The following is a 46,933-nucleotide window of genomic DNA, read 5'->3' on the forward strand; positions in this document are numbered from 1 at the left end:
ACCCTCATGACGCTGCCGAAGGCGCTGGACGCGCTGGCCGGTGCGGGTGACGAGCTCGCCTGCGTGGTCGACGAGTTCGGCGGGTTCGCGGGGGTCCTGACGCTGGAGGATCTCGCCGAGGAACTGGTGGGCGAGATCACCGACGAGCACGACGTGGCGGAGGCCGGGCCCGCCGCGGTCGCCGGGTCCGACACCTGGATCGTTCCCGGCGACCTCCACATCGACGAGGTCGAGCGCACGCTCGACCTGAGGCTGCCCGAGGGCGACTACGAGACGCTGGCGGGGCTGGTCATCGCCGTCCACGGGGCGCTGCCCGAGGTGGGGACGACGGTCGAGGTCCCGCTGCCTCCGGAGGCCGCCGATCTGGTCCGTGACGACGAGCCGCCGGTCCGGGTCCTGGGGGCCGAGGTCCTGGAGGTGGAGCACCACGTGCCCTCGTCCGTCCGGTTGCGGGTGAGCGCGGAATGACGGCGAACCCGTGGGCGGTGCTCGCCGCGACCGTCGCCGTCATCGCCCTGAGCGCCTTCTTCGTCGCCGTCGAGTTCGCGCTCATCGCGGCCAGGCGGCACCGGCTGGAGGACGCCGCCCTGACCAGTCCGGCCGCCCGGGCCGCGCTGCGCAGCGCCTCCGAACTGTCCGTCCTGCTCGCCGGGGCGCAGCTCGGCATCACCGTCTGCACGCTCGCGCTCGGCGCGATCACCAAGCCGGCCGTGCACCACTGGCTCACCCCGCTGTTCGAACACTGGGGGCTCGCCCTCTGGCTCGCCGACGCGGCCGGGTTCGTGCTCGCGCTGGTCGTGGTGACGTTCCTGCACCTGGTGGTGGGCGAGATGGCGCCCAAGTCCTGGGCGATCGCCCACCCCGAGCGGTCGGCCACGATGCTGGCGCTGCCGATGCGCGGCTTCATGAAGCTGACCCGGCCGCTGCTGTCCACGCTGAACTCGGCGGCGAACTGGTGCCTGCGCAGGGTCGGCGTCGAGGCGACCGACCAGGTCGTCTCCCGCCAGGACCCCGAGGCCCTGCGCCACCTGGTCGAGCATTCGGCGAACGTCGGGGCGCTCGACGCGGGTTACTCCGCGCGGCTCACCGGCGCCCTCGACCTGCGCGAGCTGCGGGTGGACGACCTGGTGAAGCCCGGGCTGGCGGCCGTCCCGCCGGACGCCACCGTCGCCGATGTCCAGGCCGCCGCACTCGCCTCCGGGCATCTGCGCATCCTGGTCGGCGGGCCCGGCACCGCCTGGAAGGTCGTCCACGTCCGCGACACCCTGACCGAGCCGGAAAGCGCGGGCATCCGCCGTCTGACCCGTCCTGCGCTGCTGTTCCCCGCGGGTACGCCCGTCTACGCCGCGCTTTCTCGCATGCGCGAGAGCGGTAATCAGCTCGCCCTGGTGACACGCGGCGGCGAGATCCTGGGTGTCGTCACCATCACCGACGTGCTCCGCCGCCTCTTCTCGCGTCCGCCGTTGACCGGCCCCGGGGGTTCTCCGTCGTCATGAGATCGATGGGGTGTCCGGCAAGGTGGGTTTTCTGTGGAGTACCAGGAGGGCTACGTCGTCTGCCAGCTTGCTGTGGGCGTACTGCTCCAGGTCGTGGTGGACGGTAGGAGCGATTTCGGCGGGGGGCAGGTGCTCCCAGCGGGACAGGCGCTCTTCCAAGGGGTAGAAGGCGCCGGACGGGTCGCGGGTCTCAGTGATGCCGTCAGTGCATAGGAGGAGCGTGGAATCGGTTGGGAAGTTGAACGGTGTGACGGTTCGTGGTTCTGGGTTGAGGGAGGCTAGGCCCAGCGGCAGGGAGGCCTCTCCTAGGTGAATCTGGCCCGTCCCTTGCTCGGACAGCAGGTAGGGCGGGATGTGGCCGCAGTTGATGGCTTGGGCGGTCGTTTCCGAGCCGATGTCCAGGATGAGGGCTGTGACGAATCGTTGTTCCTCGCCTGTCTGGGCGACGAAGGAGTTGTGCCGCAGAACCGAGTTCTCCAGGGCATCCACGACGGCGGTCAGCGTCGGCTCTGCCAGGGCCGCCTCGCGGAACGAGTTGAGCACCGCGAAGGCCGCGCTGATGGCGGGGAGGCCCTTGCCCTGGACGTCGGCGATGAGGACGCGGCTGCCGTAGGGGGTCGGCATGGCCTCGTAGACGTCGCCGCCGACCATGCTGTCCTCCTCGACCGGCTCGTACAGGCCGTGGACGACGAGTTCGGCGGTGGCGAGGGGGAACGGGCGCAGGATATGGCGCTGCAGGGCGGCGGCCGCGGAGCGGAGCCGGCTGATCTCCTTTTCCTGGCGGACGCGGCGGACCGCCTGGACGACGCTCAGGCCGTCGAGCGCGAGAGCGAAGATGATCACGCTGGCGGTGGCCGCCGCGCTCGGCAGCGGGCGGCGGATCAGCGAGCCGATGATGACCAGGACCGTCCAGACGGAGGCGACCGCGGTCTGCCGGACCGTCCCGCGGCCGGCGATCAAGGTGGGCAGGAAGACCAGGAACGGGGCCAGGCCGGTCTCCCGGCCGAGCGCGACGCCGGTCACCGCGAGGGCCGCGGTGATCCCCACGAGCCATCCCGCCACGACCCGCCAGGTGAGGCCGCCCTCGCGCGTGACGGCGTTCGCACCGTCCGGATCCTCCGAGATGCCCATCTCCCGCCCCGTCGAGAGCCGCCCCTTCCGTGATCATTAGAACACGGAGGGTGGCCGACGGGATCACGGTCGCCCGACGCGGCGGGCCGGGGCCGACGTGGCGCCGCGTCGGCCCCGGACCCGCGCCGGCGGCTACTCCGCGTAAGGCTGGTCGGCTCCCTGGGCGCTGTAGCCGAGGCTCCAGATGTAGCCCTCGGGGTCGGCGAAGGTGCCGCCGTACCCGCCCCACGGCAGGGCGCCGGCGGGCTTGAGGATCGTGGCCCCGGCCTTCTCGGCCTCGGCCATGACCTCGTCGACGCGGGCCTCGCTGCGGACGACGTAGGTGAGCACCAGCCCGCTGAAGCCGCTGCCCTCCGGGCTCGTCCCGACCTGGTCGGCGAGGCCCTCGCGGCCGTAGAAGCCGACGGGCGAGGCTCCGTCCGACTCGAAGAACACCGAGATGCCGTAGTCGTTCTGGATCTTCCAGCCGAGGCCCTCGGTGTAGAACCGCTTGGCCCGGTCCATGTCGCGGACGGCCAGCAGAATCGAACTCACGTGCGCCTTCATGTCATGTCCCCTCGTGTGCGTGGTGGGTGCCGCGGGCGGCGGTGAGCCGCCCCGCCGCCCGCTTGCATGAATCACGCTACGTAGGGACCGGGGGTGAGCACTTCTCGATTCCTGATCGATCCTCTCGGGTGCTTTCAGGGGGTGTGGAGGTCCAGGGCCGCGCGGATTATCGAGTCCGTGTCGATGCCGTGGTGGCGGTGGACGTCCTCTATGGAGCCGGACTGTCCGAAGGCGGTGACGCCCAAGGTGGTGCAGGGGACGTTGTTCACCCCCGACAGGAAGGCCAGGGTGTGGGGGTGGCCGTCTAGGACGGTGACGAGCGGGGTGGCGCGTGAGGCGGGGAACGCCTGCTCCAAGATCCAGTTCGGGCCGTCGTCCTGGCCCTGGCGGGAGCGGAGGGCCCGGAAGAGCAGGCCGGGGCTGGTCACGCAGACCACGTCGGTGCCGACGCCGGCCTGCTCCAGGCGGTCGGCGGCGGCCAGGGCCTCGGGGACGAGGGCGCCCATCGCCGCGAGGGTGACGTCGGGACGGGCGGAGCGGCGCAGCGGGTAGGCGCCGGCGATCACCTGGCGGCGGCGGCGCTCGCGGGCGGCCGGGTCGGCCGGGACGTCCGCGAGGGTCTGGTCGACCGGGCGGGTCGACAGGCGCAGGTAGGCGGAGCCTCCGTCGGGGCGGCCCAGGCGGGCCATGCTCGCCAGCAGCGTCCACTCGGTGTCGAGGACGAACGCCGGCTCGTAGGCGACGCAGCCCGGCTGCTCGACACCGATGGACGGGGTGACGATGGACTGGTGAGCGCCGCCCTCGGGGGCCAGCGTGACCCCGGAGGGAGTGCCGATCAGGATCGACTGGCCGCCGGCGTAGATGCCGAACGACCAGGGTTCGAGCGCGCGACCGACGAACGGGTCGTACAGGACGCCGATCGGCAGCAGGGGCCGGTTCCAGCGGCTCCAGGTGGCGCCGAGTTCGCCGAGGAGGCCGACCAGGTTGGTCTCGGCGATGCCGAGCTCGATGTGCTGGCCCGCCGGGCCCTCCCGCCAGTGCAGGATCGTCTCGCCGTCGTCGGCGAACCAGTCGCGGCGTTCGGCGGTCGACCAGACGCCGACCTTGTTCACCCAGCCGCCGAGGTTGGTGCTGGAGCTGACGTCCGGGCTCACGGTGACGACGCGGGCGGCGGCGTCGGGCGCCTCGCGGGTGAGGTCGAGCAGGAGGCGGCCGAGGGCGGCCTGGGTGGTGGCGGTGCCCTTGGGGGTGCGGCCGATGTCGTCCGGCACGGCGGGCGGGGCCTGCGGCACGGCGGGGGGCCGGCGCAGCCGCGCGGCGGTGTCGGCGCACAGGCGGGCGGCCGCCGATCCGTCCTCGAAACGGGCCCAGGGGGCGTCCGGGTCGGCGCCCAGGCGGGGCGCGAGCTCGGCGATCTGGTCGGCGGTGAGGAGGGACGAGTGGTTCTGCGGGTGGCCCTCGCTGGGCAGGCCGTGGCCCTTGACCGTGTAGGCGAAGATCACGGTGGGCCGGGTGTCGTCGATGGCGTCGAACGCCTCGGCCAGGGTGCCGAGGTCGTGGCCGCCGAGGTTGCGGAGGGCCGCGAGGAGGGTGGCGTCGTCGAGTTCCGCGATCAGGCGGGCGACGGGCTCGCTGCCGCCGGGGAGGCGGTCGCGCAGTTCGGCGGCGTCGCAGCGCAGCAGGCGCTGGTACTCGGGGTTGGGCATCGCGTCGATGCGGGCGCGCAGGTCCGCGCCGCCGGGGCGCTCGAACAGCTCGGTCAGCAGCCGGCCGTACTTCAGCGTCAGCACCTGCCAGCCGGCGGCGGCGAACATGCCCTTCAGCCGGTGCGCGGCCAGGTACGGCACGACGCGGTCGAGGGACTGGCGGTTGAGGTCGACGATCCACACGATCTCGCCCAGGTCCGCCACGCCCGGGTCGAGGATCGCCTCCCAGACGGCGCCCTCGTCCAGTTCGGCGTCGCCGACGAGGGAGTACTGGCGTCCCGCGGGCGACCCTTCCACGTACCGGCGGGCCACCGCGCCCCAGATCGGCGCGGTGGCGCCGATGCCCACCGATCCGGTGGAGTAGTCGACCGGGTCGGGGTCCTTGGTCCGGCTCGGGTAGCTCTGCAAGCCGCCGAACTCGCGCAGGGTCGTCAGGTACCGCTCGTCGAGCTCGCCGAGCAGGTAGTTGATCGCGTGCAGGACGGGGGACGCGTGCGGCTTGACCGAGACGCGGTCCTGCGGCCCGAGGTGGCGGAACCACAGCGCCGTCATGATCGAGGCGATCGACGCCGAGGACGCCTGGTGGCCTCCCACCTTCAGCCCGGACGGGTTGGGCCGGACGCGGTTGGCGTGGTGCACGATGGCCGTGGACAGCCACAGCACCCGCCGCTCGACCTCCTCCAGCACCCCGGAGTGCGTGGCCGCCGCCACCGGTTCGTTCATCTTCGGCTCCTTTGCCTCAGCGCCAGGGCGGGGTCAGGTCGACGGAGATCGACTGGATCTCCGTGACGGCCTCCGCGATGTAGCGGCCGCCCAGCCGGCCGTGACCGCTGTCGGTGCCCGGCGCACCGCCGAACGGCAGATGCAGCTCCCAGTAGTTGCTGGTGTCGTTGACGGTGACCTGCCCCGCGCGGAGCCGGCCGGCCACCGCCAGGGTACGGTCCAGATCGCGTCCGAAGACCGCCGAGCTGAGCCCGTACCGGCCGCGGTTCGCGGATGCGAGGATCGCCTCGGTGTCGTCGGCGACCCGCAGCACCGGCGCCAGCGGGCCGAACGTCTCCTCGCCCATGGCCGCGGCCTCCGCGTCCAGCCCGACCAGGACGGTGGGACGCCAGAACAGGTCGGTGGGGCGGTCCGGCAGGGGGCCGCCGCCGAACGCCGCGCGGCCGCCGCGGGCCAGACCGTCGGCGACGTGCCGGGCCATCGTGTCGGCCACGGCGCGGGTGTGGACCGGCCCCATGGTGGTGCCCGCCTCGAAGGGCGATCCGACCACCTCGCGCCGGGCCTCCTCGACGAGGCGTTCTTCCAGTTCCGCCGCGATCGACCTCGCGGCGATGACGCGTCCGGCGGCCGCGCAGGACTGGCCGGAGTTGGCGAACGCGGCGGAGGCGATCGCCGGGGCCGCCCGGTCCAGATCGGCGTCGGGCAGCACCACGATCGGCCCGTTGCCGCCCAGTTCCATCACCTGGGCCTTGCCCGCGGCGAGCCGGGCGATCTCGGCGCCCGCCTTCGAGCTGCCGGTGAACCCCACGCCGTTGACGGCGGGATGCGACACCAGGCGCTGCGCCGGGCCGAGGTCGGGGCCGGTGACGAGGTTGACCAGGCCGGGCGGGACGCCGGCGTCCTCGACGCAGTCGTACAGCGCGCCCGCCACCGCCGCCGTGGAGGGGGCCGGACGCCAGACGACCGCGTTGCCGTTGGCCAGCAGGGGGCCGAGGTACTCCACGGGGATGTTCACCGGGAAGTTGAAGGGGGTCATCACGGCGAACACGCCGCGCGGCTTGCGGGTCGTGAGCACGAGCTTGGCGCCGTCGCGCGCCGGGATGGTCTCGCCGCCGAGCCGCCTGGCCTCCTCGGCGGCGAGCCGGAAGCCGTCGGCGGCCAGCCGGATCTCGGCCTCGGCCTGGTCCACCGGCTTGCCGTGTTCGAGCGACAGGAGCCGGGCCATGGCCGCGGCGCGCTCCTCCACCAGGGCCGCGACGCGGTGGCACCAGTCCGCCCGGGTGAACGCGCTCTCCTGGCGGTGCGTCTCGAACGCCTCCGCCGCGGCGGCCACCGCCGCGTCCACGTCGGACTCCGCGGCCCGGGCGACGGCGGCGAACCGCTCCCCGGTCGCCGGGCTCACCGCGTCGTAGACCGCTCCCCCGTGGGCGGCGCGGGCGCGGCCGCCGATCCGCAGGACGACGTCGTCAGGCATTCCGGACCTCCTTGGCGACGGCCGGGGCGGGCGTCCACGCGACCGCGTCGCCGCTCTCGGAGTCGAACAGATGGACCTTCCCAGGACGGACGCGCATCGACACCGGGGCGCCGGCGTCGAGGTCGACGTCCGGGTCGGCGCGGGCGATGACGTCGCCGGACGGGAACGAGGCCACGACGATCGCCTCGACACCGAGCCGCTCGATCAGGCGGACGCGGCCCGCCGCGCCGGGGCCGTCCGGCTCCAGGGTGACGTCCTCCGGGCGGACGCCGAGCGTCAGGCCGTCCCTGGCCTCGCCCGTCCAGCCGATCGGCACCGTCCAGTCGCCGTGCGCGAACGACCCGCCGGCGTCCACCGCGCCCGGCACGAAGTTCATGCCGGGCGTCCCGACGAAGCCGGCGACGAACCGGTTCGCGGGCCGCCGGTAGAGGTCGAGGGGCGGGGCCTCCTGCTGCACCACTCCGCCGTCCATGACGACGACCTGGTCGGCCATGCTCATGGCCTCCCCCTGGTCGTGCGTGACGTAGACGAAGGTGCCGCCGAGCTCGCGTTGGAGTTCGCGCAGGCTGATGCGCATGTCGGCGCGGAGCTTGGCGTCGAGGTTGCTGAGCGGCTCGTCCAGCAGGAAGACGTTGGGGCGGCGGACGATCGCCCGCGCCAGCGCCACCCGCTGCTGCTGGCCTCCCGACAGCTGGCGCGGCTTGCGGTCCAGGAGCGCGCCGATGCTGAGCATGTCGGCGACCTCGGCGACCCGTGCCGCGATGTCGGCGGCGGGAAGCCTGCGCAGCTTGAGGGCGAACGAGATGTTCTCCCGCACGCTGCGGTTCGGGTAGAGCGCGTACGACTGGAACACCATCGCGACGTCGCGCTTGTGCGGCGGGACGTCCTGGACCTCCGCGCCGTCGAACAGGATCTCCCCGGAGGACACCTCCTCCAGCCCGGAGATCATGTTGAGGGTGGTGGTCTTGCCGCACCCGCTCGGGCCGAGCAGCACGGTGAAGCTGCCGTCCTCGATGGTCAGGTCGACCGAGTCGACGATCAGCGTGTCACCGAACCGCTTGGTGACCTGCCGGAGTTCGATACTGGACACGCGTCACACCTTTCCGACGCCTGAGGTCAGGCCGCGTACGAGGAACCGCTGCGAGACGAGGGCGAGCAGCATCGTGGGGAGGGCGGCCAGCAGGGTGCCGGCGGCCATGATGCCGAAGGACTGCTCGCGCACGTTGTAGAGCCCGGAGATGGCCGGCTGGATCAGCATCGCGTCCGTCCGCGAGTTCAGGACCAGCGCGAACAGGAAGTCGTTCCACGACACCATGAACGAGAAGAGCCCGACGCTGATGATCCCGGGACGGGCCAGCGGCAGCACCACGCGGGCGAAGACCTGCCAGCGGGTGCAGCCGTCGATCATCGCGGCCCGGTCCACCTCGACGGGGATCCCGTTGAAGTAGGCCCGCATCATCCACACCGAGAACGGCACCGTGAACCCGAGGTGGGCGATGACGACGCCCGCGCGGGTGTCGGTGAGGCCCAGCGAGTGGAGCATCACGTAGAAGGGCACGACGAGCGCGAACACCGGGACGAGCTGGCTGCCGAGCATCAGGCCCGGGACCGTCCGGGAGCCGGGGAACCGGAACCGGGCGAACGCGTAGCCCGCCGTACTGGCGATCACGATGTTGAGGGCGGCGACGCAGACCGCGACCACGGCGCTGTTCTGCATGCCGGGGACGATCAGGTCGCTGGGGTTGCTCGGCGGCGCGGAGCTGAACGCCGAGTGGAGGATCTGCCGGAAGCTGCCGAAGTGCATGGCGGGGATCCACCGCGGCGGGGTGCGCAGCGAGTCGGCCCGGGACGTCAGCGCCACCAGCAGCAGGAAGTAGAACGGCAGCAGCACCCATGCCAGCAGCGCCAGGACGGTTCCGGCGCGCAGCGCGCGCACCGCGACCTTCCTGGCCGTGCGCCCGCGGTCTCCGGCGGCCATCACGCGGTCCTCCCTTCGCGGTTCCTGCGGGGTCCCCGGATGACGAGCGCGGTCAGCGCGGCGAGGAGCACCATCGCCAGCGTCATCAGGTAGAAGATCGCCGCGCCCCTGCCGAGGTCGAGGTCGCGGAACGCGGTGGTGTACCCCCACCAGGACAGCAGCGTCGTCTCGGTGCCCGGCCCGCCGCCGGTGAGGATGTAGATCAGCGCGAATGCCAGGAACGCGTTGATCAGGGCGAGCACGGACACCACCAGCACGGTGTCGCGGATCCAGGGCAGGGTGACGAAGAAGAACCGCCGGACCGGCCCGGCCCCGTCGATCCGCGCGGCCTTGTGCAGGTCCTCGGGGACGGTCTGCAGCGCGCCCAGGATCAGCAGCGTCGCGAACGGCACCAGGCTCCAGACGAACGCGACCGCCATCACGGTGAGGGCCACCCGCCCGGAGGCGAACCAGGCGACGTACCTGTCGATCACGCCGGCCTGCTGGAGCGCTCCGTTCAGCGGGCCGAACGTGGAGTTGAAGATCCAGCCGAAGGTGAGCGCCAGCGTGATCTGGGACAGCGACCACGGCAGGATCAGCACGCCCCGGACCACGGACCGGCCCCGGAAGTCCTGGTTCAGGGCCAGCGCGAACACCGTGCCGAGCAGCAGGGTGCCGAGGACGACGGCGGCGGCGAACAGGACGGTGCGGGTGAGCGAGGGCAGGAAGACGGGGTCGCCGAGGACGGCGGTGTAGTTGTCGAACCCGACCCAGCGGGCCGGGGCCCGGCTGCCGAGGGTCTGCTCGTGCAGGCTGACCCAGAACGAGTACACGAGCGGGTAGCCGAGCAGCAGCAGCGTGACGAGCAGGGCCGGCATGGCCATGGCCATGCCGAACCTCGCCTCGCCCCGCCCGTAGCCCGTGCGGCCCGTCCTGCCGGACCGGCCCCCGCGTCCGGTGCGGCCGGTCGCGGCGGTGGGAGGTGGACGTTTGCTGGAACGTTCCGGCCGCCGGCGGGGCTCCGCCGGGCGCCGGTCGGACTCGGTGGTCATGTCCGCGGCGGGCTCGCTTCCTTGGGTCGGGGACACGGCTACTTCTGCGCGCCCGCGAAGTCGCTCAGCTCCTTGAGCCCCTGGTCGGAGGACTTCTTGCCGAGCACGACCTCCTGGAGCACGGCGCACGCCATGTCGGCGAACTTCGGGTACCAGGTCTTGGTGGTGACGGGCCCGAGGGGCACGGTCTTGGCGAGCTGGCCGGTCAGGGCGTCCACGTCCGCCCACTTCGCCCACGACTTGAGCACGGCCGGGTCGGAGTCCACGCTCTTGTAGCCGCTGGAGAGGCCGAGCGCGGTCGCCACCAGGTTCTTGGGAACGTGGAAGGAGCCGTCCTTGCCCGCGCCGCCGAGGTAGTCGATGACCGTCCCGGCGTTCTTCTCGCCCTCGGTGTTGTACGAGAGCATCCAGTACGCGCCGAAGCCGTGCGTCTCACGGGTCTTGCCGGGCATCAGCACGTTCTTGATGTCCTTCGCCGCCGAGCTCTGCTTCGGGTCCTTCCACCCGACGACCTGCGCCTGGTAGCGCATCGAGAAGCTGCTCTTGCCGCCGCCGAAGACGTTGGTCACGCCGCCGTAGTCGGTGGTGAACAGGTCCTTCGGGACCAGCCCCTCGGAGTACAGCGTCCGCCAGCGCTCCAGGGTGGCGCGCGCGACGGGGTTCCCGGCGAGGTTCGCCTTCCCGGACGGATCGAACAGCGAGCCGCCGCCCTCGGACGCGACCTCGGCGGCGAACTGGTGCCACATGAGGAACGCGTACTTGATCCAGTACGGCGAGTACGGCGTCTGGCTGATCCCCTTGGCCTTGAGCTCGCGCGCCTGCTCCAGGAACTCGTCCCAGGTCGCGGGCGCCGACGCGTCGATCTTCTTGAGGTGGGCGGTGTTGACGGCGAACAGCTCGGCGCCCTGGAAGTAGGGCAGCGCGTAGACCTCGCCGTCCGGCCCCTTGAGGGCGTCGGCGACCCCGGGGTTCATGTTCGCGACCAGCTTGTCCAGGCCGGGCAGGTCCTTGAGGGAGCGGACCCACTGGTTCTTCGACCACGACTCCAGGTAGCCCTCGTCCGCGAACAGCACGTCGTAGGACGCGTTGCCGCCGGCGAGCTGCTGGTTGGTCACGGTGAGGTAGTCCTGCGCGACGTAGGACGTGCCGAGCTTGAGCGGGGCGTAGTTGGTGTTGAAGTAGTCCACGTACGGCTTGAACAGCGGGCCGACCGCGGCGTCGTGGTGCATCTGGAGGTCGTTCGGCGAGCCGTCGCCGCCGCCGGACCCGCAGGCCGTCAGCAGGCCCGTGCCGCCGAGCCCGGCGACGGCGCCGAGCGCCATCGTTCCGCGGAGGAAGGACCGCCTGCTGACGTGCGGGGTGGCCGGGGACGCGTTGCTGGGTGCCATGGTCTGCTCCGTTCCAATCGGTGCGTGGGGGACGGTCATGGCGCGCGCAGGACCTTGCCTGCGCGCCGACCGGTGGGGCGGGAGTTCTCGATGGCGGGTTCGCCGTTCACGAAGACCCAGCGCATGAGGTCGGGATAGGCGCGCTCCGGTGCCGGAGCCGCGCCCGCCCCCGTCCCCCGGCCGCTCTCGTAGGCGGCGGCGCGTCCGGGGTCGGCGACGGCGATGTCGGCGAACGCGCCGGGACGCAGGGTGCCGCGCCCGTCCAGGCGGAGCCGCCGGGCGGGCGCGGTGGCCAGGTGCCGGACCGCCCGGTCGAGCGGCGTCCGCCCGAGGAGCGCGGGGACCAGCACCTCGGTGGTGCTCGCGAGGTTGCGGGGGTGCTCGTGCCGCGCCTGCCCGGCCGTCATCAGCCAGCCGTCGCTGCCGTGCATGGCGGCGGGGTGCGCGGAGACGCGGGCGAGGTCGTCCCGGGAGGCGGCCGGGACGATCATGGTGAGGCTCTCGCCCTCGGCCAGGATCAGCTCCAGCAGCACCTCCACGGGGGCGCGGCCGAGCCCGGCGGCGTAGTCCGGCAGCGCCCGCCCGGACGCGTCCGGGCGGTCCCGGGAGCGGCCGATGATGATCTCGTCGGGCCGGAACTGCGCCGCGCCGTCCAGGTGGCGCAGCAGGCGGAGCCGTTCGGCGCCCTCCCCCGCCCGCGTGCGCAGCAGCGGCCAGCCGCCGTCCAGCGAGCCGGGCGGCAGCAGGCTGGAGACCCCCGTGCTGCCGGAGGTGTAGGGGTAGTAGTCGACGGCGACCTCGACGGCGCCGCGGGCGTTGGCCTCGTCGACCATCGCGAGCGTCTGCTCCGTCCGCCCCCAGTTGGCCTTGCCGAGCGCCTTGTGGTGGGAGATCTGCAGGTCGACGCCCGCCCGCTCGGCGGTCGAGATCGCCTCGGCCACGGACGCGATCAGGCCGTCCCGCTCGTCCCGCAGGTGGGTGGCGTAGAAGCGGCCCGACCCGCGCAGCGGCGCGATGACCCGCCGCAGCTCGTCGGCGGCGGCGAACCGCCCGGGCGTGTAGACCAGGCCGCTGGAGACGCCGAACGCCCCCTGGTCGAGGCCGTCGGCGACGAGGCGGCGCATCGCGGCGACGGCCTCGTCCGACGGCGGCCGGGGGTCGGAGCCCGCGACGTGCTCGCGGACGGCGCCGAGGCCGACGAGCGGGGCGACGTTGACCGCCGTCCCGAGCGACTCCAGGTGGGCGGCGTAGGCGTCGAGGTCCGGGAAGCCCGGGTCCAGCCGGGAGCTGAAGAAGGAGCCGAAGCCCCTGCTGGTCCGGGGCAGCGGGAACGGGGAGAAGCCGCAGTTCCCGGTGACGTCGGTGGTGACGCCCTGGTGCAGGCGCGCCGGGGCGCCGGGGTCGTGCTGGAGCGTGAAGTCGCTGTGCGTGTGCATGTCGACGAAGCCCGGCAGGACGACCAGCCCGGAGGCGTCGATCACCGTCGCGCCGGCCGGCGGCGCGATCCGCGCCGCCAGCGCCGTCACCCGCTCGCCCTCGATGAGCAGGTCGAGCACCGCGTCGGTCCCGGTGCCCGGGTCGACGACGCGCCCCCCTCGGATGATCTTCACCACTGTCCTCTGCGTTCCATTCTGTGGTTTGGCATTCCACGTGATGGGATGTTGTGGCAACCTAATCTCGCTGCCAGTCCCCGGTCAAGGCATTCCTGGAGGCGTTCGTGGTGCAAGTGGTCGATCGCGTCGGTGCTCTGCTCGCCGCGTTCAGTCAGGAGGAACCCGTCCTCGGCCTGGCCGAATGCGCCGAGCGGGCGGGGCTGAGCAAGAGTTCGGCGCACCGCCTGCTGAGCGGGCTCGCCGAGATCGGCATGCTGGAGCGCGACCCCGACGGCAACTGGCAGATCGGGGAGCTGCCGCTCCGGCTGGCCGCGATCCGGCTCTCCCACCGCAACATGCGCCGGGACGCCATGGCGGCGCTGGCCCCGCTCGGCCGCCGGTTCGACGCCGCGACCGCGTTCTCGGTCCCCAACGGCGACGAGATGGTCTACGTCGAACGCACCGACAGCAGCATCCCGTTCGCCCCGAGCGCCCGGCTCGGCAGCACCGCCCCGATCTGGGAGGGCGCCGCCGGGCGGGCCGTGCTGGCCCGGCTCGACGCCGCCCGGTGGCGGGAGCTGTGCGCCGGCCCCCGGTGGTCGGCGCTGCCGGACGAGGTCCGCGCCAGGATCGCCGACGACGTCGAGCAGTCCGCGACGCGCGGTTACTCGGTGGACCGGGGCGAGTTCTTCGACGGCATCGCCGGCGTCGCGTCGGCGCTCGGCCGGCAGGGCGAGCCGGTGGCCGCGCTCAGCCTGATCGTCTCGGTCGAGCGGATGTCGCCCGAGCTGGAACGCGAGATGGGACGCGCCGTGGCCGAACTGGCACGCGAGATCACCGGCAAGGCCACGCTGCCGGAGGTGCCCCGGTGACCGGCGGCGACGGCTGGGCCGCGCTCTGCGCCGGGGACGGGCCGCCGACGCCCTTCCTGGCGCTGCGCCACTCCCGGCTCATGGCCAACATCCGCGAGATGGCCGACCGGGTCACGGGCCGCGGCGGGCACTCCACACCCCACCTCAAGACCCACAAGTGCCTGGAGATCGCGCGGGCCCAGGTCGCGGCGGGGGCCGCCCGGGCGACCGTGGCGACCGTCGCCGAGGCCGCGCTGGCCTTCGACGCGGGCTTCCCGTCCGTGCTCGTCGCGTACCCGCCCGTCCCGGGCGAGCGCGTCCGCGCCCTCACCGCGCTCACCGGGCGCGGCCGGGTCGCCGTCACCTGCTCGCGCCCCGAGCACGTCGCCGCGCTCGCCGCGACCGGCGCGGAGTTCGACGTCTACTGGGAGGTCGACTCCGGGACGCGCCGGCTCGGCACCGCCCCCGGCCCGCCCACCGCCGAGTCCGTCGCGGCCGCGCCGTTCGGCGGGCGGGTCCGGCTCCGCGGCCTGATGACGTTCGCCGGGCACGCCTACGGCGCCACCGACGCCGCCGGGCTGGCCGCGGTCCGCGACCAGCAGGACGAGGCGCTGGAGAGCACGGGCGCGGCGCTGGCCGGACGCGGGATCGAGGCCCCCGTCCACAGCGTCGGCGTCACCCCGCTGGCCCGGCTGGAGTCCGGCCGCGCGCACGAGCACCGGTACGGCAACTACGTCTTCTACGACGCCACCCAGGTCGCGCTCGGCGGCCCGGACGCGGCCGAGTGCGCGCTCGCCGTGATCAGCACGGTGGTGGACGTCCCGGCGCCGGACCGGCTGGTCCTGGACGCGGGGGCCAAGAGCCTGCCCGCCGAGCGGATGACCGCGCTGACACCGGGCTTCGGCCTGGTGGACGGCCATCCGGGCATCGTCGTCGAGAAGCTCTACGAGGAGCACGGGCTCGCCGGATCGGCGGAACCGCACGGCCTGGCGCCGGGCGACCGCGTCGCGGTGATCCCCAACCACGCCTGCACCGCGGCGAACCTGTTCGGCCGGTACGAGGTGCACGACGGGACGTCCTTCGCGGACACCTGGCCCATCCAGGCGCGCAGGCGCTGACCGGACGAAGGGACGCACACGATGACAGCGGTGACAGGGCGCCTCCGGGCCGGCCCGGACCTCGAACTGGAGACCGTCCGGTTCGGTGACGGCGGCGGCCCCGCGGTGACCGTGCTCGGCGGGGTGCACGGCGACGAGCTGGAAGGCGTCCTCGCGGCGTACCGCGTCGCGGACCTGCTCGCCGCGGCGCCGGTCCGCGGGACGGTGACGGTGCTGCCCCGCGCCAACCCGCCCGCCCTCGCGGCGGGGACCCGGCACGGCGACGGCGGCGCCAACCTCGCGCGGCTCTTCCCCGGCGACCCCGGCGGCGGGCTCAGCGAGCGCATCGCCCACACGATCGCCGCCGCGCTCATCGACCCGTGCGACCTGCTGATCGACCTGCACTCCGCCGGGCGCCGCTACCGGATGCCCCCGATGTGCGGGTTCGGCGCGAACAGGACGCTCGGGGGCCGGCCGCTGCTGGACGCCGCCCGCGCGACGCCCTTCCCCTACCTGTGGGCGCACGCGTCGGTCGCGCCGGGCCGGTCCGTCAGCCGCGCCGACGCCCTCGGCAAGCCCTGGGCCTACTTCGAGAGCGGCGGGGGCGGCGCTCTCCGCGAGGCCGACATCGACCGGTACGCGCAGGGGGTGCTGCGCCTCCTGGAGGTCGCGGGCGCGGTCGAGCCCGTCTCCCTCGCCGGCCCGCCGCCCGGACGGCAGGTCGTCGTGACGGGCGGGGACGGCAACACCGACACCGGCGTGCTGTTCGGCGCCGCGGGGGCCTTCGTCTCCTCCGTCGCCGCCGGGGACGCCGTGGACGCGGGCCAGACGATCGGCGCCGTGTACGACGACGGCGGGCGGCGGGTGGAGGAGGTGCGGGCCGACGCGTCCGGCGTCGTCATGATGCTGCGCCACGACCTGCGGGCCGCGCCCGGCGAGGTCGCCGCGATCATCGCCGGGGAGGACGGCCGTGCGGCTTGACGCGGCCGTCGACCTGGTCGGCGGCGGACGGCTCGGCCCGGGGCTCAGCAACGCCTACGACGGCAACGTCTACCTGCTGCGCGGCGACGACGGGGCCTGGCTGGCCGACACGGGAAGCGGGCTCGACCAGCGGGTGCTGCTCGCGCGCGTCGAGGAGGCCCGCGGAGAGCTTCCGCTGCGCGGCGCGGTGGTCACGCACGCGCACGCCGACCACGCGGGCGGCGCCGCCGGGCTCGCCGCGCTGGGCGCCACGATCGTCGCCGGCGCGCTGACGGCGAAGCTGGTCCGCGACGCCGACCCCGGGCCACTGGGCCTCACCGCCGCGCTGCGCGCCGGGATCTACCCGGCCGGCTACCGGTTCGCGTCCTGCCCCGGCGTGCTGACGCCCGCCGAGGCCGGCCTGGAGCAGGGCCCGCTCCGGGCCCTGCCCACGCCGGGGCACAGCGCCGACCACACGGCCTGGCTGTTCACCGCGGGCGGCACGACGTACGCCTGCACCGGCGACCTTCTCTTCAGCCGCGGCCGGATCGTGCTGCCGGGCGCCGCGGACGCCGACGTCCAGGCGCTGCGGCGGTCCCTCGAACGGCTCCGCGACGCGCGACCCGACGTCCTGCTGCCCGGCCACGGCACACCGGTCATGTCGGACGCGACCTGGCACATCGAGCAGGCCCTGTCCGCCTTCGAACTGGGCCGGCTGCCCGGCTCCTTCCACTGACCCGAGGAACCCCATGAGCACAAGCGTCATCGTCACCGGCGGAGGGGGCGGGATCGGCTCCGCCATCACGCGGCGGCTCGCCGCCCCCGGCCGGACCGTCGTCGTCTTCGAGGCCGGGCCCGCCGCCGGACGGGCCCGCGCCGAGCTGGGGTCCGCCGCTGAGGTCATGGCGGTCGACGCGGGCGACCCGGCCGCGATCAGCGCCGCCGTCGCGGAGGTCGCCGCCGCGCACGGGCCCCCGGAGATCCTGGTCAACTGCGCGGCCGTGACCGGCGTCCCGGCCAAGGCGCCCCTGCTCGACACCTCCGACGACCTGCTCGCGCGCATCCTCGCGGTCAACACCGTCGGGCCGTTCGTCTGCGCCCGCGAGGCCGCGCGGCACATGGTCGCGGCGGGCGGCGGGACCATCGTCAACATCGGGTCCATCGCCGCCCACCGGGGCCAGCTCGATGCCTCCGCCTACACCGTCAGCAAGTCGGCGATGACCGGGCTGACCCGCGCGCTCGCCATGGAGCTCGGGCCGTCCGGCGTCCGGGTCGTCCAGGTCGACCCGGGCGACATCAGCACCCCGGGCAGCGACCGGCTCGTCGAGCTCGTCGAGAAGGACCGGGCGCGCTCGGGCGTCGCGGGCCTGCCGCCGCTCGGCCGCCGCGGACGCCCCGAGGAGATCGCGGACGTGGTCGCGTTCCTCTGCTCGCCGGGGGCCTCGTTCGTCTCCGGCACCCAGATCGTCGTCGACGGCGGATACCTCGCCGGATAGGGGCCCACCATGATCGATCTTCGCTCGGACGTGATGACGCTGCCCACCGAGGGCATGCTGCGCGCGATGACCGCCGCCCCGCTCGGCGACGAGCAGGAGCGCGAGGACCCCACCGTCCTCGCGCTGGAGGACGAGCTGACCGGGCTGCTCGGCCAGGAGGCGGCGGTGTTCGTCCCCTCGGCGACGATGGCCAACCAGATCGCGATGCTGTGCCAGGTGCAGCGCGGCCAGGAGATCGTCGGGGAGCGGCACAGCCACATGTTCCGCTACGAGGCGGGCGGCCCCGCCTTCCTCGCCGGGGCGGTCGTCACCGGCCTGCCGGGCGAGGCCGGGGTGTTCACCGGAGCGCAGGTCCGCGAGATCGCCCAGGTCCGCGACTCCGAGCACCGCCCCCGGACCGCGCTCGCCGTCGTGGAGGACACCCACAACGTCTCCGGCGGGCGGACATGGCCGCTCGCCGCCCTGGACGACCTCCACGACACCTGCGACGAGCTGGGCCTCGCCGTCCACATCGACGGGGCGCGCCTGTTCAACGCCGCCGTCGCGCTGGACGTCCCGCCCGCCCGGATCACCTCGCGGGCGCGGACCGTCGCCGTCTGCTTCTCCAAGGGCCTCGGCTGCCCCGCGGGCGCGGCCCTCGTCGGACGCTCCGAGGTGCTGGCCCAGGCCCGGCGCATCCGCCAGATGCTCGGAGGGTCGCTCCGCCAGGCCGGCGTGCTGGCGGGCGCCGCCCGCTACGCGCTCCGGCACAACGTCGCGCGGCTGGCCGACGACCACGCCAACGCCCGCACCCTCGCCACCCTGCTCGCCGAGGGCGGTCTGCCGGTCGACCCCGCCGGCGTCGACACCAACTTCGTCTTCCTCGATCTGGCCTCGCTCGGGCTCGACCGCGAGGACGCCCGGACCCGGCTGCGCTCCAACGGGGTGCTGTGGTCCAACGCGCACCACCCCACCGTCCTGCGCGCCGTCACCCATCTCGGGCACTCCGAGGCGGACCTCCGCACCGCCGCGGCCCGCACCGTCGAAGCGCTGTCGAAGGAGGCGTGACCGGGGCGGTTCTAGCCGGCCGGTGACGGGGGGACGAGGTCCAGGGAGGCGCTGACGGCGGTGGGCAATTCGCGCAGGCGGTGGAGCGGCAGTTCGAGCGGGGTGACGTCCAGCGCCCACGGGGCGGCGTCGGCCACGACCGTGCGGGCCTGCCGCTTGGTGAGGCCCGCGTGCGCGTCGATCAGGGCGTCGCGCCAGACGTTGGCGACCTTCCCGTGCGCCCGGTCCATGACGGCGCGCACGATCCGCCGCGCCCGGTCGTCCGTGCCGGACGGGGTGCGCACCGCCTCCACGGTCGAGCCGCGCCGGGTCAGCTCGTACACGGGAGCCAGCGACGCGGCCTCGTCCGCCAGGTCGCCGGGGGGTTCTGCGAGGAACACCCGGACCTGCTCGGCGCGCGTGGCCAGCAGCACGCGGACCAGCGCACCCTCCAGCCCCGGGGGCAGCGCGACGGCCGCGCGCCGCACCCGCGCGGCGTACGGCTTGGCCAGCCACGTCGTCAGCCGCACCCGCGGCACCTGCGGAAGCACCTGCTTGGGCCAGTCACCGACCAGGACGTCCGGCCGCAGGTCGGCGACGTCGTCGGGCGACGCCAGCACCGCCGTCCTGGCTTCGACGGCCTGGGGCCCCTGGGTGTAGATGGCGGTGGCGAACCGGTCGGCGCGGGCCCCGGCGGCCGGCAGGCTCTTGCCGGTCGGCCGCAGGACGTACAGGTCGGCGCGCGAACCGATCGCCTCCGCGCCGAAATAGCTGTTGAAGTCCGGGTAGACGGCCTCGCTCACCAGGTTCAGCTCCTGCAGCGCCTGCTGGACCTTCAGCGCGAGCATCGGAGTGCGGTCGCTCGCCCCGTAGGCCAGCAGGACGCGCCCCTGCCCCTGGTCCCGCAGCCCCTGCACCGCCCGGGCCACGAACAGCCCGACGCCTTCCGGCGTGTACGGAGGATCGGTCACCGCCAGATCCGCGTACTCGACGGCCGACGCGGGCAGCCCCAGCCTCAGGTCGGCCCAGCGGGTGCGCACGTCAAGCCCCAGGTCGGCGGCGCATGCGCCGATGTAGGCCAGGATCCGCTCGTCGACGTCCACGACGGTGGTCTGCACGCCCGGATGGACGAGCCCGACGGCCAGCGAGGTCAGATCGTGGTCCCCGACGCACAGCAGGCGCGTGCCCGGCAGCCAGAACCGCGCCCCCAGCAGCAGCGCCCGCCGCACGACCGTCTCCGGCGTGGCCGAGACATGGTCGAGGACGTGCCTCGCCCGCGGCGCCCGCTCGATCAGCCCGGCCACGCGCTCCACCACGGCGGCGTACTCGGGGAGCAGGTGCCCGACGGGGTCGGCCGGGTCGAGCGGACGGTACCCGGTGCGCAGGGACTCGGCGATCTCGGCGCCCTGCTCCGGGGTGAGGCGGAACCGGTCGCCGCCGGCGTGCTCCAGCGAGAGCCCGGCCAGCAGCGACTCCACCGAGCGCCGCGGCGCGCCCGTCTCCCGGACCAGCTCGCCGAGCGTCCGCCAGCGCCGGTCCGCCAGCAGGCTCAGCGCGGCGTGGATCCGCCGGGGATCCATGTCCGCCGCGATCGGCACTCCCCCATCAGCCATCCGCGCATGCTATCGGCGCGCGGGTCCGCGGGGATTCGCCGCGGGGACGCCCCGAGGTCGCCGAAGATTCACACGGCCACCTCTGGTCACGATGAGCGCTTCTCTCGCTACTTTCAGTAGCGTAGCCTCGGGGTATGCCCCTCCCCACAGAGCCCATCGGCAGCATCCCGCGTCCCCAGGAACTGCTCACCGCCTCGCCGTCCGAGCTGGCCGCCGCCCAGGACCGCGCCGTGCGCGAGACCCTCCGCCGGCTGGAGGAGCTCGGCTCACCGGTGGTGACCGACGGTGAGCAGTCCAAGCCGAGTTTCGCCACCTACCCGATCACGGGCCTGGCCGACCTGGCCCCCGACGGCGCGGTGATCCCGTTCGCCGACGGGCACCAGCGGCAGCTCCCGCGGCTGACGGCGGGCCCGTTCCGCTACACCGGCCACGCCGTCGACTACCTGCGCGCCGCCCAGCGCCACGCGACCGCGCCGGTCAAGCAGGCCGTGATCGCCCCCTCGGCGCTGAGCCTGCTGTACCCGGCCGACGGCATCGACGGCTACCCGCGCGAGATGTTCCTCGACGACCTGGTCAGCGAGGCCGAGGCCGACATCCGCTCCTGCCTGGACGCGGGCGCCCACGTGGTGCAGCTCGACTTCACCGAGGGGCGGCTGTCGCTCAAGCTCGACCCCAGCGGCGGCGTGCTGGACGCCTTCATCGCGCTCAACAACCGGGTCCTGGAGCGGTTCTCCGCCGACGAGCGCGCCCGGATCGGCGTGCATGTGTGCCCGGGCGGCGACCTCGACTCCACCCACAGCCTCGACGTCGACTACGCGGGGCTGCTGCCCAAGCTGTTCCAGCTCAGGGCCGGCAACTTCTACCTCCAGCTGGCCAGCGAGCCCGACCCCGACCGGATCCTGGCCATCGTCGCCGAGCACCTGCCCGCCGACGCCCGCGTCTTCGTCGGCGTCGTCGACCCCATCGACCCCCGCGTCGAGACGCCCGAGGAGATCCGCGACCGCGTCCTCGCCGCGGCCCGCCACCTCCCCGTCGACCGCCTCGGCACCTGCGACGACTGCGGGTTCTCACCGTTCGCCGACGACACCTCCACGTCCCGCGACACGGCCTTCGCGAAGATCGCCGCCCGCGTGGAGGGCACCGCCCTCGCCGCCGCCGAACTCGGCGTCTGACCCGCCGCCCGTCTCCGCCGCCACACCCTCGCACCCTCGGACCCGATGGCACGCCCGCGGCCGCCGCCGCAGACGGCCTGGTCCGCTGACGGCGGTGCGGGGGTGGGGCGGCCCGTCCACCTCCAAGCGCCGCGTCCGGGCGGCGCGTGGACGGCTCACCACGTGCACCGGCCTCCCCGACGCCGACCCGGCCGTTCCGGCACGGTGGTCGGCCATCGCGGTCACCGGGAGGTGTGGTCGGTGGTCGCGTCCGAGGAGGGCGGGGTCCGGATGAGGAGCATCACCACGACGGCCACGGCGGTCAGGGCCAGCGCCGAGACGGTCGCCCCGGTGGTGTAGCCGTGCACGAGGGCCCCCGCCCGCGAGGCGGCCGGACCGTGCTCGCGCAGGTAGCCCGCGGTCGCGCCGATCGCGACGGTGTTGACGACGGCGGTTCCGATCGAACCGCCCATCTGCGACGCGGCGTTGACGACCGCGGCGGCGACCCCGGCCTCGCGCGGGGAGACGCCCGCGGTCGCCAGTGAGAACGCCGGCGGGAACACGGCGCCCATGCCGATCCCGAGCAGGACCTCGACCGGGACGACGGCGGTGGCGTAGCCGCTGCCCGCGTCGAGCCGGGTCAGGGCGGCCAGCCCGGCCGCGGCGATGAGCAGGCCGGCGGAGATCAGCAGCCGGGCGGGCACCCGCCGGGTGAGCCGGGCGCCGACGAGGTAGCCGCTCGCGGAGTTCGCGACGGCCATCGGCAGGAACGCCAGCCCGGTGCGCATCGGGGAGAAGTGCGCGACCACCTGGAGGTAGTAGGTGAGCGTGAGGAAGACCCCGAAGGCGCCGACGACCGCGGTGGCCACCGCGAGGTAGGCGCCGGCCCGGCCCCGGTCGGCGAGGATCCGCAGCGGCAGCAGCGGCGCGGCGTGCCTGGCCTGGCGCACGGCGAACAGGGCGAGCGCCAGGCCGCCGACCGCGAGCGGCGCGGTGGTCCGCCAGGCGTCCCAGCCGTGCGGGGCGGCCTCGCCCGCGCCGTACACGACGGCCGCCAGGCCGCCGGTGACGAGGACGGCGGAGATCCAGTCGACGCGCGCCCCGGGGAACGCCGGCGGCGCGGGAAGGACGATCCGTCCCGCCACCGACGCGGCCGCGGCGATGGCGACGTTGACGTAGAGGCACCAGCGCCAGTCGGCGTACTGGGTCAGCGCGCCGCCGAGCAGCAGCCCGACCGCCGCGCCGCTGCTCGCCACGGCGCCGTAGACGCCGAACGCCTTCGCGCGCTCCCTGGGCTCGGTGAACGTCACCGCCAGCAGCGACAGGGCGGTGGGCGCGAGCAGCGCGGCGAACGCCCCCTGCAGGGCGCGCCCGACCACGAGGACCCCGAAGCCGGGCGCGGCCCCGGCGATCATCGAGGCGACGGCGAACCCGGCCAGCCCGGCCAGGAAGCTGCGGCGCCGCCCGACCAGGTCGGCGATCCGGCCGCCGAGCAGGAGCAGCCCGGCGAAGGACAGGGTGTACGCGGTGATCACCCACTGCCGGTCGGCGTCGCCGAAGCCGAGCGCGTGCTGGGCCGTCGGCAGCGCGATGTTCACGATGGTGGCGTCGAGCGCGATCATCAGCTGCGCGACGGCGATGACGACCAGCGCCGCCCAGCGCCGGTTCGGGACGGCCGCGGACGGACCGGACGCGGTGCGCGCCGGGATGGCGGTCATGGAACCCACCTCCTCTAAGTGAAGGGTTCTCCTCCGGATACTAACTGGAGGTTTCTCCTCCGTCTAGAGGCGCATCGGGCCCGGATCGCCTCCCCGGCACGCCCACAACGGCGGCAGGCGACGGCCGGGGTGCCGGGTCGGCACGGCACTGAGCTGCGGAATCATCGCCCGCGACCTTGCCGTCTCTTGGTGATTTCAGTAGCTTTGCCCCTTCAAGACGCCTTCCAGGCGTTTTGTCCCACCGCGGGGTTTCCGAGCGCGGTGGGGCGGGGTGCCGTCCCCGCGCGACAAGGCCCGAGATCCCTCATCGATCGGGCCCCACATCGTCAGCGCCGCTGTCTCTCAGCGGCACCCGCCGAGTCCGCCGTGGCGCGGAGCCGGGGACCCAACCCGAACTGGGGTGAATCGGCCTGTCAGGCCGTAGGGCGACTTCCACGTCCGAACCCGTCAGCTAACCCGGTAGGCGGCACATGGAAGCAAGGAGCCCCCCTTGAAAGGCAAGCACCTCGACCGGCCGCGCGTTCTGCGGCCCGGCCCCTGGGTCACCGTCACGCTGACGGGCCTCGCCGTCTTCGGCGCGACGGCGGCCATGCCGACGACCCTGCAGCACGCGTCCACCGAAACCGTCGCCGCCGTCCAGACCGTGCCGCAGCAGCGGACCGCGCCGCGGCAGGCGACGCCGCAGGAGCAGGTCAGAGCGCAGGCCCAGGTCCAGAAGGAGTTCAAGGCCCCGGCGAAGGCCGAGCCCTCGGCGAAGACCGAGTCGTCGGCGAAGGCCGAGCCGCGGAAGCAGGCCGCCGCGCCGAAGTCGGACGCGCGGTCCAAGGTCATCGCGCGGGCCAGGACCTGGCATCCGCACACCGGCCGGCGGGTCCCCTACAGCCAGACCAGCACGCACAACGGCTACCGCACCGACTGCTCGGGATACGTGTCCATGGCGCTGGGGCTGCCCAAGCCCGGGACGAACACCGTCGGCCTCACCTCGTCGCGGTACACCGAGCGAATCGCGATGTCCGAGCTGAAGAAGGGCGACCTCGTCATGGACGCCCTCGGCAGCAACACCACCCGGCACGTCGTCATCTTCGAGAAGTGGGCCGACAAGGAGCACTCGTCGTACTGGGCCTACGAGCAGCGCGGCCGGTACGGAACCGACCACCGCGAGCTCGACTACGGGCTCTCCTCGGGCGACGAGTACAAGGCGTACCGGCCGACGTCCCTCACGTAGGCGTCCCTGAAGACGCCCGGCATCGGCGGGACGCCGGTGCCGGGCGGAACGGGCTTGGAGAGAGAGGGGTCAGACCGAGCGGACGGCCCGCAAGGACTCCTTCAGGGAGCCGAGGGTCGAGAAGACGGCCGTGGGTTCGTAGCCGCAGTGGGCCATGCAGTTGGCGCAGCGGGAGTCGCGTCCCCTTCCGTAGGACTCCCAGTCGGTCTCGTCCAGGAGTTCCTGGTAGGTCTGCGCGTAGCCGTCCGACATCAGGTAGCAGGGACGCTGCCAGCCGAAGAGGGAGTAGGACGGGATCGCCCAGGCCGTGCAGGGGAAGTCGACCTTGCCTTCCAGGAAGTCCAGGAACAGGGGCGAGTGGTTGAAGCGCCACCGCTTGCGGTTGCCGTCCCCGAACGCCTTGCGGAACAGCTCCCGCGTCTCCTGGACGCCGAGGAAGTGGTCCTGGTCGGGCGCCTTGTCGTAGGCGTAGCCCGGCGAGATCATCATCTCGTCGACCCGGAGGTCGTCGTTGAGGTAGTTCATGACGTCGATGACGGTCTGCGGCGTGTCCGTGTTGAAGATCGTCGTGTTGGTGGTGACGCGGAACCCCCGCCGCTTGCACTCCCTGACGGCCGCGACGGCGTCGTCGAAGACACCCTCCTTGCACACGGACGCGTCGTGGCGTTCCCGCAGCCCGTCGATGTGCACCGCCCACGCGAAGTACGGCGAGGGCGCGAACTTGTCGATCTTCTTGGGGATGAGCAGCGCGTTCGTGCACAGGAAGACGTACTTCCTGCGGCGGACGAGCTCGTTCACCAGCTCGTCGATCTGCGGGTGCATCAGCGGCTCGCCGCCCGCGATGGAGACCATCGGCGCGCCGCACTCCTCGATGGCGGCGAGGGCCTGCTCGACCGGCATCCGCTTCCTCAGCACGTCGTGCGGGTGCTGGATCTTCCCGCAGCCGGCGCAGGCGAGGTTGCAGGCGAACAGGGGCTCCAGCTCGACGATGAGCGGGAACTTCTCCCGGCCGCGCAGCTTGTTGCGGAGGATGTAGCTTCCGATGCGAAGGCTCTGGCGGAGCGGCATGCTCATGGTGTCGGGACCTCCTCGTGCAGGGTGAACTCGGCGGTCCCGCCCGGTCCGCGCCCCCGCCTCATGCCGCGCCCTCCAGGTAGCGGCCGAGGGCGCTCAGGGGGAAGACCAGGCGGTACAGGTGGTAGTTGATGTAGAAGTCGCCGGGGAAGCCGGTGCCGGTGAACTGCTCCTCGTCCCAGTTGCCGTCCGGGCGCTGGTGGTCGACGAGCCACCGCACGCCGGCCTCCACGGCAGGGGTGCGCTCGCCCGCGGCGAGCAGCGCCAGCAGTGCCCAGGCCGTCTGCGACGGGGTGGACTCGCCCCGCCCGATCCACGCGGGGTCGTCGTAGGAGCGCAGGTCCTCGCCCCAGCCGCCGTCGGGGTTCTGGTGGTCCTCCAGCCAGACCACGGCGCGCCGGATCGCGGGCTTGCCGGGACGCACCCCGGCCGCGACGAGCGCGGGCACCACGCTTCCCGTGCCGTAGACGTGGTTCGCCCCCCAGCGCCCGAACCACGAGCCGTCCGCCTCCTGCGCCCGGAGCAGCCACACGACGGCGCGCCTGACCACGGCCGACTCCGCGAGGCCCTCCTTGGACAGCGCCTCAACGACGTGGGCGGTGACGTCGGCGGACGGCGGGTCGATGACGGCGCCGAAGTCGCAGAAGGGCAGCTTCGTGCACAGCTCGCGGGTGTTGTCGGCGTCGAAGGCGCCGAAGCCGCCGTCGCGCGAGGCCATCCCCTCCAGCCAGCGGACGGCCCGCCTGATCGGCTCCTCCGCCGCCGGTAAGGCGGCCCGGCGCAGCGCCAGGATCGCCTCGGCGGTGTCGTCGGTGTCGGGGTAGACGTCGTTGTCGAACTCGAACGCCCAGCCGCCCGGCGGGACGTCCGGCCGCTTCACCGCCCAGTCCCCCGGCCCGCGGACCTCCTCGCCGACGATCCATTCGGCGGCCCGCAGCAGGGACGGGTGGTCGGCGGCCACCCCCGCGTCGGCGAGCGCGTTCACGGCGAGGACCGTGTCCCAGACGGGTGACTGGCACGCCTCAAGGCGGCGTCCCTTCCCGTCGCGGATCGTGAAGCGTTCGAGCCCGTCGAGGCCGCGCCTGATGACCGGATGGTCGAGGCCGTAGCCGAGCTCGTGCAGCGCCATCAGCGAGTACACCCACGGCGGCTGGATCCCGCCCCAGCAGCCGTCGGCCTCCTGCCTGGCGACGATCCAGTCGGCGGCCCGGCGCAGCGCCGCCCGGCGCAGCGGGCGCACCGGCCGCCTCTCGTACACGTGCAGGACGCGGTCGAGGGCGTTGAACGCCGCCCCCCAGCCGCGGGCCTCCCGGGCCGGCATCACGCCGCGGCGCAGTTCGGGCAGGTCGAACGGCAGGGCCCGGACCGGGCGCAGCGACCCGAGGATCGTCAGCGGGACGATCGTCTGCCGTGCCCAGCACGCCCAGTCGTAGACGTTCAGGGGGACGCGGCTCGGCAGGTACATCAGCTCGGGCGGCATGACCGGCAGGTCGTCCCAGGACCACTGGCCGAACAGCGCCAGCCAGACGCGGGTGAAGACGCGGCTGCCCTCGATGCCGCCCGCCTCCCGCACGTAGGCCGCGGCCTCGCGCATGTGCGCGGCGTCCACCGGGTCACCGGCGAACCTCAGCGCGACGTACGCCTCGATCGTGGTGGACAGGTCGGCCGGGCCGCCGTGGAAGTTCGCCCACGTGCCGTCGTCGCGCTGCCGGGAGCGGATCCAGCGCGCCGCGTCCTTGGTGTCGGCGTCGGAGCGGATGCCGAGGAACTGGCGGAGCAGCAGGTCCTCGGCGTCCATGGTCACGTTGGTCTCCAGCTCGGCCTTCCACCAGCCCTCGGGCGACTGGAGGCCGATCAGGCGGTCGCGGGCGGCGTCGACGGCGGCGGCGGCCGCGCCGGTGAGTCCGGACACGTCGGTGGTGGTCATGCAGCGCTTCCCTTCTCGCCGGCGCGGCGGGGTCAGTGGTCCCGGGAGGTGACGAACAGGGCGATGTCGCGGAACTCGGCGGCCACGGCGCCGTCCATGCCGGACTCGTCGAGGTGGCGCCCGGCGGCGGCGACGCGGCGGTCGGCCTCGGCGGAGGCCCAGTCGCGCCCGCCCGCCGCCTCGACGAGCCGGGCCGTCTCCCGCAGGGCGTCCTCGGACGGCGTCCCGGGGTCGGCGTACAGCGCGGCGAGCCGCCGCGACTCGGGGCGCCCGGCGTTCAGCGCGTACACCACCGGGAGCGACTTCTTGCGCGCCCGCAGGTCGGCCAGGACGGGCTTGCCGGTCGCGTCCGGGCTGCCCCAGATGCCGAGCAGGTCGTCGACGAGCTGGAACGCGAGGCCCATCTCGGCGCCGAAGCCGGTCAGGTGGGTGACGAGCCGGGCGGGGCCCTCGGCCAGCATCGCCCCGATCGAGCACGCGCAGGCGAGCAGGGCGCCCGTCTTGTCGGCCGCCATCGCCAGGCACTCGTCGAGGGTGACGTCGTCGCGCTGCTCGAACCCGATGTCGAGCGCCTGGCCCGCGATGAGCCGCTGCGTGGCGGCGGTCAGCGCGCGCGCCGCCCAGTGGGCGCCGCGCGTCTGCTGGTCCAGGAGCAGGTTCTCCGACAGCGCCATCAGCGCGTCGCCGCCGAGGATGGCGGCGGACGGGCCGAACACCGTCCAGGCGGCCGGGCGGTGCCGGCGGGTCCGGTCGCCGTCCATGATGTCGTCGTGCAGCAGCGAGAACGCGTGCACGAACTCGACGGCGACGGCGCCGGGCAGCGCCGTCTCCTCGGACGCGCCGGCGGCCCGCGCGGACAGCAGCGCCAGCGCGGGGCGCAGCGCCTTGCCGCCCGCGGCGGCGGGCTCCCCGTTCTCGTCGGTCCAGCCGAGGTGGTAGGCGACGACGCGGCGGGTCCACGGGTCGAGCCGCTCCGCGGACGCGCGCATGGCCTGGTCGACCAGGGCGCGCCCGCCGGTGATCGAGGTCGGGACGGTCATCGGCCGCTCACCCCGTCCGGGGCCGTCCGGCGCAGGTGGCGGCGGACGAGCCGGGCCGCGGTCAGGCCGCTGCGCACGGCTCCCTCCATCGTGTCCGGCCAGCCCGTGTCCGTCCACGCGCCGGCGAGGAACAGCCACGGCAGCCGGGTCGCGGACGCGGGGCGCAGCGCCTCGCTGCCGGGGCTCTGGCGGAACGTCGCGTGCCGCTCCCGCGTCACGAAGAAGTCGGTGACGCGGGCGCGCCGCGCGGCCGGGAACAGCCGCTCCATCTCGGCGAGGTAGACCGCGCGCAGCGCGGCGGTGGGCGTGTCGACCCAGCGGTCGGCCGCCGAGACCGAGACCGCCAGGTACTGGCCGCCGCCGGTGAGGCCGCTGACCGCGGTGCGGTCGAACACCCACTGGACGGGCGAGCCGACCGCCGCGGCGAACGGCGGGTCGGCGACGTCGACCCGCAGGACGGGACGGTCGTAGACGACGTGGACGTTGACGATCGGGCTGGAGCCGAGGCCGGCCCAGCGCGCCCGGCCGGGGGCCGCCTCCTCGGGGACGAGCGCGGCCGCCGCCCGGTGGGGCACGGCGACCACGACGGCGTCGGCGCCGACCGGGGCGCCGTTCACGACGAGCTTCGGACCGGCGTCGATCGCCGTCACCTTCGCGTTCAGGTGGATCCGGCCGCCGTCCCGCTCGATCCTGGCCGCCGGGAGCGCGCCGTGCAGGTCGCCGAGCGGGACCGCCGGCACGCCGATGTCGGCGGCGTCCGGGCGGCCGAGGAGCGCGGTCCGGCACACGAACGCGGCGGGGCCGAGCGCGGCGCCGTCCAGCCGGGCGTTGAGCGCGGCCGTGACGAACAGCTCCCAGAGCGCCTCGCGCGCCCAGGGCCCCTGCCCGTGCTCGGCGAGCCAGGTGCCCATGCTGATCCGCTCGTGCGACGGGTCGGAGAGGTCGAGGCGGTCGAGCGCCAGCGACGCGCCGACCGCCCGCAGCCGGTCGGCCGGCGAGAGCAGCCGGTACCCGGCGAGCGCGGGCAGCAGGTGCAGGGGGCCGGGGGCCTTCACACGGCGGAGCCGTGCAGTGGACACCGCACGGCGGAGCCGTCCGGCCCGGCCGTCCGGGGTCAGGACGCGGACGTCGAAGCGGTCCTGGACGCGGACGCGGTCCAGGGCGTCCAGCCGTGCGAGCAGGCCCCGGTACGCCGAGCAGCACTTCAGGAAGATGTGCTGCCCGTTGTCGACCGTCAGCCCGTCCCGCGAGAACGAGTGGGTGGCGCCGCCGAGCCGGGGACGCGCCTCGTAGATCGTCGCGCGCACCCCCGTCTCCTGGAGCGCCAGCGCGGTGGTGACCCCGGCGAGCCCGCCGCCGACGATCGCGACCTCCGGCGGGGCGCCGTCGCGGGCGCTCACCGGTGGATCCCGGCCATCGCCATGGCGGACACGGTCGCCTTCTCCCAGGTGGGCAGGGACGTCCGCGTCTCCAGCGCGGTCAGCGGGTCGGCCGTGATGCGCCGCAGCAGGTGCCGGTAGATGCCCGCCATCGCACCCGCGCACGCGGCGCTGCGCCGGTCGAGCATGGGCAGCAGCTTCAAGCCGTCGGCGTACCACCGCTCCGCCCGGTCCGCCTCGAAGCGGACGAGGCCCGCCAGCCGGTCGGGGTCGTCGGTCGTCCGGCCCGCCTCGTCGCGCTCCAGGGTGCACCCGAACCGGGCGAGGTCCTTGGCGGGGAGGTAGACGCGGCCGTTCGCCCCGTCCTCCCGGACGTCGCGGAGGATGTTCGTCAGCTGGAGCGCGACGCCGAGCGCGTCGGCGCGCGGCACGGCCGCGGCGGGGTCGGCCGTCCCGAACACGCCGAGCGACAGGCGGCCGACGGCCCCGGCGACGCAGCGGCAGTACCAGAGGAGATCGTCGAAGGTGTCGTAGGTCTCGCCGCGCACGTCGGCCTCGCAGCCGTCGATCAGCTCGCCGAACCCGTCGAGGGGGATCGCGTGGCGGCGGGCGGCGTCGGCCAGCGCGACCAGCACCGGGTCGGAGGGATGGGCACCGGGCTCGGCGAGCCGCGCCCGCTCGGCGGCGAGCTTCGCAAGCCGGTCCGCCGTGGTCGTCGCCGATGTCGTCGATCCGCCGGGCGAACGCGTACACGGCGCTGAGGGCCCGCCGTTTGGGCGGGGGAAGCAGCCGGATCCCGTACGAGAAGTTGCGCGCCTGGGAGCGCACGACGCTCTCGCAGTGCCGGTAGGCGGTGGAAGCGTCCATCTAAGCTGCCCTTCTCCTTCCCATGGTCCGCGACCACTCGGCGAGCAGCCGCACCTTCCTCGGCCGCGGCGGGCCCGGCAGGACGTCGTAGGCGGCGCGCTCCAGCGCGTCGAGGGCGGCGAGGCCGCCCGCGACGTATCCGGCGACGGCGATGCGCGCGAACCCCCGGAGCCCGCCGGTGAGCCCGGCGCCCTCGTCGAGCATGCGCCGCGCCCGCCTCGCCTGGAGCGCCACGACGCCGCGCAGCCGGGTCGGGGTCGCCGGGGCGGTGAGGTCGTCCTCGGCGCACCCGAACCGCCGCAGGTCGTCCGCGGGCAGGTAGACGCGCCCGTTGCGGTGGTCCTCGCCGACGTCCTGGCAGTGCTCGATGATCTGCAGCGCGGAGCACACCCGGTCCGACAGGCGCAGCCGGTCCGGCGTGGCGGCGCCGAACACGTGCAGGACGATGTGCCCGACCGGATCGGCGGACAGCGCGCAGTAGCCGAGGAGGTCGTCGAACGTCGCGTACCGGGTGACCTCCTGGTCCTGGCGGTTCGCCCGGACCAGGCGGCGGAACGGCTCGGCGGGGATGCGGCGGGCGACGATCGTCGCGGCGAGGTCGCGCAGCACGGGCAGTTCCGGCCGCTCCCCCGCGTAGACGCGGTCGAGGTCGCGCTCGACGAGGTCGAGGAGACCGGCCCGCTCGCCCGGCGGCGCCTCGTCCCCTATGTCGTCGACCAGGCGGGCGTACCCGTACACGTTGAGCAGGTGCGCGCGGTGGCGCGCGGGCAGCAGCCGGGAGGCGACGGGGAAGTTCTCCCCGGACTGCAGTTCGGTCCTCGCCCGGCGTTCCTCGGTGGCGTTCCACAAACGCTCGCTGACGGACATGGCGTTCCCCCTGGGGCGGTGGCGGCGCGGGGGCGTACATCGATGCCCGTTAACCGGGTGGCCGGCCGGTAAACATGGCCATCGACGGGGCCCATGACGCGTACGTCCCCGATCGGCCGCGCCGAGCCTCCCGATTTTCCGTCCTTTATGAAAATAGGCCGGAAGCGGTCAGGCGGGAACAGGGAATCGGAGAGTCCGGCGATCACCGGCGGTCATCGCGCATTCACCTGTGGATGATCATTACCTGGCGGGATGGAGGCGGCGATCCGGGCGGAACGGGCTGGGGCCGGCTCAGTAGGTGGTGAGGATTCGCGCGAGTATCCGGGGCGTCTGCTCGGGCGGTGCGGCCTCGGTGACCAGCGTGTTGAAAATGTGCCAGTGGTGCTCGATGTCGGCGCGCCGCGTCGGGTAGACGGCATTGTCGGGACGCTCCAGATAGACCATGTCCTGGAGGCCCTGCTGCGGGAACCGGACGAGCGTGAGCGACCCGTCGCCGGCCACCTGGCCGGAGATGCCGAGGGGCGCGATCTGGATCGTGACGTTCGGCCGCCTGCACTGCTCGATGATGTGTCTGATCTGCAGCCGCATCGTCTCGGGCGCGCAGACGGGACGCCACAGCGCCCCCTCGTCGAGCACGACCCAGAGGTTGAGGGGGCGCGGCCGGCGCCGCAGGACGCGCTGGCGCCGCATCCGGAACTCGACGCGCCGCTCGACCTCGTCCTCGGACTCGGGGCGCAGGCCGCGGACCAGGCCGCGGGTGTAGTCCTCGGTCTGGAGCAGGCCGGGGACGAACTGGGCCTCGAACGTGCGGACCAGCCTGGCCGCCTGCTCGGCGCTCAGGTAGTCGCGGACCCAGCGCGGCACGATGTCGGCGTCGCCGTGCCACCAGGGCCGCGCGCCGGTCTGCTCGGCCAGGGCGAGCAGGGTCGCGCGCTCGCCGGGGTCGGCGCCGTAGCGGTCGAGCAGGCCGGCGACGTCGGCGGCCTTGGCGCCCGTGCGGCCCAGCTCCAGCCTGGCGATCTTCGACTCGGACGCGCCGATCGCCAGGCCGGCCCCGGGCCGGGGCAGCCCGGCCGCCTCCCGCAGCTCGCGGAGCCGCTTGCCGAGCAGCATGCGCGGGACGAACGGGTCGCCCTGCGCGGGGACCGCGCCGGCCGGAGCGCTGCGCCCGGGCGGCGGTTTCCTGCTGCCGGTGATCGTGACGGAGGCCAAGGGGGGACTCCTCATCGGAAGACGGCATGGACGACCGCTCCGACTATAGTTCACGCTCCGCGTCGGAGATAAGACCGTATGTTACTTACCGTCCCGGCCACGCGGCCCGGACCCCGGAGACGGTTCCCGGCACGGCGCGTCAGGGTTTACGGGCCACCCCGCACCTGGTCGGCAGGCTCTCGCCCTCGATCGGCCCGACTTCGGGACGCCACGCCCCGCTCGTCACCAGCCCCGGTTCCTCCAGCTCCAGGCCGTCGAAGTAGCCGCGGATGAACTCGGGGTCGCGCAGCCGGAACGGGATCGCGCCGGTCTCGTCGTAGGCGCGCTGCGCCGCGTTGAACCGCGCGTTCTCGTCGGTGGAGTCGTGCAGGATGAGGTAGCTGCCGGAGGGCAGCGGGTCCATCAGCCCGCGGACGACGCCGTAGGCCTCGTCCGGGTCGACGATGTGCCCCAGCACGCCAATGATCATCAGGCCGACGGGCTGGGACAGGTCCAGCAGCTCCGAGGCCCGGTCCATGATCGTCTTCGGGTCGTGCAGGTCGCAGTCGATGTAGGCGGTGCGGCCCTCGTTCATCAGGGCGCGGGCGTGCGCGAGGACGAGCGGGTCGTTGTCGACGTAGACGACCTTGGCGTCGGGGGCGGCGCGGCGGGCCATCTCGTGGGTGTTGTCGACGGTGGGAAGGCCGGTCCCGCAGTCCATGAACTGGCGGATCCCCCGCTCGCGGGCGAGGAACCGGATCGCCCGGTCCATGAAGTAGCGGCCCGCGCGGGCGATCTCCACGATGCCCGGGTACAGCGAGACGTAGTGGTCGCCGGCGAGCCGGTCGACCTCGTAGTTGTCGGTCCCCCCGAGCCAGTAGTTCCAGATCCGCGCCGACTGCGGCACCTCTGTGTTGATCTTGGTGTCCGATCCCTTTCCCGGGCCCCGGGTGGTATCCGTCATGTCTGACGCTCCTTCCAGCAGGTACGGGCACCTCTCGCGGCAAACCTAGACCCCGCGCCCCAGAGGCGGCCGGAAAAGTGAAATTCGGACCTGTCCGCGCACCGATTCGGGACGATAATGAATACACAGAGTGGCGGAAACCCCGAAAATCGGGTGGCGCGTGCGCCAGGTGTGACGAAAGCGATCGCCGAACGCCCTCCGCCCGGAGGACCGATCGATCTCTTACGGGCGGGACACGGATCGGTGTCCGCGCCGCCAGGATGAACCGGCCGGACCACCGCGGAAATTCACCTTTCACTTTTCCAAGATTTTACTTGACCGAGCGGCGCCCGTGACCGAAGCCTCCAAACCCTCATAGTCGCCTATATCAGGTGATTCTTGAAAAACCGTCACCCGGCACCGCACCTAATCACACGTTTCTTCAATGCGGCGTTTCGGACATTCGCCTCGTCCAGCCTGAGAGCGTCCAGGGGGACGGCCCTCAGCGGCCCGCCCAGACGGCGATCGCGAGCGCCACCCGGTCCTCGAACCGCATGGGGTCGCGGCCGGTCAGCGACTCGATCCGGGACAGCCGGTGGCGCAGGGTGTTGGGATGCAGGTACAGGGCCCGCGACGTCGCGCCGACCGCGCCGCCCATGTCCAGGAAGGTGCGCAGCGTCTCGGTGAGGCGGGTGCCGTGCGCGGCGTCGTACTCCCTCAGCGGACGGGCGATCTGTTCGGCGAACGGGGCGAGCTGCTCCTGGTCGAGGCGGCCGAGGAGGGCCTGGAAGGTGGCGAGGTCGGCGGCGTGCACGACCCCGCCGGTGCGGCGCGCGGTGTCCAGGGCGGTGAGGCTCTCGGTGAGCGAGACCGGCAGGTGCTCCAGCGGGCCGGGGCTGCCGACGCCGGCGGGCTCGGCCCAGGCGTGCGCGTCGTTGGTGACGAGCAGGGCCGTGTGGTCGTCCAGGCCGAGGACGCCGGGCAGCTCCTCCTCGACCGCGCCGTCCATCGCGATCACCAGCAGGGACGCGGGGTCGAGCCCGGCCTCGTCGATCCGGGGCCGCAGCGCCTCGGCGGACGCGAGCCCGTCGCGCACCATGCGCAGCAGCCGCCCGGTCTCCTCCCGCTCGTGCCGCTCGTCGCCGACGGACGCGAGCCGCTCGGCGAACCACTCGGTGAACCCGAGGAACGGGACCTCCCGCGGCACCTCCAGCAGCGGGAGGCCGACGCGGTCGCAGGCGTCGCGCAGCTCCTCGGGGACGGCGTCGGTCACGTCGCCGATCCCGTAGCCGACGGCGCTCGCGCGGGCTGCTTTGACCGAACCGGCGAACGCGGCGCACGCGCCCCCGTCCCGCAGCGACGCGCCGACCGTCAGCACGATCTCGTGCCCGTGCAGGTAGGGGCCGGGGTCGAGGAGCTCGGTGGAGTGCGCCCAGCGGACCGGGCGGTCGAGACCGTCCTGCCCGGCGACAAGGCGCAGCCGGAAGCGCGGCACCTCGAGGAGCTGCCGGACGGTCAGGTGCGGCAGCGTGGAATCGCTGGTCACATCCTCACCCTCTCACCCCGCCCGGGTGCCCTCCCGCGCCCGTGACCGTGTTTTGGGCAAGTGCACGAAAGGTCGGGCGCGCCGCGGTGGGTTCGGCCAAGAAATCCCCATGACGCTTGTCACCAGCGGTTATGCCGGGTTTGCCTGGTGCTTTCGGAGCGTTGCGAGGTGATCTCATGGACGGGCGGGTCGCGCTGGTCACCGGGGCGGCCGGCGGCGTCGGCGCCGCGCTGGTGCGCGAGCTGGCGGGACGCGGCTGGCGGACGGCGGGCCTCGACCTGCGCCAGGCCCCGGACACCGACCACTCGGTGAGCGTGGACGTGGCGGAACCCGCGCAGGTGCGCGCGGCGGTCCGGCGGATCGAGCGGGAGCTCGGCCCGGTGGAGGCGGCGGTGAACGCGGCCGGGCACCACATGATCGTCCCGGTGTCCGACATCGCCTGGCCCGACTGGCGGCGGATGCTGCGGGTGCACCTCGGCGGCGTGGTGAACATGTGCGCCGCCCTCGCGCCGGGAATGGCCGAGCGCGGCCGGGGGAGCATGGTGGCGATCACCTCTCACCTCGCCGTCGGCGGCGCGAGCGCCGAGGCGCACTACGCGGCGGCCACCGGCGCGGTGCTCGGGTTCGTCCGGTCGCTGGCGGCGGAGCTCGGACCGTCCGGGGTACGGGTGAACGCGGTGGCGCCCGGCCCGACCGACACGCCGATGCTCCCCTACGACTCGCCCTGGCGCAGGCCGTCCTATCTGCAGGGCGTGCCGGCCGGGCGGCTGACCTCCCCGGAGGAGGTCGCGCTCGCCGTCGCCTACCTCATCGAGGACGGCACGTTCTGCACCGGCGAGGTCCTGTCCCCGAACGCGGGGACGGTGGTCTGATGACGATCGCGCTGATCACCGGGGCGGCCGGCGGGCTCGGCGAGGCGGTGGCGCGCCGGCTCGCGGCCGACGGCCGCCTGGTCGTCCTCAACGACCGTCCCGGGCGGGACGTGGCCGGGCTCGCCGCCGAGCTGAACGGCATCGCCGCGCCGGCCGACGTCTCCGATCCGGCGGCGGTCACCGCGATGGTGGCGGAGGTCGAGCGCCGTACGGGCGGGCAGATCGCGCTCCTCGTCACCTGCGCCAGTCGGCTGGAGATGGCTCCGTTCACCAGGTCGGAGGACCTCGACGACTGGTGGCGGACGGTCGACATCGACCTCGGCGGGACGTTCGCGTGCGCGCAGGCCGTGATGCCGGGCATGGTCGAGCGCGGCGGCGGCCGGATGGTGTTGACCTCGTCCGAGTGGGGCGTGGTCGGATGGCCGGAGGCGAGCGCCTACTCGGCGTCCAAGGCGGGCGTCGTCGCGCTCGCCAAGTCGCTCGGCCGCGAACTCGCCCCGCTCGGCATCGCGGTGAACGCCGTCGCGCCGGGCGCGATGGACACGCCGCTGCTGGAGGCGGACGCGACCGCCGCCGGGGTGTCCGTCGAGGAGATCCGCGCCCGGTACGCCGCCCGGACGCCACTCGGCCGGATCGCGACCCCCGAGGAGATCGCGGCGGCGGTCGCGTTCCTGGCCGACGAGCGCCTTCCGACGCTCGTCGGCCAGATCCTCCACGTCAACGGCGGCACCACCCGCTGCCGCGCCTGACCGTCACTCGCGGGCGCCGACGGCGTCGGCGGGGCGGGAGGCCATGGCGAGGCGGGCGGCCGGGAAGGTCGCGGCCGCGGCGAGCAGGAGGCCCCAGGCGAGGACCCCCAGGTGGCCGAGCGGCGGGACGTGCGGGGGGCCGTCCGTCATGCCCGCGCCGAACGCGGTGAGCGCGGCGAGGGCGACGGCCGTGCCGAGGACGGCGGCGATCACGACGACGGCCAGCGTCTCCCACCCGAGCATCGCCATGACCTGGCGCCGGGTCGTCCCGACGAGGCGCAGCACGGCGAACTCGCGGGCCCGGCCCGCGGTGGCCATCGCGAGGGTGTTCACCACGGCGATCGCGGTGAACGCGATGATCAGCCCCATCGCGACGTAGGCGACCTCGGCGTTCCCGGCCGTCCGGGCCTCGGCGAGCGCGCCCGGGGCCGCGACCGGGAGACCGCGCGGCGGGGCGCCCGCGATCAGCAGCGCGCCGCGGGGGTCGTCGACGTGGGCGGCCAGCAGGTCGCGGTCGACGGTGAGGTCGCCGAAGCCGAGGCCGCGCCCGTAGACGGCGATCACGGTGGGCCGGAACGGCGTGCCGTCCCCGAGGGTGAGCGCGAGCCGGTCCCCGGGCCGGACGCCGAGGCGCCGGGCGGCGGTGGCGCTGACCGCGATGCCGGAGGCGTCCAGGCGGTCGAGCGACCCGGCCCGGACGTCCAGGTCCATGGTGCGGTCGAGGCCCGCCGGCGTGACGCCCTGGACGCCGTAGTTCTCCAGGCCGACCCGGACGGTGCCGTGCAGGACCTCGGTCACGGCGGTCACACCGGGCGTCCGGCGGAGCCGCTCGGCGGTGCCGTGCGGGACCGCGGGGCCGGCGGCGTGCGCGGCGACCGTGCCCTCGCGCGCCTGCCGTGTCGCGGCGTGGCCGATCGTCGTCTGCGTGAACAGGATCGTCGAGGTCAGCCCGATCATCAGCGTCAGCGGGGTGACGACGGACGCCAGGCGCCGGGCGGCCGCGGCGAGGTTGGCGGCCGCCAGGTGCCCGCCGCCCGGCAGGAGCCGGAGCGGGACGGCGAGCCCGGCGACCGCGGCCCGGACGAGGGCGGGGCCGAGGAGCGCGACGGCCGCGGTCCAGACGATCGCGGTCAGCATCGTCACCGGGCTGGACGCCGCCTCCGTGTCGAGGTGCGCCAGCAGCGCCGTCAGGGCGGCGGCCCCGGCCGCGACGGCCAGCCCGGCCGCGATCCGGACGGCGTCGAGCCGGCCGCGGCCCGTCCCCGCGTCGCCGAGGGCCTTGACGGGCCGGACCCGGGCCGCGCCGCGGGCGGTGATCCGGGCTGCGGCCACGGCCGCGAGGACGGTGGCGAGCGCGGCGGCGAGCGGCGGGAACGGGCCGACGACGAGGTCCAGGTTGGGCGGCAGGGCGCCGAGCCCGCGGAACTCGTCCCGCAGCTGGAACGCCAGCGGCAGGCCGGCCGCCGCGCCGAGCGGTCCCGCGACGAGCCCGACCAGCAGCGCCTCGCCCCCGATCATCCGGCGGACCTGCCGCGGCGTCGCGGCGACCGCGCGCAGCAGCGCGACCTCGCGCTCCCGCTGCCGCACCGACAGCGCGAACGTCCCGGACACCACGAGGACGGCGACGAGCAGGGCCGTCCCGCCGAGGGCGCCGCCCAGGGAGATGAGCTTGACGCGGGCCTTCTCCGCGCCGAGGAACTCCGCCCGGCCCCGGTCGCCGCCAGTGTGGACGGTCGCCCCGGTGCCGCGCACGGCGTCCTCGACGGCCCTGGTGGAGCCGCGGGCGCCGACGGCGGTGACCATGCCGCCGCGGCCGGACAGGCGGGCCGCCTGAGCCGTCGAGAAGAAGACGGCGGTCTGGTGCGCGAGCGCCTGCCGGGTCACCCCGACGACGCGGTAGGCGCCGGGGACGGCGGCCTCGACCCGCACCGACGTGCCCGGGTGCAGGCGGCGGGCGCGCGCCGTGGCGGCGTCGACCACGATCTCGTCGTCCGCGGCCGGGGCGCGGCCCTCGCGGAGGGTGAACGGGGTGAGCGCGGCGGACTCCCACCCGTGGCCCCAGGACGGGCGGTCCTCCTCGGGGGCGCCGATCTCGGCGGGGAACGTCACCTCGGTGACGACGTCCCGGACGCCGTCCGCCGCCCGGACCCGGGCGGCGACGGAGGCGGGCAGCCACACGCGCTCGGCGAGCGGCTTGGCCTTGTGCTTGCGCTTGCCCTTCTTCTTGACGATCACCTGGTGGACGGACTGGTCGCCGGTGACGACGACCGGCGCCCCCGCGTACCGTTCCGGCGCGACGGAGCCGCGCAGGCCCGTGTCGAGCAGGACGCCGCACGCGCAGATCAGGGCCGCCGCGCACAGCAGCGCGGCGAACGCCCCCGCGAAGCCCGCCTTGCGATGGCGCAGCGTGCTGAGCACGATTCCGAACATCACTTCCACGCTCCCAGCCGGGTCATGCGGGCGGCGACCTTGTCGCTGGACGGGGCGTCCATCGAGTCGACGATCCGTCCGTCCGCGAGGAACAGCACCGTGTCGGCGTAGGAGGCGGCGACCGGGTCGTGCGTGACCATCACGACCGTCTGGCCCATGCCGTCCACGGTCTCGCGCAGCAGCGTCAGCACGTCCCGGGCCGTCATCGTGTCGAGCGCGCCCGTGGGCTCGTCCCCGAACACGACGTCCGGGCGCGTCACCAGTGCGCGCGCGATCGCGACCCGCTGCTGCTGCCCGCCGGACAGCTGCCCGGGCCGGTGCCCGGTCCGGTCCGCCAGCCCCACGCGGGCGACCACCTCCGTGAGCCACGCCTTGTCCGGGCGGGTGCGCGACAGGCGCAGCGGAAGGGTGATGTTCTGCTCCACCGTCAGGGACGACACCAGGTTGAACGCCTGGAACACGAAGCCGACGCGCCGCCTGCGCAGCTCGGTCAGCTTCGTCTCGTTCATGGAGGACAGCTCGGTGTCCCCCAGCCGGACCGTGCCGGACGTGGGCGTGTCGAGACCCGCGGCGCAGTGCAGGAACGTGCTCTTGCCCGAGCCGGACGGCCCCATCACCGCCGTGAGCCGGCCCCGCGGGAGGGTCGCCGTCACCTCCCGCAGCGCCGCCACCGCTCCCCTGCCCCGTCCGTAGACCTTGCTCACCGCGTTCAGGCTCACCGCGTCCATGCGCACCGCGTCGTTCATGCCCACAAGTCTTGTGACCTGCGGTTCCGGCCACCAGAGAGGAGATCACCGGCCACCCGTGACCTCGTCATGGGTCCGGGCGTGACGCCGTCCGGGGCGGTCGGCGCCGGCTGGTAGACATATGCCGTGATCAAGGTGCTTCTCGCCGACGACCACCACGTGGTGCGCGGCGCCCTCGCCGCCCTGCTGGGGCTCGAACCCGACCTCACCGTGGTGGCCGAGGTCGAGCGCGGGGACGAGGTGCTGCCCGCGGCCCGCTCGACCCGTCCCGACGTCGCCGTGCTGGACATCGACATGCCGGGCCTGGACGGCCTCGCGGCCGCGGCGGCGCTGCGCGAGGCCCTCCCCGACACCGCGACGCTGATGCTCACCGGGCACGGCAAGCCCGGCCACCTGCGCCGCGCCCTGACGGCGGGGGTCAGCGGCTTCCTGCTGAAGACGGCGCCGCCGGACGAGCTGGCCGCCGGCATCCGGAAGGTCGCCGCCGGGGAGCGGGTCCTCGACCCGAACCTCGCGCTCACCGCCTGGGACCTCGCCGACAACCCGCTCACCCCGCGCGAGACCGACGTGCTGCGGCTCGCGGCGGAGGGCGCGGAGGCCCCGGAGATCGCCGGGCGGCTCCACCTGTCCGCCGGGACGGTGCGCAACTACCTGACGGCCGCCGTCACCAAGCTCAACGCCCGCAGCCGCACCGACGCCGCGCGCATCGCACGCGAAGCGGGCTGGCTCTAGCCGATCCTCGCCTCCAGCCGGAAGCATCCCTTTCCGTCGGCGCGCGCGCTGAGCGTTCCGCCCGCCGAGGCGAGCCGCGTGGTCAGGTTCCCGATGCCGGCGCCGGGCGCCGTCCGGGGGGCCGCCGGGTCGAGCCCGTCGTTCTCCACGACCAGCCAGACGGCGGCGCCGTCCTCCCCGGTCGCGATGGTGCAGCGGGTGGCGGCGCTGTGGCGGAGCACGTTGGTCACCGCCTCGCGCAGGACCGTGCCGAGCACCGCCGACACGCGCCCGTCCAGGACCGGGTGCCCGAGGACGGTCTCGACCTCGACCCCGGCGGCGGCGAGCACCGACCGCGCCGACGCCGCCTCACCGTCCAGCGCGAGTTCGGCGTCCCCGCCGGTCGCGGTGCGCAGGTCCGCGCGGGCCTGCTCGGCCATGGCGACGACCTCGGCGAGCTCCGCGCGGGCGCGGTCCGGGTCCGCCCCGGCGAGCCGGCGGGCCAGCTCGCACCTGAGGAGGATCGCCGCCAGGCTGTGCCCGAGCAGGTCGTGCAGGTCCCGGGCGGCCCGCAGCCGCTCCTGGACGGTCGCCGCCCTCGCCAGCTCGTCCCCGGCGGCCCGCAGGTCCCGCACCAGGCGCGCCAGCCGGACGAGCCCGTACACCACCAGGCCCGTCACCAGCGTGCTGACCACGTAGTTGGCGACGGCCGCCGCGCCGAGCCCGAGGGCCCGCGCGGCGGCGCCGGTCACCGCCATGGACGCCGCCACGAGCGGGACGGCGGCCCACGCGGGGAGCCCCACCAGGAACGTCCCGGCGAGGAACCCGGCGACGCCCAGCCACGCCTTCCCGAAGACGGCGAGAGGGGCGAAGCAGAGGACGGCCAGGACCGGCGGCCACCACCGGGGCCGCCCGCGCCCGGCCCAGAGCAGCTCCACCGCCGAGATCAGCGCCAGCCCCGCCGCGGCGGCCGGCCACCGCGGCCCCCACGGGACCAGCAGCAGCCCCTTGACGGAGAACCCCGCCAGGACCGCGGCCAGCAGCGCGAGCGAGAGCCGGTAGGCCGCCCGGTCGGGCAGGCTCACGGTGCGGTCCCCCGCCGCGACGGCGGCCTCCACCGCGAACCGGCCGTCCCCGTCCAGGCCGGCCGAGAAGGTCCCGCCCGCCGCGCGCACCCGTTCCGCCGCCTGCTCCAGGCCCTCCGCGCCGCGCTCGGCCGTGCGGACGCCGTCGTTGACCACCCGCAGCCCGACCAGGCCGCCCCGCTCCGACGTCGCGATCAGGCAGGTCCGTGCGGAACCGGCGCGCACCACGTCCGTCACCGCCTCGCGCAGGACCGTCGCCAGCAGCGCCCCGGCCGGGCCGAGCGGCTCCCGGTGGCCCTCGCGCACCTCGGCCCGGACGTCCGCCGCCTCCAGCAGCGCCCGCGCCGCCGCCATCTCGGGGGCCAGCGACATGCTCCGCAGCCCCGCCGCGGCCGTGCGCGCCCTGTTCAGCGACTCCCTGGCCACCGCCAGCACGTCCGCGACGGCCTCCGGGCGGTCGAGGGCGCGCCGGCTGCCGGCCGAGATCGCCCGCAGGCCGTCGCCGAGCCCGCCGTCCAGCTCCGCCGCGATCCGCAGCCGCTCCCGTTCCACGGCCGCCACGGTGAGGGGCAGCCGGGCCGCCGCGACGTCGTCCGCCCGGTCGGCCAGCCGCACCAGCCCGTAGACGACGAGCCCGGTCAGCAGGCAGCTGATCGTGACGTCGGCGCTCGCGCCGCCGCGCAGGGCGTCCGCGAGCGCCGCGCTCGCCAGGACGCAGGCGGCGGCCGGCCAGGCGCCCGCGAGCAGCAGCGACCCGACGACGAAGCCGAGGATCCCCGCCGACGTCCCGAACGCGACGACGCCCGCGTAGGCGGCGGCCGCCTGCGCGGCCAGGCACCATCCGCCGCGCCATCGCCGCCAGCGCGGCACGACCTGGACGAACTGGGCCAGCAGGACCACCAGCACGAGGGCGGTCGCCGCGGCCGCCCGCGCGGCGCCCTCAGTCCGCGAGGGCGCCGCCAGCGCGTACACCGCGGCGAACGAGGCGAGCACCACCCCGACGATCACCCGTGCCGACCGCGGCCCCGCCGGTACCGCCCCTGCCACCCGTCCCCCGCTTCCCGTCCCCCGCTTCCCGGCCCCTGCTTCCCGTCCCGAGGGCCGCCGTCCCCGCCGCCCGCGCCCGCGAGTCCGGGCCACGGCGGCGGGTGCCAGGGTACGAGGTCGTCGAGAACGTGACCGTCCGGGACGCCCTCCCGGCGCAGCTGTGGCGGCGCGACGACGTGCTGCGGCCGTTCGGCTTCTTCCGGCTGGTCAGGGCGGTCGTCCGGAATGGCCGGTGATTTCGCCGATGTCGGCGGACGCGGCGCGGGCCGAGAATGTGCGTCCCGGAGCCGGGTGACCGGCCCCGCCCCGTTTCCGGAGCCGCCCCTCGGCTCCGCCCCCCGGAACAGGAGCGAACCGACGTGCCCACCCTCACCGCACGCGCGGCGAAGACGGCGCTGGCCGCGGCGCTGACCGCGGCCGCCATCGCCGTCCCCCAGACCGCCCGGGCCGCCGACAACCCCTACGAGCGCGGCCCCGCCCCGACGCAGCAGAGCATCGAGGCCCTCCGCGGCCCGTTCGCAACGTCCCAGACGAGCGTGTCGTCCCTGAGCGTCACCGGCTTCGGCGGCGGGACGATCTACTACCCGACGAGCACCGCCGAGGGGACCTTCGGCGCCGTGGCGGTGGCGCCCGGCTACACCGCCGACCAGACCAGCATGGCCTGGCTCGGGCCGCGACTCGCCTCGCAGGGCTTCGTCATCTTCACGATCGACACCCTCACCCGCCTCGACCAGCCCGACAGCCGCGCCCGGCAACTGGAGGCCGCGCTCGACTACCTCACGCAGCGCAGCACCGTCCGGACCCGGATCGACACGACCCGGCTCGGCGTGATGGGCCACTCGATGGGCGGCGGCGGGACGCTGGAGGCCGCCGAGGACCGGCCGCAGCTCCAGGCCGCGATCCCGCTGACGCCGTGGGACCTGCAGAAGAACTTCTCGGACGTGCGCGTCCCCACCATGATCATCGGCGCGCAGGCGGACACGGTCGCGCCGGTCGCCACGCACTCCCAGCCGTTCTACGAGAGCATCCCGGCGGCGTCGGAGAAGGCGTACCTGGAGCTGGCGGGCGCCAGCCACTTCGCGCCCAACACCTCGAACACGACGATCGCGAAGTACAGCATCTCCTGGCTCAAGCGGTACATCGACAACGACACCCGCTACGACCAGTTCCTGTGCCCGGCGCCCTCGCGCGACCTCACCATCTCCGAGTACCGGGACACCTGCCCGAACTCCTGACCCCGGTCGCCGACCGGACCCCCTACCGGCCGGGCCGCCCGCCTCCCCGCGCGGGCGGCCCCTCGGCGTTCGGGCCGGGCCCGCCGTCCCCGGGGCCGTGCAGCCGCAGCGCGCTCAGCGCGAGGACGAGCTCGACCAGGTCGCCGGGCCGGGCGAGGGTCCGCCCGGTGAGCCGCTCGATCCTGCGGAGCCGGTTCAGGACGGTGTTGCGGTGGCAGAACAGCCGGTCGGCCGCGCGGGCCGCCGAGCCGCCGCACTCCAGCCAGGTCTCCAGCGTCGTCAGCAGGGCGTCGCGGAACCCGGGGTCGACGTCCCCGAGCCCGCCGAGCGCGACCTCCCCGAGGCGTCCGGCGAGACGGGGCTGGGACAGCACGAGCGCGTCGGGGAGCCGGCGGTCCAGGCGGGCGATCTGGTTGCCGGGGCCGCGGCACGTCCGCAGCGCCAGCTCGGCGAACCAGCGGGCGCCGCCCAGCTCGGCGAGGCTGCCGACGACCGGGCTCACCCCGGCGTGCGACCGGGCGTAGGGGCGCACGGCGTCGACGAGGTCGTCGAGCTCCGCGGCGCCGAGCGCGACCAGCGCCACCTGCGCGTCGGTGCGCAGCCGCCAGATGAACCGCATCCCGCCGGTGTCGCCCGGCCGCCGGTTCACCCCGTCCCCGAAGCCGCCCTCCGCGCCGAGCATCACCACGGCGTAGCGGCCGGTCGCGGGCAGCCCGAGGACGGACGTGGCGGTCGCGAGCAGCCCGCCGTCGGCGCCCTGCCCGTCCAGGAGGGCGTCCACGATCGCCTGGACGCGCTCCTCGCTGCGCCGCGCGAGGTCCAGCTCCGTGCGGTGGTAGGCGGCGGCCGCCGCGCCGGACTGCTGGTCGATCGTGTCCCAGGTGCGGGTCGCCTGCCGGATCAGCGCCGCGACGTTCTCCGGGTCGTGCCGTCCGACGACCTCGACGACGGCCTCCCAGAACACCCGCCCGGCGAGCCGGTAGGAGCGCAGCAGCTGGTCGAGCGGCTGCCCCTGGTGCGCGCGCCGCTGCCCGAGCCGCCGCGCCCACTCCAGGTCGGCGCGGCCGCGGCCCGGGTCCAGGATCGTCTTGAAGCCGTGCCCGAGCCCGGTGTGGCACATCTCCCACACGTCGTGGCGGAAGGCGTCGTCGCGGTCGCCGCGGTCACCGGAGAGGATCTCGGCGGTGAGCCGGTCGGCGAGGTCCGGCAGCCGGTCCGCGAGCCGCAGCACCGCCTTGCGCATGATCGTGCGATCGGCGTCCACCTGGCCGACGTTCATCGCGGGCCACCTCCAGCAACGGGCGCGCCCCGCACAACGCGGGGGCCTCATCGTGCCACCACGGGGGCGCACGGGCCATCGTGGGACGCCGACACTGTGCGCGGTCACAACGGCCGCCGCTCCGCGTTGCGCCGCGTCCCCGAAACCGGAGCCCGCTCTGGACCGGTGCCGGGCGCCCGTGTTGCCCTAGGGTCCCCTTCCCTTTTTGAGACCCCGTCCAATAGGGCCTCCCACGGCTCGCGGGCGAGGGTGGTTCCCGCCGAGGAGGGACCGGCATGACACACGAACGGCTGCACGGACGCGAACGCGACCTTCGGACGATCGAGGCGATGCTCGACCGGGCCCGGGACGGGCACGGCGGCGCACTGGTCGTCGCCGGGGACGCCGGCATCGGCCGGACGGCCCTCCTGGAGGCCGCCGTGCGCGGCGCAGGCACGGGCTTCCGCACGCTCGGCACGACCGGGGTGCCCGGCGAGACCGGCGTCCCCTACGCGGGGCTGCACCGGCTGCTGCGCCCCCTGTCCGAACAGGTCGCCCAGCTGCCGCCGGCGCACCGGGACGCCCTCGCCGCGATCCTGTCCGGCGCGCCCCGCGCCGCGCCGTTCGTGCTGTTCACGGCGGTGTGCGAGCTGCTGGGCCGGGCCGCGCGGAAGGGGCCCGTGCTGTGCTGGGCCGACGACGTCCACCGGCTCGACGCGGGCTCGCTGGAGGTGCTGGCGTTCGCGGCGCGGCGCGTCGAGGACGAGCCCGTGGCGGTGCTGTTCTCCGTCCGCGACGGCGAGCCGGACGGGGGCGCGCTCGCCGGGATCCGGCGGCTGCGGCTCGCGCCGCTGGCCGAGGACGCGAGCCGGCGCGTGCTGCGCGACGCGCTCGGCGGCACGGCGCCCGACCTCTGCCTGGACGGCTCGGCGGGCGGCGACCTGACCGAGGAGATCGTCGACCTGGCCTGCGGCCGCCCCCTCGCGATCCGCGAGCTGGCCGGCGCCCTGACGTCGGGGCAGCTGTCGGGCGCCGCGCCGCCGCCGCGGGCGCTGCCCCCGTCCAGCTCCCTGCGCGCCCTGCACCGGGGCCGCTACCGCGCGCTGCCCTCCGGGGCGCGGCGCCTGGTGCTGATGACCGTGGCGGAGGAGTGGCTCGGCGCCGCGACGATGGAGCGGGCCGTCCGGGCGGACGGCATCGGCGGCGGCGACCTCGACGCGGCCCGCGAGTCGGGGCTGCTGCGGTTCGAGGGCGACGGGGTCGCGGTCCGCAACCGGCTCGTCCGGTCCTCGCTGTGGGCGGACGCGACCCGCGAGGAGCGGCGGGACGCGCACACGCTGCTCGCCGGCGTCCTGGCCCAGGAGTGGCAGCGGCCGCGGCGGCTCTGGCACCGCGCGGCCGTGACGGGCGAGCCCGACGACCGGCTCGCCGCCGAGCTCGCGGGGGCGGCGGACGCGGCCCGGCGGGCGGGCCGGTACGCCGACTCCTGGCGGATGTGGCAGCGCGCCGCGACCCTGACCGTCGAGCACGGCGCGCGGACGGACCGGTACCTGGCCGCCGCCCGGGACGCCTGGGCGAGCGGCCGGTCGCGCCGGGCCCGCGCGATGCTCCGCCAGGTCCGCCCGCGCGGCTGCGACGGGCCCCGCATCGCCCGCGCCGCCGCCCTGCGCCGCGACCTCGCGCCGGCGGCGGGCGCCCCCGCGGCCCTGGTCGTCCGTCATCCGCTCGCAGTCCCGCCCATCTAGTTCATGGTTTGACCATTTA

General features: G+C 74.6%; 38 protein-coding genes, 3 pseudogenes and 1 riboswitch (1 of these 42 only partly in view). Of the genes and pseudogenes, 16 read left to right on the forward strand and 25 right to left on the reverse strand.

Annotation, left to right across the window (positions count from 1 at the left end):
• Both ABD944_RS30270 and ABD944_RS30275 read left to right on the forward strand, forming a co-directional pair.
• A pseudogene (locus tag ABD944_RS30270) lies at positions 1-468 on the forward strand (hemolysin family protein); it begins 862 nt to the left of the window's first position.
• Positions 465-1,496 carry a hemolysin family protein gene (locus ABD944_RS30275; protein WP_345182641.1) on the forward strand — a complete coding sequence of 344 codons (1,032 nt, stop codon included), beginning with the start codon at positions 465-467 and terminating at the stop codon, positions 1,494-1,496. The pseudogene ABD944_RS30270 and the gene ABD944_RS30275 overlap by 4 nt, the downstream one beginning before the upstream one ends.
• Here ABD944_RS30275 and ABD944_RS30280 read toward each other — a convergent pair.
• The 9 genes from ABD944_RS30280 to ABD944_RS30320 all read right to left on the reverse strand — a co-directional run bounded on the left by ABD944_RS30280 (position 1,491) and on the right by ABD944_RS30320 (position 13,083).
• On the reverse strand, positions 1,491-2,627 hold the full coding sequence (locus ABD944_RS30280; RefSeq protein ID WP_345182642.1) for a PP2C family protein-serine/threonine phosphatase: 1,137 nt from the start codon (positions 2,625-2,627) through the stop codon (positions 1,491-1,493). The genes ABD944_RS30275 and ABD944_RS30280 overlap by 6 nt on opposite strands.
• A gap of 132 nt (positions 2,628-2,759) precedes the next feature.
• Positions 2,760-3,161 carry a VOC family protein gene (locus ABD944_RS30285; RefSeq protein ID WP_345182643.1) on the reverse strand — a complete coding sequence of 134 codons (402 nt, stop codon included), beginning with the start codon at positions 3,159-3,161 and terminating at the stop codon, positions 2,760-2,762.
• A gap of 146 nt (positions 3,162-3,307) precedes the next feature.
• Complete coding sequence (locus ABD944_RS30290) at positions 3,308-5,602, reverse strand: transketolase-like TK C-terminal-containing protein (protein ID WP_345182644.1); 2,295 nt, start codon at positions 5,600-5,602, stop codon at positions 3,308-3,310.
• A gap of 16 nt (positions 5,603-5,618) precedes the next feature.
• Complete coding sequence (locus tag ABD944_RS30295; protein WP_345182645.1) at positions 5,619-7,076, reverse strand: aldehyde dehydrogenase family protein; 1,458 nt, start codon at positions 7,074-7,076, stop codon at positions 5,619-5,621.
• Positions 7,069-8,166: an ABC transporter ATP-binding protein gene (locus ABD944_RS30300; protein WP_345182646.1), complete on the reverse strand. Its 1,098-nt coding sequence runs from the start codon at positions 8,164-8,166 to the stop codon at positions 7,069-7,071. The genes ABD944_RS30295 and ABD944_RS30300 overlap by 8 nt, the downstream gene beginning before the upstream one ends.
• 3 nt (positions 8,167-8,169) lie before the next feature.
• On the reverse strand, positions 8,170-9,054 hold the full coding sequence (locus tag ABD944_RS30305) for a carbohydrate ABC transporter permease (protein WP_345182647.1): 885 nt from the start codon (positions 9,052-9,054) through the stop codon (positions 8,170-8,172).
• Positions 9,054-10,121: a carbohydrate ABC transporter permease gene (locus ABD944_RS30310; protein WP_345182648.1), complete on the reverse strand. Its 1,068-nt coding sequence runs from the start codon at positions 10,119-10,121 to the stop codon at positions 9,054-9,056. The genes ABD944_RS30305 and ABD944_RS30310 overlap by 1 nt, the downstream gene beginning before the upstream one ends.
• Positions 10,122-10,123: 2 nt before the next feature.
• Positions 10,124-11,473 (reverse strand): ABC transporter substrate-binding protein, encoded by a 1,350-nt coding sequence (locus ABD944_RS30315; protein ID WP_345182650.1) that lies wholly within the window; start codon positions 11,471-11,473, stop codon positions 10,124-10,126.
• A 35-nt stretch (positions 11,474-11,508) separates the two neighbouring features.
• On the reverse strand, positions 11,509-13,083 hold the full coding sequence (locus tag ABD944_RS30320) for an N-acyl-D-amino-acid deacylase family protein (protein WP_345182651.1): 1,575 nt from the start codon (positions 13,081-13,083) through the stop codon (positions 11,509-11,511).
• A 110-nt stretch (positions 13,084-13,193) separates the two neighbouring features.
• On the opposite strand from ABD944_RS30320, the gene ABD944_RS30325 reads away from it, so the two are divergent.
• Genes ABD944_RS30325 through ABD944_RS30350 form a run of 6 tightly spaced genes read left to right on the forward strand, consistent with a single transcriptional unit; the run spans position 13,194 to position 18,516 of the window.
• Positions 13,194-13,937 (forward strand): IclR family transcriptional regulator, encoded by a 744-nt coding sequence (locus ABD944_RS30325; protein ID WP_345182652.1) that lies wholly within the window; start codon positions 13,194-13,196, stop codon positions 13,935-13,937.
• On the forward strand, positions 13,934-15,034 hold the full coding sequence (locus ABD944_RS30330) for an alanine racemase (RefSeq protein ID WP_345182653.1): 1,101 nt from the start codon (positions 13,934-13,936) through the stop codon (positions 15,032-15,034). The genes ABD944_RS30325 and ABD944_RS30330 overlap by 4 nt, the downstream gene beginning before the upstream one ends.
• A gap of 21 nt (positions 15,035-15,055) precedes the next feature.
• Positions 15,056-15,994 carry a succinylglutamate desuccinylase/aspartoacylase family protein gene (locus tag ABD944_RS30335; protein WP_345182654.1) on the forward strand — a complete coding sequence of 313 codons (939 nt, stop codon included), beginning with the start codon at positions 15,056-15,058 and terminating at the stop codon, positions 15,992-15,994.
• Positions 15,984-16,709, forward strand: a complete 726-nt coding sequence (locus ABD944_RS30340) for an MBL fold metallo-hydrolase (RefSeq protein WP_345182655.1) — start codon at positions 15,984-15,986, stop codon at positions 16,707-16,709. Before ABD944_RS30335 ends, ABD944_RS30340 begins: the two co-directional genes overlap by 11 nt.
• Positions 16,710-16,722: 13 nt before the next feature.
• The gene (locus ABD944_RS30345) at positions 16,723-17,469 is read left to right on the forward strand and encodes an SDR family NAD(P)-dependent oxidoreductase (protein WP_345182656.1); all 747 of its coding nucleotides are present in this window, start codon (positions 16,723-16,725) and stop codon (positions 17,467-17,469) included.
• Between the two features lie 9 nt (positions 17,470-17,478).
• The gene (locus tag ABD944_RS30350; RefSeq protein WP_345182657.1) at positions 17,479-18,516 is read left to right on the forward strand and encodes a threonine aldolase family protein; all 1,038 of its coding nucleotides are present in this window, start codon (positions 17,479-17,481) and stop codon (positions 18,514-18,516) included.
• A gap of 11 nt (positions 18,517-18,527) precedes the next feature.
• Here ABD944_RS30350 and ABD944_RS30355 read toward each other — a convergent pair whose 3' ends face one another.
• A complete protein-coding gene (locus ABD944_RS30355; protein ID WP_345182658.1) occupies positions 18,528-20,108 on the reverse strand; it encodes a bis-aminopropyl spermidine synthase family protein in 1,581 nt (526 codons plus the stop codon).
• A gap of 134 nt (positions 20,109-20,242) precedes the next feature.
• On the opposite strand from ABD944_RS30355, the gene ABD944_RS30360 reads away from it, so the two are divergent.
• Entirely contained in the window at positions 20,243-21,280 is a 1,038-nt protein-coding gene (locus ABD944_RS30360) for a cobalamin-independent methionine synthase II family protein (RefSeq protein ID WP_345182659.1), read from the forward strand.
• A gap of 221 nt (positions 21,281-21,501) precedes the next feature.
• Here the strand turns inward: ABD944_RS30360 and ABD944_RS30365 are convergent, their stop codons facing one another.
• Positions 21,502-22,977: an MFS transporter gene (locus tag ABD944_RS30365; RefSeq protein ID WP_345182661.1), complete on the reverse strand. Its 1,476-nt coding sequence runs from the start codon at positions 22,975-22,977 to the stop codon at positions 21,502-21,504.
• Positions 22,978-23,320: 343 nt separating this feature from the next.
• Positions 23,321-23,458: riboswitch (cyclic di-AMP (ydaO/yuaA leader) on the forward strand.
• 9 nt (positions 23,459-23,467) lie between these two features.
• On the opposite strand from ABD944_RS30365, the gene ABD944_RS30370 reads away from it, so the two are divergent.
• Positions 23,468-24,202, forward strand: a complete 735-nt coding sequence (locus tag ABD944_RS30370) for an NlpC/P60 family protein (protein ID WP_345182662.1) — start codon at positions 23,468-23,470, stop codon at positions 24,200-24,202.
• Positions 24,203-24,271: 69 nt separating this feature from the next.
• Here the strand turns inward: ABD944_RS30370 and hpnH are convergent, their stop codons facing one another.
• From hpnH to ABD944_RS30420, 10 genes and pseudogenes are all read right to left on the reverse strand, one after another.
• Positions 24,272-25,276, reverse strand: a complete 1,005-nt coding sequence (gene hpnH / locus ABD944_RS30375; protein ID WP_345182663.1) for an adenosyl-hopene transferase HpnH — start codon at positions 25,274-25,276, stop codon at positions 24,272-24,274.
• Between the two features lie 61 nt (positions 25,277-25,337).
• Positions 25,338-27,203, reverse strand: a complete 1,866-nt coding sequence (gene shc, locus ABD944_RS30380) for a squalene--hopene cyclase (protein ID WP_345182665.1) — start codon at positions 27,201-27,203, stop codon at positions 25,338-25,340.
• A gap of 32 nt (positions 27,204-27,235) precedes the next feature.
• Complete coding sequence (locus ABD944_RS30385) at positions 27,236-28,243, reverse strand: polyprenyl synthetase family protein (RefSeq protein WP_345182666.1); 1,008 nt, start codon at positions 28,241-28,243, stop codon at positions 27,236-27,238.
• On the reverse strand, positions 28,240-29,643 hold the full coding sequence (gene hpnE, locus ABD944_RS30390) for a hydroxysqualene dehydroxylase HpnE (protein ID WP_345182685.1): 1,404 nt from the start codon (positions 29,641-29,643) through the stop codon (positions 28,240-28,242). The genes ABD944_RS30385 and hpnE overlap by 4 nt, the downstream gene beginning before the upstream one ends.
• Positions 29,640-30,275, reverse strand: a pseudogene (locus ABD944_RS30395) (squalene/phytoene synthase family protein); the annotation flags it as partial. The gene hpnE and the pseudogene ABD944_RS30395, both read right to left, overlap by 4 nt.
• 82 nt (positions 30,276-30,357) lie before the next feature.
• Positions 30,358-30,489, reverse strand: a pseudogene (locus ABD944_RS30400) (squalene/phytoene synthase family protein); the annotation flags it as partial.
• Positions 30,490-31,356, reverse strand: coding sequence for a squalene synthase HpnC (hpnC, locus tag ABD944_RS30405; RefSeq protein WP_345182667.1), 867 nt, complete (start codon positions 31,354-31,356; stop codon positions 30,490-30,492).
• Between the two features lie 291 nt (positions 31,357-31,647).
• Positions 31,648-32,568 carry a helix-turn-helix domain-containing protein gene (locus ABD944_RS30410; RefSeq protein WP_345182668.1) on the reverse strand — a complete coding sequence of 307 codons (921 nt, stop codon included), beginning with the start codon at positions 32,566-32,568 and terminating at the stop codon, positions 31,648-31,650.
• A gap of 139 nt (positions 32,569-32,707) precedes the next feature.
• Positions 32,708-33,511 carry an SAM-dependent methyltransferase gene (locus ABD944_RS30415; RefSeq protein WP_345182669.1) on the reverse strand — a complete coding sequence of 268 codons (804 nt, stop codon included), beginning with the start codon at positions 33,509-33,511 and terminating at the stop codon, positions 32,708-32,710.
• 481 nt (positions 33,512-33,992) lie between these two features.
• Entirely contained in the window at positions 33,993-35,036 is a 1,044-nt protein-coding gene (locus ABD944_RS30420; RefSeq protein ID WP_345182670.1) for a PucR family transcriptional regulator, read from the reverse strand.
• A 176-nt stretch (positions 35,037-35,212) separates the two neighbouring features.
• On the opposite strand from ABD944_RS30420, the gene ABD944_RS30425 reads away from it, so the two are divergent.
• Complete coding sequence (locus tag ABD944_RS30425) at positions 35,213-35,908, forward strand: SDR family NAD(P)-dependent oxidoreductase (RefSeq protein ID WP_345182671.1); 696 nt, start codon at positions 35,213-35,215, stop codon at positions 35,906-35,908.
• On the forward strand, positions 35,908-36,657 hold the full coding sequence (locus ABD944_RS30430; RefSeq protein WP_345182672.1) for an SDR family NAD(P)-dependent oxidoreductase: 750 nt from the start codon (positions 35,908-35,910) through the stop codon (positions 36,655-36,657). Before ABD944_RS30425 ends, ABD944_RS30430 begins: the two co-directional genes overlap by 1 nt.
• A 3-nt stretch (positions 36,658-36,660) precedes the next feature.
• Here ABD944_RS30430 and ABD944_RS30435 read toward each other — a convergent pair whose 3' ends face one another.
• Positions 36,661-39,087, reverse strand: coding sequence for an ABC transporter permease (locus tag ABD944_RS30435; protein WP_345182673.1), 2,427 nt, complete (start codon positions 39,085-39,087; stop codon positions 36,661-36,663).
• Positions 39,087-39,833 carry an ABC transporter ATP-binding protein gene (locus ABD944_RS30440; protein WP_345182674.1) on the reverse strand — a complete coding sequence of 249 codons (747 nt, stop codon included), beginning with the start codon at positions 39,831-39,833 and terminating at the stop codon, positions 39,087-39,089. The genes ABD944_RS30435 and ABD944_RS30440 overlap by 1 nt, the downstream gene beginning before the upstream one ends.
• A 126-nt stretch (positions 39,834-39,959) precedes the next feature.
• Here ABD944_RS30440 and ABD944_RS30445 point away from each other — a divergent pair, with 126 nt between their 5' ends.
• The gene (locus ABD944_RS30445; protein WP_345182675.1) at positions 39,960-40,565 is read left to right on the forward strand and encodes a response regulator transcription factor; all 606 of its coding nucleotides are present in this window, start codon (positions 39,960-39,962) and stop codon (positions 40,563-40,565) included.
• On the opposite strand, the gene ABD944_RS30450 is transcribed toward ABD944_RS30445, so the two are convergent.
• Complete coding sequence (locus ABD944_RS30450) at positions 40,562-42,637, reverse strand: sensor histidine kinase (protein WP_345182676.1); 2,076 nt, start codon at positions 42,635-42,637, stop codon at positions 40,562-40,564. The genes ABD944_RS30445 and ABD944_RS30450 overlap by 4 nt on opposite strands.
• Positions 42,638-42,777: 140 nt before the next feature.
• On the opposite strand from ABD944_RS30450, the gene ABD944_RS30455 reads away from it, so the two are divergent.
• Both ABD944_RS30455 and bdeA read left to right on the forward strand, forming a co-directional pair.
• Positions 42,778-42,912, forward strand: a complete 135-nt coding sequence (locus ABD944_RS30455) for a hypothetical protein (RefSeq protein WP_345182678.1) — start codon at positions 42,778-42,780, stop codon at positions 42,910-42,912.
• Between the two features lie 123 nt (positions 42,913-43,035).
• On the forward strand, positions 43,036-43,911 hold the full coding sequence (gene bdeA, locus ABD944_RS30460) for a bis(hydroxyethyl) terephthalate hydrolase (RefSeq protein WP_378190560.1): 876 nt from the start codon (positions 43,036-43,038) through the stop codon (positions 43,909-43,911).
• 22 nt (positions 43,912-43,933) lie between these two features.
• Here the strand turns inward: bdeA and ABD944_RS30465 are convergent, their stop codons facing one another.
• Positions 43,934-45,190 carry a PucR family transcriptional regulator gene (locus tag ABD944_RS30465; RefSeq protein ID WP_345182679.1) on the reverse strand — a complete coding sequence of 419 codons (1,257 nt, stop codon included), beginning with the start codon at positions 45,188-45,190 and terminating at the stop codon, positions 43,934-43,936.
• A gap of 275 nt (positions 45,191-45,465) precedes the next feature.
• Between ABD944_RS30465 and ABD944_RS30470 the strand changes: the two genes are divergently transcribed.
• Positions 45,466-46,914 carry an AAA family ATPase gene (locus tag ABD944_RS30470; protein WP_345182680.1) on the forward strand — a complete coding sequence of 483 codons (1,449 nt, stop codon included), beginning with the start codon at positions 45,466-45,468 and terminating at the stop codon, positions 46,912-46,914.
• Positions 46,915-46,933 lie beyond the last annotated feature (19 nt).

It is taken from the genome of Actinomadura verrucosospora, assembly GCF_039540335.1.
GTDB lineage: Bacteria > Actinomycetota > Actinomycetes > Streptosporangiales > Streptosporangiaceae > Spirillospora > Spirillospora verrucosospora.

Bases quoted from the DNA above. Each gene is read 5' to 3' on its own strand.
- ABD944_RS30280 (WP_345182642.1), bottom strand. From the start codon at position 2,627: ATGGGCATCTCGGAGGATCCGGACGGTGCGAACGCCGTCACGCGCGAG.
- ABD944_RS30315 (WP_345182650.1), bottom strand. From the start codon at position 11,473: ATGGCACCCAGCAACGCGTCCCCGGCCACCCCGCACGTCAGCAGGCGG.
- ABD944_RS30365 (WP_345182661.1), bottom strand. From the start codon at position 22,977: ATGACCGCCATCCCGGCGCGCACCGCGTCCGGTCCGTCCGCGGCCGTC.
- ABD944_RS30430 (WP_345182672.1), top strand. From the start codon at position 35,908: ATGACGATCGCGCTGATCACCGGGGCGGCCGGCGGGCTCGGCGAGGCG.
- ABD944_RS30295 (WP_345182645.1), bottom strand. From the start codon at position 7,076: ATGCCTGACGACGTCGTCCTGCGGATCGGCGGCCGCGCCCGCGCCGCC.
- hpnH (WP_345182663.1), bottom strand. From the start codon at position 25,276: ATGAGCATGCCGCTCCGCCAGAGCCTTCGCATCGGAAGCTACATCCTC.
- ABD944_RS30275 (WP_345182641.1), top strand. From the start codon at position 465: ATGACGGCGAACCCGTGGGCGGTGCTCGCCGCGACCGTCGCCGTCATC.
- ABD944_RS30355 (WP_345182658.1), bottom strand. From the start codon at position 20,108: ATGGCTGATGGGGGAGTGCCGATCGCGGCGGACATGGATCCCCGGCGG.
- ABD944_RS30350 (WP_345182657.1), top strand. From the start codon at position 17,479: ATGATCGATCTTCGCTCGGACGTGATGACGCTGCCCACCGAGGGCATG.
- ABD944_RS30385 (WP_345182666.1), bottom strand. From the start codon at position 28,243: ATGACCGTCCCGACCTCGATCACCGGCGGGCGCGCCCTGGTCGACCAG.
- ABD944_RS30435 (WP_345182673.1), bottom strand. From the start codon at position 39,087: ATGTTCGGAATCGTGCTCAGCACGCTGCGCCATCGCAAGGCGGGCTTC.
- ABD944_RS30305 (WP_345182647.1), bottom strand. From the start codon at position 9,054: ATGGCCGCCGGAGACCGCGGGCGCACGGCCAGGAAGGTCGCGGTGCGC.
- hpnC (WP_345182667.1), bottom strand. From the start codon at position 31,356: ATGTCCGTCAGCGAGCGTTTGTGGAACGCCACCGAGGAACGCCGGGCG.
- ABD944_RS30415 (WP_345182669.1), bottom strand. From the start codon at position 33,511: ATGACGGATACCACCCGGGGCCCGGGAAAGGGATCGGACACCAAGATC.
- ABD944_RS30465 (WP_345182679.1), bottom strand. From the start codon at position 45,190: ATGAACGTCGGCCAGGTGGACGCCGATCGCACGATCATGCGCAAGGCG.
- ABD944_RS30440 (WP_345182674.1), bottom strand. From the start codon at position 39,833: ATGAACGACGCGGTGCGCATGGACGCGGTGAGCCTGAACGCGGTGAGC.
- ABD944_RS30425 (WP_345182671.1), top strand. From the start codon at position 35,213: ATGGACGGGCGGGTCGCGCTGGTCACCGGGGCGGCCGGCGGCGTCGGC.
- ABD944_RS30470 (WP_345182680.1), top strand. From the start codon at position 45,466: ATGACACACGAACGGCTGCACGGACGCGAACGCGACCTTCGGACGATC.
- ABD944_RS30345 (WP_345182656.1), top strand. From the start codon at position 16,723: ATGAGCACAAGCGTCATCGTCACCGGCGGAGGGGGCGGGATCGGCTCC.
- ABD944_RS30335 (WP_345182654.1), top strand. From the start codon at position 15,056: ATGACAGCGGTGACAGGGCGCCTCCGGGCCGGCCCGGACCTCGAACTG.
- ABD944_RS30360 (WP_345182659.1), top strand. From the start codon at position 20,243: ATGCCCCTCCCCACAGAGCCCATCGGCAGCATCCCGCGTCCCCAGGAA.
- ABD944_RS30290 (WP_345182644.1), bottom strand. From the start codon at position 5,602: ATGAACGAACCGGTGGCGGCGGCCACGCACTCCGGGGTGCTGGAGGAG.
- shc (WP_345182665.1), bottom strand. From the start codon at position 27,203: ATGACCACCACCGACGTGTCCGGACTCACCGGCGCGGCCGCCGCCGCC.